This window comes from Planobispora rosea, from assembly GCF_014648175.1.
GTDB classification, from domain to species: domain Bacteria; phylum Actinomycetota; class Actinomycetes; order Streptosporangiales; family Streptosporangiaceae; genus Planobispora; species Planobispora rosea.
On record NZ_BMQP01000001.1, the window covers coordinates 343,650 to 399,157 of the forward strand.

Sequence of the window (55,508 nt, forward strand, 5' to 3'; positions counted from 1 at the left end):
CGGTACTTCTCCGGGCGAAGCTCCCCGCTGAACTCGAAAGGGCCGGCGTGGACGTAGGCATCCCGGATCCCGGTCCCGCGCAGCCGTACGGCCATCGCCTTCACGTCGGCCTCGGTCCTGCGGCCGTCCACCCACGCGTGGCCCAGCCACAGGGCGTCGTGGTCGGTGCCCCCGGCCCAGGGCTCGGGCGTCCCGGTGGACTCCAGCCAGAAGAAGGCCGCGGTCATCGCGGGCGGTGCGACGAGTACGGCCAGCGCCGCCCCGAGGATGCGCAGGATGCGGCGCACCGTGATCCTTTTCGTCATCCGGACATGTCACCGCGACTCATCCCGCCCGTCAACGGCCGGGTGCTTTCCCCTGCGGGATGAAGCCATCGGCCATCTCGCTAAACTTGCTAAGAAGATGGCTGGATTTACCAGCTCCTGATCACATCAATCCCGTCGAAACGGACACCGGTGCGCATTCAGCCTGGCCAGACCGATCCCGCGGTGATCCGCAACTTCTGCATCATCGCGCACATCGACCACGGCAAGTCGACGCTTGCCGACCGCATGCTGCAGATCACCGGCGTGGTCGACGACCGTTCCATGCGCGCTCAGTACCTCGACCGCATGGACATCGAGCGTGAGCGCGGCATCACGATCAAGTCGCAGGCGGTCCGGCTGCCGTGGAAGGTGGGCGAGACCGACTACGTCCTCAACATGATCGACACTCCCGGGCACGTCGACTTCACCTACGAGGTCTCCCGGTCCCTCCAGGCGTGCGAGGGCGCGATTCTGCTGGTGGACGCGGCGCAGGGCATCGAGGCGCAGACCCTGGCCAATCTCTACCTGGCCATGAACGCCGACCTGACGATCATCCCGGTGCTCAACAAGATCGACCTTCCCGCCGCCCAGCCGGAGAAGTACGCCGCCGAGCTCGCCCACCTCATCGGCTGCGAGCCGGAGGACGTGCTGAAGGTCTCCGGCAAGACCGGCGTCGGCGTCCGTGAGCTCCTGGACCACGTGGTCGCGAGCGTCCCGGCGCCGGTCGGCGACGCCGCGGCCCCTGCCCGTGCGCTGATCTTCGACTCGGTCTACGACACCTACCGGGGTGTGATCACCTACGTCCGGGTCATGGACGGCCACCTGGGCAAGCGCGAGCGCATCCTGATGATGTCCACCGGCGCCGCCCACGAGACGCTGGAGATCGGCGTCATCTCCCCTGAGCCGAAGATCGCTGACAAGGGCCTGGGCGTCGGCGAGGTGGGATATCTGATCACCGGTGTGAAGGACGTGCGCCAGTCGCGGGTCGGTGACACGGTCACCTCCGTCTCCCGCTCCGCCACCGAGCCGCTGGGCGGCTACGAGCACCCCAAGCCGATGGTCTTCTCGGGCCTGTACCCGATCGACGGCGACGACTACCCCGAGCTCCGCGAGGCCCTGGACAAGCTCCAGCTCAACGACGCCGCGCTGGTCTACGAGCCGGAGACCTCCGCGGCCCTGGGCTTCGGCTTCCGCTGCGGCTTCCTCGGCCTGCTCCACATGGAGATCGTCCGCGAGCGCCTGGAGCGCGAGTTCAACCTCTCCCTGATCTCCACCGCGCCGAACGTGGTCTACCAGGTCGTCATGGAGGACGGCAAAGAGGTCACCGTCACCAACCCGTCGGAGTTCCCCACCGGCAAGGTGGACAAGGTCTTCGAGCCGGTGACGAAGGCGACCGTGCTGGTCCCGTCGGAGTTCATCGGCGCCATCATGGAGCTCTGCCAGAACCGCCGCGGCAACCTGCAGGGCATGGACTACCTGTCCGAGGACCGCGTCGAGATCCGCTACACCATGCCGCTGGGCGAGATCATCTTCGACTTCTTCGACCAGCTCAAGTCCCGCACGCGCGGCTACGCCTCGCTCGACTACGAGCCCTTCGGCGAGCAGGAGGCCGACCTGGTCAAGGTCGACATCCTGCTCCAGGGCGAGGCGGTCGACGCCTTCAGTGCCATCGTGCACAAGGACAAGGCGTACGGCTACGGCGTCGAGATGGCCAAGAAGCTCCGCGAGCTCATCCCCCGGCAGCAGTTCGAGGTGCCGATCCAGGCCGCCATCGGCGCCCGGGTCATCGCCCGCGAGAACATCCGCGCCATCCGCAAGGACGTCCTGGCCAAGTGCTACGGCGGCGACATCTCCCGTAAGCGCAAGCTGCTGGAGAAGCAGAAGGAGGGCAAGAAGCGGATGAAGATGGTCGGCCGGGTGGAGGTCCCCCAGGAGGCCTTCGTCGCCGCGCTGTCCACCGAGTCGTCCACGGACAAGCCCAAGAAGTAGCCCGGGGGGCGTGCTCCGGGCCCGGGGTCCCGTCTGCTCCGGGCTCGGCGTCTCGCCTGCTCGGGTCCGGGATCCCGCGTGTTCGGGTCCGGGGTCCGCAGCGAACGCGTCAGGCCCGGTCCGGCTGTGTGCCGGACCGGGCCTTCGTGTCACGGAAGCGGGTTCCGCGCCCCGGGGCCGGGCGGGGCCGGGGCGACCCAGGACCCCGGCCCCGCCCGGGTTCCGCGAGCCGGCGGGCGGACCTCCGGCGCGTCAGGACGTCAGCGCAGGACCCGGTAGAGCGCCGAGGTGAGCGAACCCTTGGCGTCGTCCTGGTCGAGCGACCACATCATGGAGCCGCCCAGGCCCTTCAGGCGGATGTAGGCCGCCTTCTGGGTGACGGTCGCCGGGTCGTCGTAGGACCAGAACTCGTTGCCGTCGTAGAGCCACATCGAGCCCGTGCGCAGGTCGCGGTAGCGCTTGCCGGGCTTCTTCACCAGTTCCTTGTAGTCCTCGGTGCCGGCGGCCCACTTGCCCTGGGCGGGGCCGGTGCTGGTGCCGTACAGGCCGTTCCTGCCGCCGGTCACGCCCGTCCAGCCCTGGCCGTAGGCGGGCACGCCGACCACGATCTTCCTGGCCGGGGCGCCGCGCTTCAGGTAGTCGCGGACGGTCTGGTCCACGCTGTAGGTGAACTGGTGGGGGTCCTTCGGGTCGGTGAACAGGTTGCCGTTGTGACCGGTGACCTTCTCCCACGGGCCCTGCAGGTCGTAGCCCTGGAGGTTGCCGAAGGTCAGGTTCTTGAAGACCTCGCGGACGTCGAAGCCGGCGTCGATCTTCGCGGCGGAGGCCGGGAGATAGGCGGTGATCTCGCTCTTGGGGTCGTACTCGTTCATCTGACGGCGGAGCTCGGCGAGGAACAGCGTGAAGTTCTGCCGGTCCTCGGGCCGGATCACGTTGCCCTCGTTGCCCTCGGAGCCGGGCCACTCCCAGTCGAGGTCGATGCCGTCGAAGACGCCCGCGCCGGTCCCGGCCGGGAGGCCCGGCAGGTTGCCCTTGAGCCAGAGGTCGATGCAGGAGGCGGCCAGCTTGCTGCGGCTCTCGGGGGTGAGGACGGCGTCGGAGAAGTACTTCGAGCCGCTCCACCCGCCGAGCGAGATCAGCGCCTTGAGGCCGGGGTGCTTGGCCTTGAGCTCCTTGAGCTGGTTCAGGTTGCCCTTGAGGGGCTGCTCGGCGGTGTCACCGACGCCGTCCACGCTGTGCGCGGCGTCCATCGACATGCCCCAGTCGGCCCACTCGTCGGCGGACACGCAGGTGCCGTCCTGGCTGACGTTGCCGAAGGCGTAGTTGATGTGGGTCAGCTTGGCGGCGGCGCCGCTGGTGTCGACGTCCTTGACGAAGAACTGGCGGCCGTAGACGCCCCACTGGATGAAGTATCCGACCCGCTTGTAGCGGTCGCCGTGGCCGGTCTGGGCCTCGGCGTGGGCGGTGGCCGGTGCGGCCACGGCGGCGAGGCCGGTGGCGAGGACCGCCGCGACCATCGGCCGGAGGAATCGCTTCACGGGATTCTCCACACGTTCGGGGGGATAACTTATAGGAAACTTTCCTTTAAGTTTCTCCGGATCGTAGGTCCGGCCGATTCACCCGTCAACGGCCCTCTCACAATGTGCTGCATCGTGCGCACCGGCCGGGCCGTACCGGGCACCGTGACGGGGACGGCAGACTTGGGAGGTGCCATCCACACTTCCCGACGGGGATCCCGTACCGCCCTCCGGCGAGCTGCCCGCGAGCGCGCTCGACGGCCTGGGCGGGCGGTCCTTCGGCTTCTACGTCCACGTGCCCTTCTGCGTGACCCGCTGCGGTTACTGCGACTTCAACACCTACACGGCGTCCGAGCTCGGACCGGGCGCCTCGCACGCGGACTACGCCGCCACCGCGGTCGAGGAGGTACGGCGGGCCCGCGCCGCTCTCGGCGCGGCCGGGCCGCCGGTCGAGACCGTCTTCTTCGGCGGCGGCACCCCCACCCTGCTGCCCGCCCGCGACCTGGTGCGGATCCTGCGCGCGATCGACGAGGAGTTCGGGCTCGCCCCGGACGCCGAGGTGACCACCGAGGCCAACCCCGAGTCCGTGGACCCCGCCTACCTGGCCGAGCTGCGGAGCGGCGGGTTCACCCGGATGAGCTTCGGCATGCAGAGCGCCCGCGAGCACGTGCTCAGGGTGCTGGACCGGCACCACACGCCCGGCCGCGCGGCGCAGGCCGTACGGGAGGCCAGGGACGCGGGGTTCGAGCACGTCAACCTGGACCTGATCTACAGCACGCCGGGGGAGAGCGACGACGACTGGCGGGCCTCGCTGGCGGCGGCGATCGAGGCGGGGCCCGACCACGTCTCGGCGTACTCGCTGATCGTGGAGGAGGGCACCCGGCTGGCCGCCCGGATCCGCCGGGGCGAGCTGCCGATGCCCGACGACGACGTGGCGGCCGACCGCTACCTCATCGCCGAGTCCATGCTCACCGAGGCGGGGTTCCACTGGTACGAGGTGTCCAACTGGGCGAGCGCGGAGGCGGGCCGCTGCCGGCACAACCTGCTCTACTGGACCGGCGGCGACTGGTGGGGTGTCGGCCCCGGGGCGCACAGCCACGTCGGCGGCACCCGGTGGTGGAACGTCAAGCACCCGGCGGCCTACGCCCAGCGGCTGGCCGCGGGGGTCTCGCCCGCGCACGCGCGCGAGGTGCTGACGCCGGAGGACCGCACGGTGGAGCGGATCATGCTGGAGCTCCGGCTGGCCGAGGGGTTCCCGCTGGCCGAGCTGGACCGGCCGGCGGTGGTCGCCCGGGCGCTGGCCGACGGCCTGCTGGAGACCGAGCCGTTCAAGCGGGGCCGCGCCGTGCTCACGCTCCGCGGCCGCCTGCTGGCCGACGCCCTGGTACGCGACCTCGTCAGTTGACCTGCGTCAGTTGGCCTGCGTCAGTTGGCCGGCCCGCTTGCGGGCGCGGCTCCGCTTCACCGGCACGACGATGGTCACGATGATGGCCAGCAGGAAGCCGGCGACCGGCACCGCGGCCAGGATCAGGAAGGACTTGACGCTCAGCAGGGAGTCGTCGGACAGCTGCCTGCCCATGCCGAAGCGCGCCGCGGAGTTGTTGGCGACGCAGAGGAGCTGGTAGTCGCCCGCCTGCTCGACGTCGATCAGCCGGCCCAGCCTCCAGCGCGTGCCCTCGTCGCCGATCGTCGTGATCACGGCGGGCTCGACCAGCTGGGCCCGCTGGGCGGAGTCGCCCTGGAAGGCGCAGTTGAACAGGCTCTCCTCGGGGTCGGAGACGTAGACGGCGGGGTCGTCCTCCGGGTCCAGCCTCACGGTCACGGTCTCGTAGGAGGCGAACGAGGACGAGGGGGTGGCGTCGTCGACGGCGCCGAAGGCGTTGCCGATGGCGACCGCGACGACGGCGCCCGCGGAGAGCACCGCGAGCAGCCAGGCGCCGGCGATCCACCCGAGACTGGGCTTCACCTTCGTCTTGGTCCTCGGAGGCGATCCCGGGCCGGGGGAGGCAGGGGTGCCGTAGGGGTGTGCGGGGGGCGTGGGACCGGGGGCGCCGTAGGCGCCGGCGGTGGACGTTCCAAAATCGTGCGACATGGAGGAAACTGTGCAGCCTGCCACTTGTGACCCAGTGGTAAGCCACTTACCGATCAGGCGGCTTCCGGGCCGTGCGGCGGAGCGCCGGTCTCGCCGCCGGCGGACGTCAGCCGGCGGAGCGGATGCTCATCGGGCAGCGGTGGTGCCCGCCCCGGCCGGCCGCCTGCCGGTCACGCCTGCGCGCCGGGAGCCGTCACGAAGTCGATCAGCTCCTCGACCGGGGCGAGCAGTTCCGGCTCCAGGTCCGCGTACGTGCTGACGGCGCCGAGGATGCGGCGCCACGCGTCGGCGGGCTCCAGGGCCCAGCCCAGGGCCGCGATGACCCCTTCCTTCCACGGCACGCCGCGCGGTACGGACGGCCAGGCCCGGATCCCGAGGACCGAGGGTTTGACCGCCTGCCAGATGTCCACGAACGGGTGGCCGGTGACCAGCACGTGCGGGGAGGAGACCAGGGCCGCGATCCGGCTCTCCTTCGACCCCTCGACCAGGTGGTCGACGAGCACCCCCAGACGGCGGCCGGGGGCGGGGCCGAACTCCTCGACGATCCCGGGCAGATGGTCGACGCCCTCCAGGTACTCCACCACCACGCCCTCGACCCGCAGGTCGTGACCCCAGATCTTCTCCACGAGGGCGGCGTCGTGCACGCCCTCGACGTAGATCCGGCTCTCCCGGGCGGTCCGGGCCCTCAGCCCTTCCACGGTGAGGGAGCCCGAGGCGCTGCGCCGGGGGCCCCGGGGCGCGGCGGCGGGCCGTACCAGCGTCACCACCTTGCCCTCCAGGAGGAACGCGGCGGGCTCCAGCGGGAACACCCGCCGCCGCCCGAAGCGGTCCTCCAGCGTGACGGCCTCCTTGTCGCAGGCCACCACCGCGCCGCAGAAGCCGCCGGCGGCGTCCTCCACGACCAGGTCGAGCTCCGCGGGGACCTGCGGGATCGTCCCCTTGAGGGGTCGCCGCCAGTTCCCGGCCAGCACGTCACGCTCGTACATCACCGACCGCCTGCCCTCTCTCACCGGAGATCACGGAGATCACGGGGATCCCAGGGGGACGGTAGCAAACCGGGCGGTCACCCGCCGTAGGGCGAGGCCCAGGCCCCGGCGGACGCGGTGGCCGTCTTGCGGGCCCGGCTCCGCTTCACCAGCACGACGATCGTCACGATGACTGCGGCCAGGAAGCCGACGGCCGGCACCGCGATGACCAGGAGGGTGCCTCCGACCAGCGATCCGGCGGCCACCTCCTTGCCGATGCCGAACCTGGCGGTGGCGCCGTCCGCGACATCACAGATGATCTTGTGTTCTCCGCCCTGCTTGGCCTCGATGCGCAGGCCCAGTTCCCACTCCCCGCTGGTCACCTGCACGTTCGGCCGGGCCAGCTCGCCCTGCGGGGTGCCCTCCTGGAAGCGGCACTCGAACCTGGTCCCCGTGGCGGCGGAGACATAGAGGGCGGGCCTGTCCGCGGCCTCGGCCGTCGGGTCCACCAGGTTCACGGTCATGACCTCGCCGGGGCCCACCGCGGTGGTCGGCGCCGCGTCGGTGACCGTGTTGAAGATGCCGGCGCCGCCACCGATCACGGCGAGCACCGTGACGAGCACCGCGGCCAGCCAGGCGCCCACGATCCAGCCGATCCCGGGCTTGACCTTCGGCGAGGGACCCTGCGGAGCACCGTAGCCGGGCGGCGCGTAACCGTGGGAGGGACCGCCGGGGCCCCCGGGGTACTGCTGGCCCCCGGGGTGCTGCCAGCCCCCGTGCTGCTGGCCTCCGGGGTACTGCTGGCCTGCGGGATGCCGGTGGTCACCGTGCTGCTGGCCGCCGGGGTGCTGCTGGCCGCCGTATGGCTGGCCACCGTACGGCTGCGAGGGCTGGGGGGCGCCGTGACCGGGCGTGCCACCGCCCGGTGGGGTTCCGAAATTGTGGGACATGTTAAGAAGTGTGCCTTCTGCACCTTGTCGTCCGATAGCAGGACGCTTAACAGCGGCTCGGGTCTTCGCCCGGGCGGTGTTATCGCACCGTGTGGACGAGAGCCGTACACTTGGCACTCGGGAACACAGAGTGCTAGGCCGGGCGTTTTCCCGGCGGGTGCACAGGGTCCGGGCAAGGAGGTGAGCGCGTTGGTCGACGACCGCAAGCTCGCGGTACTTCGCGCCATCGTCGAGGATTACGTGTCCACCAATGAGCCGGTGGGGTCCAAGGCCCTCGCCGAGCGGCACAACCTGGGGGTCTCGCCGGCCACCATCCGCAACGACATGGCGATGCTGGAGGAGCAGGGCTACATCGCCCAGCCGCACACGAGCGCGGGCCGGGTACCCACGGACAAGGGCTACCGCCTGTTCGTGGACCGCCTGTCGCAGGTGAAGCCGCTGTCGGGCGCGGAGCGCAGGGCCATCGAGTCCTTCCTGGCGGGCGCGGTGGACATCGACGACGTCGTGACCCGCACGGTGCGGCTGCTGGCGCAGCTCACCCGGCAGGTCGCCGTGGTCCAGTACCCCACGCTCACCAGCTCCACGGTGCGGCACATCGAGCTGGTCCCGCTGACCGAGCGCCGCCTGATGTTCGTGCTCATCACCAACACCGGCCGCGTCGAGCAGCGCGTGGTCGAGTCCGCCGAGGCGATCGAGGAGAGCCGCGTCGCCCACCTGCGCGCGATGCTCAACGCCTGCCTGGACGGCTGCGCTCTCGTCAGCGCCCCGGACCGGGTCGCCGACCTGCCCGAGAAGCTCCCGGCCGAGGACCGGCCGCTGGCGGCCACGGTCCTGTCGGTGCTGCTGGAGTCGCTGGTGGAGCGGCACGATGAGAAGATCGTCTTCGCCGGGACCGCCAACCTGGCGGTGGCCGACCTCAGCGTCGGGCTCCGCGAGGTCCTGGAGGCCCTGGAAGAGCAGGTCGTGCTCATGCGCCTGCTCGGCGAGACCACCGACCAGTCCGCGCTGACCGTGCGGATCGGTTCGGAGAACCCCTACACCGGACTCCAGGGCACGTCGATCGTGGCCGCCGGATACGGTTCAGGGGACAAGCAACTGGCCCGGCTGGGTGTGCTGGGCCCGACACGAATGGACTACCCGGTCACGATGGGCGCGGTGCGCGCGGTGGCACGCTACGTCAGCCAGATCCTGGCTGCATCATAAGAGGTCAACTAAGTGGCTAAGAGCGACTACTACGGCACCCTCGGGGTGCGCCGTGACGCCAGTGCGGAAGAGATCAAGAAGGCCTACCGCCGGCTGGCGCGGGAGCTGCACCCCGATGTGAACCCCGATCCTGAGACACAGGAGCGGTTCAAGGAGATCACCCAGGCCTACGAGGTCCTCTCCGACCCCAGCAAGCGGCAGATGTACGACATGGGCGCCGACCCGTTCGCCACCGCCGGTGGCGCGGGCGCCGGGGGTTTCGGCGCGGGCTTCCCGTTCAGCGACATCATGGACGCGTTCTTCGGCACGGCCACCGGAGGTGCCGCGCGCGGACCCCGCTCCCGCGCCCGCCGGGGCCGCAACGCCACCATCCGGGTCGAGCTGGACCTGCGCGAGGCGGCGTTCGGCACCACCCGCGAGCTGGTCGTCGACACGGCCGTGGTGTGCGATGTCTGCACCGGCTCGGGGGCCGCCGCCGGCACCCACCCCGACACCTGTGACATGTGCCACGGCCGCGGTGAGGTCTCCCAGGTCACCCGGTCCTTCCTGGGCCAGGTCATGACCTCGCGGCCCTGCCCCCAGTGCGGCGGCTTCGGCTCGATCATCCGCCACCCCTGCCAGGAGTGCTCCGGTGACGGCCGGGTCCGCACCCGGCGCACCATCAAGGTCCGCATCCCGGCGGGTGTGGAGGACGGCACCCACATCCAACTCGCCGGAGAGGGCGAGATCGGCCCCGGCGGAGGCCCGCCCGGAGACCTCTTCCTGGAGATCGTCGAACGTCCGCACGAGATCTTCGAGCGCCGCGGCGACGACCTGCACTGCACCGTGCAGATCCCGATGACCGCGGCCGCGCTGGGCACCATCCTGACCGTGGAGACGCTCGACGGCGCCGAGGAGCTCGACATCCGGCCCGGCACCCAGTCGGGGCAGACCATCCCGCTGTACGGCCGCGGCGTCCAGCGCCTCAACGAGACCGGCCGCGGTGACCTGCTCATCCACGTCAACGTGGAGACGCCGACCCGGCTCGACCCGGCCCAGGAGGAGCTCCTGCGCGAGCTGTCCAAGCTGCGCGGCGAGGAGCGTCCGCCCGGCAAGTTCGCCCCCGGCCAGCAGGGCTTCTTCTCGCGGCTGCGGGACGCCTTCAACGGCCGATGACGGTCCCCGTCTTCCTGGCCGGCCCGGCCGACCTGGCGCGGGCCGAGTTCACGCTCGGCGGTCCCGAGGGGCGCCACGCGGCGGCCGTGCGGCGGCTGCGGGCGGGTGAGCGGCTCGACCTGACCGACGGCGCCGGCGCCGTGGCCGAGTGCGAGGTCCTGGACGCCGGCAAGGACTCCCTCCGGGTACGGGTGCTGCGCCGGTACGAGGAACCCGCGCCCGCCCCGCGGCTGGTCGTGGTGCAGGGCCTGCCCAAGGGCGACCGGGGCGAGCTGGCCGTGGAGATGATGACCGAGGCCGGGGTCGACGTCATCGTGCCCTGGGCCGCCTCCCGCTGCGTCACCCAGTGGAAGGGGGAGCGCGCCGCCAAGTCGCTGGCCCGGTGGCGGTCCACCGCCCGGGAGGCGGGCAAGCAGGCGCGCCGCTTCCACCTGCCCGAGGTGGCCGAGCTCGCGACCACGGCCGGGGTCGCCGAGCTGCTGTCGGCCGCCGCGCTGGGGGTCGTGCTGCACGAGGAGGCCGGTACGGCCCTGTCCGGGCTGGAGCCGCCCGCCGCGGGCGACATCGTCGTGGTCGTCGGCCCCGAGGGCGGGATCTCCGGGGAGGAGCTCGCCGTCTTCCGCGAGGCGAAGGCCGTCCCGGCGCTGCTCGGGCCGACGGTCCTGCGGACCTCGACGGCCGGGGTCGCCGCGGCGGCGGTGCTCCAGGCCCGCACCGGCCGCTGGTGATCCCCGGCCGGGGTCAGCTGTCCGCCGGGGCCGGCGTGGGCATGTCCGTCGGCGTCGGCAGCGGCTCGTCCGGCGGCGGGCACTCCTCGACCGGGCAGGGGGCCTCCGGAGGCGTGGACGCCTCCGAGGGGGTCGGGGTCGGCGTCGCGCTCTCCTCGCACTCGTCGAGCGGCTCACTCGGCTCGACCGTCGTGGGCTCGACGGTCACCGTCGGGCAGGGAGTGGCCGTCGGGGTGGGGGTCGCCGGGGTCGGCTGCGGGCTCGAACTCGGCGGGGCCGGCGTCACCGCCGTGGAGTCGGCGGACGGTGACGCGCTGGGCTCGACGGGAGGCGGAACGGCCGGGTTGGTGTTCGGGGCCGGGCGGGAGGTGCTGCCCGACTGGGGAGGAGCCGTCGTCTCGACGGGGCCGGACCGTCCGGCGGGCTGGGCGAACTCCTGCACCTGCTCGCGGAGTCCGGGGACGATCATCACGATGGCGGCGGCGACGAGGATCGCCCCCAGGACGGAGGCTCCGGCGCGCCACCACAGCAGCCCGCGGAGCCCGCGTCGTTCTATGCGAGCGCGGATGATCTCCAGTCCGTCGGGGGAGGGAACGACCGAGTCCGCCTCCGCGCTGAGGACACGGCGGAGCAGTTCGCCGTACTCGTCGGGGGCGTCGGTCATGAGAGTTGCTCCAGTATGGTTCGGAGGGCGGCCATGCCACGTGCGGTGTGGCTCTTGACCGCGCCTTTGCTGATGCCCATCGCATGAGCGATCTGCGCTTCGGACAGGTCCCCGTAGTACCGCAGAACCAAGGCCTCCCGCTGGCGCGCCGGCAGACCGCGGAGCGCCTCGATGACGGCGGACCGCTCCAGCTCGCCGATCGCGCCGTTCTCGGCGCTCGGCGCGTCGGGCAGGCCCTTGGGGGCGTACTTCTCGACGACCGCGCGGTGCCGGAGCACGGAACGCGATCGGTTGACGACCGATTGGCGCAGGTAGGCGAGTGCCTTGTCGGGGTCGCGCAGCCTGCGCCAGGCGCCGTGGATGGCGACGAACGCGTCCTGCACGACTTCCTCCGCGGTTGCCACATCGCGGACGAGCAATACGGCGAGGCGCACGAGCGACCGGTAGTGCGCGCTGTAGAGCGCGGTAACGGCCATGTCGGCATCCCACCCGACGGGCACCGCCCCGAGCGACCTGTCGGCCACGAGGGTCTCGGTGGTCACATCAATGGGACGCTCGGCATCCCCGGAGGGTTTACGCTCGTGCGGTTCAGGTTCATTAGGGGGCATGACCCAGTCGTGTCCTCGCCAGGCGGACTATTGGGCAAACTCGCAATCGCCTGCCGTCGCAAGTTTCGCACACATAGCCTATCGCCGTGGATCTCCGTTCGCCCTCGGTGGCGTTACTGATCTATGACGTCCGCCGGGATAGGGTGCACCCATGGTGAGTGAAGCCGACTGCCTGTTCTGCAGGATCGTGGCCAAGGAGATCCCCGCGGATGTCGTCCACGAGACGGAGCGCACCCTGGCCTTCCGCGACATCGACCCCCAGGCGCCCACCCACGTCCTGGTCATCCCCAAGGACCACTACCGGGACGCCGCGGCGCTGGCGGCGGCCGACCACGGGCTGGCCGACGAGGTGATCAAGGCCGCGCACGCGGTCGCCGAGCAGGAGGGCATCGCCGGCTCCGGCTACCGGCTGGTCTTCAACACCGGGCCGCAGGCCGGCCAGACCGTCTTCCACGTGCACGGGCACGTGCTCGGCGGACGCGGCCTGACCTGGCCGCCCGGCTGAGAAACCGGAAAGCGCGATCATCTCCATCGCGGATACGATGACTGGTGAAGTGCCCACGGGGCACCCGTCGAGTCCGTCGTCGATGTCTGGAGGCGAACAGGCCGCCGAAGGCCCGCCCATGTCCGAGCCAACCGATTCCAGCAGAACGTCACCGCCACGGGTCAAGGGACCGAGCCGGACCCAGGCGAAGGTGGTGATCCCGGACGACCACTCGATGCTCAGCCTGCTCGGCTCGGGCGACGAGTTGCTGCGGGTGATCGAGCGCGCCTTCCGCGCCGACATCCACGTCCGGGGCAACGAGATCACCATTACCGGGAGCCCCGAGGAGAGCAGCACCGTGGTGCGGCTCTTCGAGGAGATGTCCGAACTCGTGCGCGGGGGCGCCGAGCTCACGGCGGACGCGGTGGAGCGCAGCATCGCCATGCTGCGCATGACCTCCGACCGCCCCGCCGAGGTGCTCTCCCTCGACATCATCTCCTCGCGCGGCCGGACCATCCGGCCCAAGACCGTCAACCAGAAGCGCTACGTCGACGCGATCGACAGGCACACCATCGTCTTCGGCATCGGCCCGGCCGGCACCGGCAAGACCTACCTGGCGATGGCCAAGGCCGTGCGGGCGCTGCAGGAGAAGAAGGTCAACCGGATCATCCTGACCCGCCCCGCGGTCGAGGCCGGCGAGCGCCTGGGCTTCCTGCCCGGCACGCTCTACGAGAAGATCGACCCCTACCTGCGCCCGCTCTACGACGCGCTGCACGACATGATCGACCCCGACTCGATCCCCCGGCTGATGGCCGCGGGGACGATCGAGGTGGCCCCCCTGGCCTACATGCGCGGCCGTACGCTCAACGACGCCTACATCATCCTGGACGAGGCGCAGAACACCTCGCCCGAGCAGATGAAGATGTTCCTGACCCGGCTGGGCTTCAACTCGAAGATCGTCGTAACCGGTGACGTCACCCAGGTCGACCTGCCGGGCGGCGTGCAGAGCGGGCTCCGGGTCGTCCAGGACATCCTCGACGGCATCCCCGACATCCACTTCTGTAGGCTGACCAGCGCCGACGTGGTGCGCCACAAGCTGGTCAGCGACATCGTGGACGCCTACGGGCGCTATGACGAGACCGTACGGCAGAGCGCGCCGCAGGCGATCAAGGGCGCGGTCAAGCGCCCCCGGGGAAGATCGTAGATAAGTGAGAGAGCGAGCCAGTGGGCACCGTGAGCAAGCCCATGCGAGCTCCGAGCCGCCAGGCGTGGAGATCGCATGAGCATTGAAATCAACAACGAGTCGGGCGTCGAGGTCGACGAAAGCCTCCTGATCTCGCTGGCCGGGCACGTGCTGGAGCGAATGGGCATCAACCCCCTCGCGGAGCTGTCGATCCTCGTGGTGGACGAGGACGCGATGGCCGACCTGCACGAGCGGTGGATGGGCGAGCCGGGGCCGACGGACGTCCTGGCCTTCCCGATGGACGAACTGCGTCCCGGCGGCGGCGCCGGGGCGCGGCAGGAGGGTGACGCCCCCGTCGACCCGGCCCTCCTCGGGGACGTGGTGCTCTGCCCGCAGGTGGCCGCCCGGCAGGGGGCCGAGGCCGGGCACGGCACCGAGGCGGAGCTGGAGCTGCTGTGCACGCACGGCATCCTCCACCTGCTCGGGTACGACCACGCCGAGCCAGAGGAGCACAAGGAGATGTTCGGCCTCCAGGGCGAACTGCTCGAATCGTGGCGGGAGGTGCGCCCCCAGCGGTGAGTCTCGCCAACGGGTGGTTGTTCTCGGCCGTCGTCCTCGTCGTGGTCGGCGGCCTGATCGCCAGCGCGGAGACCGCGCTGACCCGCATCTCGAGGGTGCGCGCGGAGGAGTTCGTCCGTGAGGACCGCCGGGGGGCCGAGCGCCTGCAGGCGATCGTCGCCGACCCGCCGCGTTACCTCAACCTCCTGCTGCTGCTCCGGCTGACCTGCGAACTGGTCGCCACGGTGATCGCCACGCTGCTGTTCATCGACTGGTTCGGCGACCAGGGCTGGGCCTACGCCGCCGCGGCGGCGGTCATGGTCGTGGTCAGCTACGTGATCGTCGGGGTGTCCCCGCGGACGCTGGGCCGCCAGCACGCCGAGCCCATCGCGCTCGCGAGCGCTCCCCCCGTGTACGGACTGACCCGCATCTTCGGCCCGCTCCCCAAGCTGCTCATCCTGATCGGCAACGCGGTGACGCCGGGCAAGGGCTTCCGGGAGGGGCCGTTCACCTCCGAGGCGGAGCTGCGCGACCTGGTCGACCTGGCGGAGGAACGCAGGGTCATCGAGCCGGACGAGCGGGAGATGATCCACTCCGTGTTCGAGCTCGGCGACACCATCGCCCGCGAGGTCATGGTGCCCCGTACGGACATGGTGTTCATCGAGCGCGGCAAGACGCTGAACCAGGCCCTCTCGCTCGCCCTGCGCAGTGGTTTCTCCCGCATCCCCGTGGTCGGCGAGAACGAGGACGACGTCATCGGGATCGTCTACCTCAAAGACGTGATCCGCAGGGTGCAGGACACCGGGGAGGGCGTCCGCGCCGAGCCGGTCGAATCGATCATGCGTACGGCCACCTACGTGCCGGAGAGCAAGCCGATCGACCAGCTCCTGCGGGAGATGCAGGCCCGCCAGATCCACCTGGCCGTCGTCATCGACGAGTACGGCGGGACGGCCGGCCTGGTCACCATCGAGGACATCCTCGAGGAGATCGTCGGCGAGATCACCGACGAGTACGACCAGGAGGCTCCCCCGGTGGAGCAGCTGCAGGACGGCGCGGTCCGGGTGACGGCCCGGCTGCCGGTGAGCGACCTGGCGGACATGTTCGGCGTCGAGCTGGACGTGGACGACGTGGAGACGGTCGGCGGCCTGCTGGCGCACGCGCTGGGCCGGGTGCCGATCGCCGGCTCCGAGGCGGTGGTGGAGGGACTCAGCCTGACGGCCGAGAGTCTTGAGGGGCGGCGCAACCGGATCGGGACGGTGCTCGTCCGGCGGACCGGCGCGGTCGAGCAGGACGCGGTCCCGGCCTCCGCCGAGCACGACTGAGCTCTCCGATCAAGTGATCCTCAAGCCGCCCGCAAGCGGTCCGCGCCATTCTTCTCCTGCGGCCCCGGTAACGCGGAGCCGGGGAGCGGTCCGAGCGCCGGGAGGGGTTCGCGGCGTGAGGGCCACTCTCGGGGGGAAGGACGGACGCGGTCGCCTGGCCGGACCGTGGACCGCCCGATCAAAGGGTGTCCTCACCTGCGTGACGCAGGTGAGGACACCCTTTGGGATTTTCGGGGAATTGCGCCTCCACCGGTGGGGAAGAAAGCGGGCGGCGGGGACGATCACCCCGCACGTGGCATTCGGGGGAAGTCGTGATGCGGGGGATTCGGGTTGTCGCCGTGGCCGTCGTCTGCGGACTGCTGGGCGGGGTCTCGGCGGGATGCGGCACGGACGAGACGATCTACGGGGAGGCGGAGGCCCGCACGGAGCTGGAACGGCTGACCGGGCTGCTGCGGGACGTGCCGGACCTGCCGGAGGGATTCTCCGACCGCCCGCGGGGCGGGTGGACGTCCCCGTTCCGGCCCGCCGACCGCGCCTGCGCCCGCGTCCTGGACACGGCCGGGAGCGGGCGGCCCGCGCGGCCGTCGAGCGTGCGGGCGGCGGTGACCTACCACGGGGACGCGCTGGGCGAGCTGGCCGGGATCGGCCTGACGACCTACGCCGGGAGCGCGGCCGAGCGCCGCTTCGCGGTCCTGGCCTCGGAACTGGGCAGGTGCCGGACAGTGGCGGGCTCCGAGGGGGCCCGGGACACCTCCCTGACCGGGTCCCCCCTGGAACTGGGTGAGATCGGGGACGCGGTGGCGGCCAAGCGGCTGCGCGGTCGCCTGGACGGATATCCGTACGAGATGCACCTGGTCTTCGTCCGGGCGGGGCAGACCCTCATCTCGCTGGTGCACGCCGGGATGACGGGCCTCGACGCCGGGCGCACCGCCCGGCTGGCCCGGTCGTTCGCCGGGCGGGTGCGCGGGGACGGGAGGAGCCTGAATACCCTTGTGCCGTGAGTGAGACGACCCTCAGCCCCGAGGACAACAAGATCATTACCCTGGCGCGCTCGGCCCGGGCCCGCAACGGCGCCGCCGAGGGCGCCGCCGTACGCGACGAGACCGGCCGGACCTACTCCTCGACCAACGTGGCGCTGCCCTCGCTGACGTTGTCGGCGTTGCAGGTCGCGGTGGCGATGGCGGTCTCCAGCGGCGCCCGCTCCCTGGAGGCCGCGGCGCTGGTCACGGCGGGCGACGGGCCGAGCGAGGCGGACACCCTGGCCGTGCGCGAACTGGGCGGCTCGACCCTGCTGGTGGCCGGTCCGGACGGCACGCTGCGTCAGAGTTGAGCCGGGCATCGGGGACAATGGACGGCGTGAGTTCCTCAGCTGCTGATTTCCGCGCGGGTTTCGCCTGCTTCGTCGGCCGGCCCAACGTCGGCAAATCCACGCTGATGAACGCGTTGGTCGGCACCAAGGTGGCGATCACCTCGTCCAAGCCGCAGACCACCCGGCGCGTCATCCGCGGCATCGTGCACCGCCCGGACGCCCAGCTCATCATCGTGGACACGCCCGGGCTGCACCGCCCGCGCACGTTGCTCGGCGAGCGGCTGGACAGCCTGGTGCTGTCCACCCTCTCCGAGGTCGACGTGATCGGTTTCTGCGTCCCGGCCAACGAGCCCGTCGGCAGGGGCGACAGGTTCATCGCGGACAAGCTGGCGGCGGTCAAGAAGACCCCGGTGGTCGCGGTGGTCACCAAGTGCGACCTGGCCACCCGGGAGCAGATCGCTGAGCAGCTGCTCGCGGTCTCCCGGCTGGCCGAGTTCGCGGAGATCGTCCCGGTCTCCGCGCAGGCCGGGGAGCAGCTCGGCGTGCTGGCCGACCAGCTGATCGAGCGCCTCCCGCAGAGCCCCCCGCTCTACGAGGGCGGGCAGCTCACCGACGAGCCCGAGCAGGTCCTGGTCGGCGAGCTCATCCGGGAGGCCGCCCTGGAGGGCGTCCGCGACGAGCTGCCGCACTCGATCGCGGTCGTCGTCGACGAGATGATGCCCCGCGAGGGACGCGACGACCTGCTCGACATCTACGCGCACATGTTCGTCGAGCGTCCCTCGCAGAAGGCCATCGTGATCGGCCACAAGGGCACGCGGCTGAAGGAGGTCGGCAGCCGTGCCCGGCAGCAGATCGAGGCGCTGCTCGGCACCCGCGTCTACCTCGACCTGCGGATCAGCGTCGCCAAGGACTGGCAGCGCGACCCCAAGCAGCTGCGCCGCCTCGGCTTCTACGACTGACATCTTCTACGGCTGACGCCGCCTCCGCCTCCGGCGCCGCGCCCAGCCGTCGGCTTCACGGCACCGCTCAGCGGCGGACCAGGGCGGTGATCCCCAGCGCGGTCACCGCCAGCGCCGCCGCGAGCGCGGCGAACCAGCCGTACTCGACGGTCGGCTGGATCCTCATCAGGCCGCCGAGGTCGATCGAGGCGTTCTCGGCCCTGCCCTGCGGGTCGCTCAGGAAGATCAGCAGAACCAGTACGGTGATCGCTCCCGGCAGCGTCGCGAGAGCGGTGAACCGCCGGCCGTCCGCGGCACCGGCGATCCCCAGGGCCGCCACGGCGCCGAGCGCCGTCGCCGCGGCTCCGGAGATCAGCGCGAGCATCCCCGACCAGTCGTCCACACCCCGGACGCGCTCACTCACCGAGCCGAAGAAGACGATGTCCGCGGTGATCCCCGCCCAGGGCAGGAAGGCGCTCACCACGAGCAGGGCGCCCGCGGCGACCACCGCGATCGGCAGGGCCCGGCCGGGCGCGGAGGCGGGCGCGGGGACGGCGGTGGGGTCGGCCATCGGCCCAGGCTAGTTTCCCGTCCCGGCCGGGGACAGGCTCCACACGCACAATCCGCCCGGCCGGTTCCTCAACCCGGCAACATGATCACAGGAAGGGGCTCGGGCGGCCGGGCGGTCGGGCGGTCGGGTGGCCGGGCGGTCGGGTGGCCGGTCAGCGCGGGAGCGCCGCCGTTTCGCCCCGCTCCAGACGGCGGCGGAGTCCGGCCGCGTCCGGGGCGAGGGCGGAGACCAGGACTCCCGGCCCGGCCAGCGGCAGCACGGCCCAGCCGTCCCCGATGACCGCCTCTCCGGCCAGGAGGCTCCCGCTGCCGGCGGTGCCCGGAGGCCCGGTGATCAGGGTGCCGCCCACGCAGCGGGCGTCGCCGTACACGGCGGGGCTGGCGTCGATCGCCGGATCGCCCACCGTGAACTCCTGACGGAGCAGCGGGCGCCCGCCGACCACGGCGTCGAAGCGGGTACGGCAGCGGCCGGGGGCCTCGCCGTACCGGCCGAAGACGATCTCCTCACGCCAGAGCACACGGGCGTCCGGGGCCAGTTCCAGCCGTACCGTCATGCGGTGACGGCAGCCCGCCGCGAGCACGGTCGGCTCCGGCGCGAACCTCAGTGACGCCCCGGCGCCGATCCGCGCGGTGATGGTCATGGACGACTCCTCCGGGGCGGACCCGGGGCGGGGGCCGGGCAGGACCAGGGTGCTCGCGACCGAGCGGACGTCCAGGGCGGTGCCCGGCGCCACGTCGATGTCGAGCGCCAGGTCGTCGCCGCCGAGCGGCCCGGCGGCGGTGGCCACCAGGTACACCTGGCCCGGCCCGGTGCGGCGCAGGGTGATCGGCGGGGCGGAGCGCATCGTGGCCAGCACGGTCCGCCCGCCGGGACCGGGCGCGGTGGCGAGTACGGCCCGCGCGGTCATCGACCGCCGCCGGTCCGCCGGAGCGGCGGGATCCGGCCGGGAGGCGGAGGTCTGAGGGGCGGGACCCGGCTGGGAGGCGGAGGTCTGGTCCGGCGGCGGGACGGCCGCCGGATCCGGCCGCGGTGCGGAGACCGGGCCGGTCCGCCGGACGGGCGCGGTACGGGTCACGGCGTCAGACGGGGGTGTGATCATGGCTGTGCCCGGGGGACCCGGCGCGGTGGCCGGGTCCGGGGGATCCGGAGTCGTGGCCGTGCCCGCGGGGTCCGGTGCCGTGCCCGTGGGCCCAGGCCTCGACGACGCCGATGACCCACTCGGCCACCGCGTGCGCCTCCGGCTCCTGCCGGATCGAGGTGAACAGCACGGGCCTGCCCTCCCGTACGGCCGCCGCGTCACGGGACATGACCGTCAGGTCGGCGCCGACCATGGGGGCCAGATCGGTCTTGTTGATCACGAGCAGGTCGGCCGTCGTGACGCCGGGACCACCTTTGCGGGGAACCTTGTCGCCACCGGACACGTCCAGCACGAAGATCTGCCGGTCGGCCAGCCCCCGGCTGAAGGTGGCGGTGAGATTGTCGCCGCCACTCTCCACGATCACCAGGTCGAGCGGGCCGAACCGCTCCTCCAGGGTCTCCACCGCGTCCAGGTTGGCCGCGATGTCGTCGCGGATGGCGGTGTGCGGGCAGCAGCCGGTCTGGACGGCGGCGATCCGCCCGGGGTCGAGCACACCCGCCCTCCGCAGGAAGTCGGCGTCCTCGGTGGTGTAGATGTCGTTGGTGACCACGGCCAGGCGCAGGGTCCGGCCGAGGGCACGGCAGAGTGCGGCGGTCAGCGCGGTCTTGCCGCTGCCGACGGGCCCGCCGACGCCCAGCCGCAGCGCGCGGCCGTGCGGGTGCGGGGCGTGGTGACGGTCGTCGTGGTCGGCGCCCATGGGTCACCGTCCTTTCGATGGTCCGGCCGTGGCGGCCGGAGGGAGGTCAGGAGACGAACAGCCGGAGTCCGGCGCGCAGGTGCCGCTCGGCGAGCAGGTCGAGCGCGGGCGCCGAGTGGGCGGGGAGCTCCGCCCATACGGAGGCGGCGGTGCGGGGCGGCGGTACGGAGGCGGGTGAGGCGGCGGCGCCGGATCCGGTGGACGCGGCACGCTCCAGGTCGGGGGCGAGGTCGGCGAGGAGCCGGTGCACGGCGACGGGGTCGAGGCCGAGCAGCCGGACGGCGGCCGTCGCCGGGCCGGTGACCGCCGCGTAGGCCGCGGCCAGCGCCGCCTCTCCCGGAGCGCATCCGGCCACGCCCGCCGCGGCGCCGAGCGCCACCGGGTGATGGGCCCCCTCCGGTACGGCCCGCGCCAGCCCGTCGAGGACCGGCGAGGGCCAGATCCGCCGGGCGGTCCGCAGCAGCAGGCGTCCCTGCACGCGGCTCGCCTCCCGCTGGGCGGGCGAGGCGGTCCGGGCGCCGGCCTCGGCGTCCAGCTCCGCCCAGCCGCCGGGAGGCGCCCCGGCGGGGTCGCCCGCCGTACCGGACCCGGCGGACGACGCGGCCAGCGCGCACGCCGACGCGGCGAGGCAGGCGGCGACCAGGCCGGAGGTGGCCAGCCGGCCCCGCAGGAACGCGGCCAGGGTGGGGAGGTCGCGGACGGCCCCCGCGGCGATGGCCGCCTCGGCGCCTCCGGAGTGGCCGTGGCCCCCGGCGGGGAGCCGCGAGTCGGCGAGCAGCAGCAGGGCGGCGTTCAGGGAGGGGGCGCTCATCACCGGACACCCCTAGAACAGGAAGTAGCGCTGGGCCATGGGCAGGGACTCGGCGGGCGCCGGCTCGATCAGCTCGCCGTCGACGCGGACGGCGAAGGTGTCGGGGTCCACGTCGATCCGGGGCAGGGCGTCGTTGAGCGGCATGCTCTCCTTGCCCCGGCGGCGGACGTCGGCCACCGGCAGCAGGCGGCGCCGTACGGCCAGGCGGTCGGCCAGCCCGTCCTCGATGGCCGGCGGAGCGACGAAGTGCACCGAGGTGGCGGCGGCGGTGGCCGGGGCGGCCCCGAACATCGGGCGGGGCATGACCGGCTGCGGGGTGGGGATGGAGGCGTTGGCGTCGCCCATCTGGGCGTAGGCGATCACCCCTCCCTTGATCACCAGGTCGGGTTTGATCCCGAAGAAGGCCGGTGACCATAGGACGAGGTCGGCCAGCTTGCCGGGCTCGACCGAGCCGATCTCGCCGTCCAGGCCGTGGGCGACCGCCGGGCAGATCGTGTACTTGGCGACGTAGCGCCGGGCCCGGAGGTTGTCGGTCCCGCCGTCACCGGGAAGCGCGCCCCTGCGGCGCTTCATCACGTGGGCGGTCTGCCAGGTACGGATGATCGTCTCGCCGATCCGGCCCATCGCCTGCGAGTCGGAGCCGATCATGGAGATCGCGCCCATGTCGTGCAGCACGTCCTCGGCGGCCATGGTCGACGGCCGGATCCGGGACTCGGCGAACGCCAGGTCCTCGGGGATCGAGGGGTTGAGATGGTGGCAGACCATCAGCATGTCGAGGTGTTCGTCGAGCGTGTTGACGGTGTGCGGCCGGGTCGGGTTGGTCGAGGAGGGCAGGACGTTGCCGTGGGCGGCCACCTTGATGATGTCCGGGGCGTGGCCGCCGCCCGCGCCCTCGGTGTGGTAGGCGTGGATCGTCCGGTCGCCGATCGCCCGCAGCGTCGACTCAACGAAGCCGGCCTCGTTGAGGGTGTCGGTGTGGATCGTCACCTGGGTGCCGGTGGCCTCGGCGACCGACAGGCAGGCGTCGATGGCGGCCGGGGTGGTGCCCCAGTCCTCGTGCAGCTTGAAGCCCGAGGCTCCGGCCCGCAGCTGCTCCAGCAGCCCCTCGGCGCTGACCGTGTTGCCCTTGCCGAGCAGCGCGACGTTGACCGGGTGGGAGTCGAGGGACTCCAGCATGCGCGCGAGGTACCAGGTCCCGGTGACGGTGGTGGCCTTGGTGCCCTCGGCCGGGCCGGTGCCGCCGCCGACGACCGTGGTCACCCCGGCGGCCAGCGCCTCGTCGAGGATCTGCGGGCAGATCAGGTGGACGTGGGAGTCGATCGCGCCCGCGGTCAGGATCCTCCCGTTGCCCGCGACGATCTCGGTGGACGGGCCGATCACCAGGTCGGGGTGGACGCCGTCCATGGTGTCGGGATTCCCCGCCTTGCCGATCGCGGTGATCCTGCCGTTCCTGACCCCGACGTCGGCCTTGACCACGCCCCAGTGGTCCAGGATCACCACGCCGGTGATCACCAGGTCGGGGGCGCCCTCGGCCCGGGTGGTCCGGGCCTGGCCCATCGACTCGCGGATGACCTTGCCGCCGCCGAACACCGCCTCGTCGCCCGCGCCGGCCGGGCCCATCGCCAGGTCCTCGGTCACGGTGAGGAGGAGGTCGGTGTCGGCCAGCCGGATCCGGTCACCGGTGGTGGGGCCGTACAGCGCGGCGTAGCGCGCCCGCTCAACGAACATCGGGACTCCCGTCGAGGGGTCCGGCCCACTCGGGGCGGAGACCGGGGACGATCCGGCGCCCGGCGATCGGCACGAGCGTCACGTCGCGTTCGACGCCGGGTTCGAAGCGCACCGCCGTACCGGCCGGGACGTCGAGCCGCATGCCCCAGGCGGCCTCGCGGTCGAAGCTCAGGCCGGGGTTGGCGGCGGCGAAGTGGTAGTGCGAGCCGACCTGGACCGGCCGGTCGGCGGTGTTGACGACCCTGACGGTACGGCGCTCCCGGCCGGGGTTGAGCGGGATCGGCCCCTCGCCGTACAGGAGCTCGCCCGGGATCGGCGGTCCACCGTGCGCGGCCTCGGCCGGGATCGGCCCCTCGCCGGTCATGGGATCGGCCGGTGGACGGTGACGAGCTTGGTGCCGTCCGGGAAGGTGGCCTCGATCTGCACCGACTCCAGCATCTCGGGGACGCCGTCCATCACGTCCTCGCGGGAGAGCACCTCGCGCCCCGTGTCCATCAGCTCGGCCACGGTGCGTCCCTCCCGGGCGCCCTCCATCAGGAAGGAAGCGATGACCGCGGTGGCCTCGGGATGATTGAGCCGGAGGCCGCGGGACCTGCGGTCGCGGGCGACACCGGCGGCGACGTGGATGAGCAGGCGTTCCTGCTCGTGGGGTGTGAGCCGCATCCCCGGACCATAGGAACCGGCGGTTTCCCCTGTATTGCGGGCCGATGTCGCGCCGGTTTCCGGATCGGGCGCACCCCGCGGGCCGTCCGGCCGCGGCTCCGGGCCGTCCGGTTTGATCACTTCTTGGTGACTGTTGCCGTTGACGATCGCACCGCTTCCCGCCGCTGGCGTACCCTGCCCCCAGAATTCCACGGAGGCGGGGGAATTCGGACGCGGAGGACATCGTGCGCATCTGGAGGCCGAAGGCGAAGCCGGGTTCCGGACCGGGCGATGAACTGCCCGGTCCGTCGGCCGAGGCCGTTGCGGCGTCTCCTCCGGATGAGACGAGGCAGGCGCCGGAAGAGCCGGGCGGGGGGAGAGGCGGCCGCCTTCTCCGGCTCGCCGGCTGGCTCGCCGCCATCACGGCGGCGGCTGTCGTCGCGGTCTGGACGGTCGTGGAGACGGGACCGCCCACGGAGGCCGAGCTGTTGGAGCAGGCGGGCCTGAGCGGCCGTGACCGGCTCCTGATCGGGGTGAAGGACGACACCCCCGGCATCGCGATCCGCAAACCGGACGGCGGCTACGAGGGGTTCGACATCGAGATCGCCCTCATGATCGCCGCAGACCTCGGTTTCCGCAAGAGCGAAGTGGAGTTCCTGTCCATCGAGACCGAGGACAGGGCTCGGATGACGGCCAGGAACGTCGCCGGGCAGCATGTCAAGGTCGATCTGGTGGTGGCCACGTTCAGCGTGACGCCGGAGCGTCTGAAAGATCCCGCGATCGGGTTCTCGGCGCCCTATCTGGAGACGCAGCAGTCCGTCATCACGCGCAAGGGGCATCCCGCCATCACCTCGTTGTCGCAGCTGAGGGGCAAGCCCGTCTGCACCCTCGGCGCCTCGACATCCGAACCCCCGGTCAGGCTGGCGGGAGCCGAGGTCACCCCCAAGAACCGGATCAGTGACTGCGTCGCCGGGCTCAAGGACGAGCAGTACGAGGCGGTCACGACCGACACCGCGCTCATGGCGGGATTCGTCCAGAACGAGCCCGACCTGCTCGAGCACCACGACATCGGCCTGGAGGCCTCGGAGCAGTGGGCCGTCAACGCCGGGACCAACCAGGCGCTGCGCACCCTCGTCAACCTCTCGCTCCACCGCTCGGTCACGGACCCGCAGGACCGGCGCTGGGAGGACGCCTACGACAAGTTCATCGCCCCCATGCAGGCGAGCAATCCGGCGGAGCAGATCGCCAGCCGGGTGCAGCCGCCCGTCCCCGAGCCCGACGTGCGACGCTGGCCCTGGGAGCGGGGGATCCCTCATCGGAAGGCCGGATGAGCGGTACGGACGGCCGGATGAGCGGCACGGACGGCCGGATGAGCGGCACGGGCACGGAAGGCCCGGTGGCCGGTCCGTACCCGGCTCCGCTCGCCGGGCCGCTGAAAGGCGGCGCGGACGGGAGCTTCCCCGCCGGGACGCCGCGGGGCGGTCACCAGCAGTGGATATTCGCGATGCTGCCGGCCTTCCCGCTGGCGCTGCTCGTCGTGCGGCTGTGGTACGCCAGCCGACAGGACACCCAGACCCTGCTCCTGCTGGTCCAGCACGTCAGCGCTCTCGGTCTGCTCACCGCGGTGTTGCTGACCACTCTGTGGGTGCTGCCCGCCCTGGTGCTCACCGGCCGTGTCCTGGGCACCCTCTACCGGGTCAGCACCGGCCGTTCATCCTGGTTGTCGGCGGTGGCCGACCGCATCTCCGACTGGATCGTGGTGCTCTCCGTCATGGTCGGGGCGGTGAGCTGGCAGTTGCGCTTCCTGCCCACGCTGGCCGCGCTCTCGCTGGCCGCGCTCGGGCTGACCGTCCACGACCGCCGGCCCGGGCGGCGGGAACTGGTCGTCGTGTTCACGTTGTGGCTTCCGCTGGTCGCGGGGGCCGGGCTCTACGTCTGGCTGGCCCCGGCCATCGGCGAGGCGTTCGCCCGGGGGGACGTGGTCACCGCGGTGCTGCTGACCCTCCCGCCGGGTCTGGCCTGCCTGCTGACCGGTCCCGTCCCGGCCAGGGCCGCCGCGGCGCTGACGTCCACCCTGGCGGTCGCGGTTCTCGCGCTGGCGCCGCTGTTCACCGCGGCCGTCGTGGTGGAGGCGCCGATCCTGCCCCTCGTCGGCCTGGAGATCTCGGAGGAGGGCGCGGAAGAGGAGATCGCCGGAAAAGTGCTGATCGGGCATGTCATCGCGACCGACGACCGGGTCTCCACGTTCCTGGGCCAGGACGGCACCGTGCGGTTCATCGCCAACGGCGCGGTGGCCTCGCAGTTCCTCTGCCCCGACCTCGGGCAGATCCCGCGCAGCCGTGTCGCGCTGCACCGCTGGTACGTCGAGCACAGCGTGCTCGCCTGGTTCGCTCCCGACCCGCTGGCGAAGCCGAGTGACCCCCGGTGCCCGGGGCGCCCGGCCAATCCGTGAGCCGTACGGCGGTGACCGGTCCGCGGGGCCCTACTGGCTGTACTCCTCGACCTCCTCCACCGGGCGCGGCTCGGCGGCACCGGGATCGTCGCCGAACTCCCGGCGTGCCCGGCGCTGCCTGAGCAGGTCCCACGCCTGGTCGAGGGCTTCCTCGATGTATCGGATCCGGTGGTTCTCCTCATGGGAGGAGATCGCTCCGGCGGCCAGGGACGTACGGAGATCCCGTTCCTCGGCAATGAGCCGGTTGATATGCGCAAGGATGTCGTGATCATTCATGTTAAGTCCCCCAATCCCCTCATTTCGGACTTTATCCGACAGGATGGAGGCCGGAGTTCCGGGATGAACGGGAAGGGTAAAGAGGTCATTTTCTGGGGGTTTCGGGGGTTCCATGACGAATAACTTCCCCTTTTCAGGGCAGAGATAGAGGTTAGCGGAAAGTGTTCGCTCGATAGCGAAGAGTGGTCAACCATGGGCGGTCCTCACGAACTGGTGCACGTCGCCACCCGGGCCAACGGCGCCGAGGAGTGGGCGTGCGGCGTCTGCTCCCGCCGGATCCTGCTGCGCTGGCCGCCGAGTTTCGAGCGGCTGGTGCTGGTGGAGGGAGACGAGACCGTCCAGCACTTCGGCACCAAGGGGCCGGTCGCCATGCTGGGAGCGGACATCACCCAGGAGCCCGACGAGGGCGACCGCGAATGGCTCAACGCCAACGGCATCGCCTGGCCGGCGTGAGGCCGGACCGTCACCCCTCCGCGCGGGACGGGGTGACGCACGCCATGTCACCGGACAGTCCGACGATCTCGCCGGGGCCGGGCGCGGCCAGGTCCATACGGCCCGTCAGAGACTTTGCGTTCCGCAATATGAGACCGTGACCGGCACATTAAGAACCGTCTGATAGCGTGCTGTGCGTGCTGCGCGGGCTTCTTCTTCTTAGCCGCCGCGGCGAGGGCCTGTAGCAGGCCGGCTCCCTCGTCGCGGAGCGAGTCATGCGCGTCGGCCGTGATCGTTTTTCCAGCCGATCCCCGTCGAGGAGCACGTGCAGATGTATCCGCAGCAGCCCAGCCCCATGCCCTTCCACCGCTATGAGCCCTTCGCCCCGGTCAAGCTGACCGACCGCACCTGGCCGGACAAGGTCATCGAGAAGGCCCCCCGGTGGTGCGCGGTGGACCTGCGTGACGGCAACCAGGCCCTGATCGACCCGATGGACTCCCACCGCAAGCTCAAGATGTTCGAGCTGCTGGTACGGATGGGCTACAAGGAGATCGAGGTCGGCTTCCCCGCCGCCTCGCAGACCGACTTCGACTTCGTCCGCCAGATCATCGAGGAGGACCGGATCCCCGAGGACGTGGTGATCCAGGTCCTGACCCAGTCCCGGCCCGAGCTGATCGAGCGGACCTTCGAGGCGATCCAGGGCGCGAAGAGCGCGATCGTCCACCTGTACAACTCGACCTCCACCCTCCAGCGCCGCGTCGTCTTCGGCCAGGACCGCGAGGGCATCACCGCCATCGCCGTCGAGGGCGCCAAGCTCTGCAAGAAGCTGGCCGCCGCCTCCGACGTGGACGTCTACTTCCAGTACTCCCCGGAGTCCTTCACCGGCACCGAGCTGGAGTACGCCGTGGAGGTCTGCGACGCGGTCAACGAGGTCTGGCAGCCGACCCCGGAGCGCAAGGTCATCATCAACCTGCCCGCCACCGTCGAGATGGCGACGCCGAACGTCTACGCCGACCAGATCGAGTGGATGAACCGCAACCTGGCCCACCGCGACTCGATCATCCTGTCCCTGCACCCGCACAACGACCGAGGCACCGCCGTCGCCGCCGCCGAGCTGGGCTACATGGCCGGGGCCGACCGCATCGAGGGCTGCCTGTTCGGCAACGGCGAGCGCACCGGCAACGTCTGCCTGGTCACCCTGGGCATGAACCTGTTCTCCCAGGGGATCGACCCGGAGGTCGACATCTCCGACATCGACGAGATCCGCCGCATCGTGGAGTACTGCAACCAGCTCCCCGTGCACCCGCGTCACCCCTGGGGCGGCGAGCTGGTCTACACGGCCTTCTCCGGCTCCCACCAGGACGCCATCAAGAAGGGCTTCGAGCACCTGGAGCGCGACGCCGCCGAGGCGGGCGTGCCGGTGGACGACTTCCGCTGGGCGGTGCCGTACCTGCCGATCGATCCCAAGGACATCGGCCGCACCTACGAGGCCGTGATCCGGGTCAACAGCCAGTCGGGCAAGGGCGGCGTCGCCTACATCATGAAGGCCGACCACCACCTCGACCTGCCGCGCCGCCTGCAGATCGAGTTCTCCCGGGTCGTCCAGGCCCGCACCGACGCCGAGGGCGGCGAGATCACCCCGGGCGCGATGTGGGAGGCCTTCACCGACGAGTACCTCCCCAACCCCGCCAAGCCCTGGGGACGCCTGGGCCTGCTGGCCCACCGCAACTCCTCCGCCGTCGACGACAAGGATGCCATCAGCGCCGACATCCGCGTCGACGGTGAGATCCGCGACGTCGAGGGCGTCGGCAACGGCCCGATCTCCGCCTTCTGCGACGCCCTGTCGCGCATCGGCATCCGGGTCCGCGTCCTGGACTACGCCGAGCACGCGATGAGCGCGGGCAGCGACGCCAAGGCCGCCTCCTACGTCGAGTGCGACGTCGCCGGCACGGTCCTGTGGGGTGTCGGCATCGACGCCAACACCACCACCGCCTCCCTGAAGGCGATCATCTCCGCCGTCAACCGCGCCACCCGCTGACGCCGTACGGCCTCTCGCATCACGGCCTCTCGCATCCGGGCCGGGCATCGGCCTGCCAGGCCCGGATGCCCGCCCGTGCCGTCCTCATCGGAGTCTTTTCCCGTTCTCGGAGCGGACCCCGCGCCGTGGGACGGCGTCCTGCCCCGGGAGGAGAAAGCCGTTGAAGTCCTGGGCGATGCCGCCGGTCTCCTCGGCGATCAGCCGGGCGGCCAGTTCGCCAGCCGCGAGGAGGTCCGGTGTGATCGCAGCCGGGTCCTCCACGTCCATCTCGTACTCGGTGCCGAAGCGGCTCTCGATGAAAAGCACCCGGATCGGGCTCGCACTGCTTCTGAACACGATGGTCTCCTCGTCGACCCGCTCGTGGAAGCGCAGGCCGGGAAGCACTCCGGACAGCAGTTCCGCGAGACGCCGGTCGGGGATCTCATAGCACTCGATCACCGACGCGAGGACGTCGCGGCGGTTGGACGCCGGATGCGACCGTCCGTTGAGCCGCCGGGCCAGCCCCTCGGTGACATCCGGCGGGAAGCAGTACCGCCCGCCGATGTCGCGCCAGGTCTCCTCCAGCACGTAGGCGATCCGCCACCCCGCAGGCAGGCCCGCCCGCGCCTCGACGGCCGGTGTGATCTCGATCGGACCGCGTAGCCGCATCTTCCTCGTCACCCGGATCCCCTTGCGATCCGGGTGCGCGATCGGGCTGCACAGCCGTACGGTCTCCAGCAGCAGCGCGGGATCGGGCCGGTACCCGAGGAGCAGCACCCGTCCGGCGCGCAGACGCCTGGCCTGGAAGAGATCGACGATGCCCATGCGGAAGCTCCCTGAAGGTCCGGTACGACCCCCATGATCGGGTGGCCCGCTTGTCCCTCACTTGGAACCCAGTGGCCCGCCGGGATGCGGAGGAGGAACGGAGGACCGGCCGGTTACGCACCCGGGGTGCAGTCGTAGAGCTCGCCGTAGCGTTTCTGAGCGATGCGCATCAGCTCGATCATGTCCTTGATCGCATCCCTGCCCTTGGCCACCTTGGCGAGATAGATGGTGATCAATTGCTCTTTGTCGTCGCAGCGGAATTTTGCGACTACCCGGTACGGCTGGGCGGCAAATGGGGTGTTCGGCAGATACGCGGCTAAGCCGTCCCCGAGATCGTTGGGAAGCGGGACTCCTCCGTGCCTCGTGTAGACCGCCCGTCTATCGTCCATAACGAAGTCCAGCTGTTCCTGGGGCATCCCATCGCCCTCGCGGAGCCATCTCACTTCCAGTGGGCGCGGGTTTGTGTCCGGTGCCCAACAGTCGCTGTCGCTTTCGTTGCCATCTGTTTTCTCCACAAGCGGCCCGGTCACACCGCTAATCAGGCGAAACGCCTGCTCGGGCACGAGTTTGCAGATATAGGGAGCTGAGTCTACGACCGGGCGGTGAGGCGGAATCGGCGTGGATGCGACATCATTCTCTGGGGTGCAAGCCGTAGCGAGGAACACGAGAGGAGTCAGAGTGACAAAGAGACGACGCAGCTTCACATGCCACCTCCCGGAGAGGACGGGATCTGTAGATCGAGGTAGTCGTCTACATAGCTGGTCCTGCGGAAGGTGTTATGGAAGCGGTCCAACAGATCATCGCTTCCGCCGGTTTCACGTGTCCATGCGAGGAACTGGCTGTATTCCTGTGGGGTCATCTCAGCGAAAGGCTTGATCCTCGGAGGGACTCCTGTCGCGAACGATTGATCTTTCAGGTTGAACCCGTCGAGCATGCCCTTGTTCAGCATGGCTGTGGCGATCATCTGCTCGGCCAGTCTCTCCACCGCGAGCCGGTTGTCTCCCAGTGTCCCGTGGATCCCGTCTAAATTCCGGCCGTCCTCCGACATCCGCCGGGCGACCTGCCTGGAGACCTCGTCGTACGCCGCCCCAGTGAGCTTGTCGTACCCGGTGCCGACCAATCCGCCGAAGGCTCCGGTGGCCAGTTCGCCCACCTGCCTGGCTCCCGGCACTGGGAACAGCCCTATCGCCTCGCGCACCATATTCTTCAGCGACTCATCCGCCTTCTTATCGTCCAACCCCTGGGCGATCAGCACCTGGCGGCGGATCTCCGTGATGTGGCCGAAGGGACGTGCTTCGGCCACGATCCGGTCGGTCAGGAACTGTTTGATGTCGGCCTTGTCGACCCGACCATCCTCGTCGAAGTCGAACTTCTTGACGTCGGCCTCCGTGAAACCGAGCTTTTCGGCGTTCGCCAGGGTGAGGCCGACCGGGGGAACGGTGTCGAGCGCCGCTCGCATGTGCTCGGTCTGCGCCCGTATCAGAGCCTCGAAGCCGGCATCGTCACCGGTGGCCAGTGCCAGCGCGTAGGACAGGTCCTCGGCTGAGGCCTTGCCGAAGGTCGCATGGTTGAGAAGGAGCCGGGAGAACTGGTCGATGTTCGCTGCCATCGCCTGGGCCAGGGGATAACGCAGAGGCGCGAGGCGGTCGAGAGCCTCCCTGTCCTTGATCGCAAGGTTGCCGCTGTCGGCCTTGGTGAAGGCGGGGCGGACCTCGTCGGCGAGGATTCTGGTCATCTCGGCGGCGAGTTTCGTGGAGGTCGCGTCCTGGCCGGTCGTCGCGGCGATCAGCGCGTTGTTGAACGGCCGGTAGTCGTCCAGATAGCGGAAGGCGTCCCACCGGGTGGTCAGCATGTAGTCCAGCACGGATTCCTTCCACCCCGCCGGGACGTGGTCCAGCAGCGCCTGGGATGCCTCCTTGCTGGAGCTCGCCGCGTGGAACAGGTCGTCCACGATCGACGACCTGGTCTGCTTGCCCGGACTGGTCGCCTCCGACCCCGGTCGCAGCAGGCCGCCCAGCCCGAGCGCACCGGCCAGATCGAAGATGGGGATCTGGTCTCCCGCGAAGACTCGGCCCAGCGGGTCCCTGCTCGCCGCCCACTCGTCTTTGCGCTGCTCGTGCTCGTAGACGATCGCGTCGCGTCCGACGATCTCCATGAACTTCTTCGAGAACGGCGGCTTGCCGTCGTGGGCGCGCCACAGCAGCGCCTGCGCCTGGTATCCCGAGTACTTCACATCGCCGGTCTTGTGCTCCGCCCGGCCCTGTTTGACGAGGTCCCGCAGGAAACCGCCGCCCAGGTAGCCGGGGTTCTTCGGATCGGTTCCCCTGGCCAGGGCCGCGCTCAGCATCCCCAGGGCCTTCTTGCCCGAGGAGGAGAGCTGGGCGACCCGGTCGGAGTCGCCGTGCTTGCGGGCGTCGTTCAGCTGCGCGGCGAGCGAGCCGGGCAGCCTGGTCACGCCCCCGGCGCCCAGCAGGCCCAGGAACACCTTGACGAACTCCGCGTCTCCGGTCCGTGACGCGTATTTCTCCAGTTGCGCCAGTGCCGCGGGGTTCCCGTCGGCGGCGTCCAGTACGGCGCGGGCGGCGAGGGTCCCGTCCAGCAGCCCCTGGGCCGCTTCCAGCCTGTCGGGCATCTCCAGGAAGCTTCCCGCGGGCGTGCTCCTGCCGAAGGCGACCTTCTGCCGCTCCATCTCGTGGATCAGCTTCTGCCGTCGTCGCAGATCCTCGGCCTGCGTGGTGACCCGGTCGGCCAGCTCTCTCAGCCGGGTCGCCGGGGTGGTGTCGAGCCCGGCGCCCTGCAGCTCGCCGTACAGTGCCTGCGCCAGCCGGTCCAGCCGCTCGGCGGTCTGCGTGTGCTTGTCCGCCATCGTGTCGAACTCGGGCTGCTTGACCCCGGTGAACTCCGGACCGGTGGTCATGGCCTGTCCGGTGACGACGCCAGCTTCTGGTTCGCGCTGTGCACCGCTTCGGTGAGCATGGCGCGCAACTCGCGCTGGTCGGCGTGGACCTGGGTGCCGAACCGGGAGCCCGCGGGCCCCACCCACGTGTCGTTCTCCATCAGGCGGCACGAGGGGTCGAGCGCCCACCAGTGCTCGTCCGACAGCCGCTGGATCCGCTCCACCGCGGCCCGCATCGCCTCGCGATCGAGATCAGTCACGATGATCCCCTCGTACGGCTCGCTGTACCGGAAACAGACCGGGAGGCGGCGTCCCCCACATCTCCCACACGGTAATCAACAGCATGTAAACAAAACAAGCTTAAGGGCGGTGAAAACCGATGCGTGATTCCCGAAGACCGTTCGGAAATGGTTTTCCGCTGGTTGTGAGCCTCGTTCTGCTGTGAGTGGAAGATGCGCGGGGCTCAATGACCTCATCCGATAAGGATGCGATCTTTTCGGAATTTTGTCGGGAAGAATCTGCTGCGGACGGCCGATCCTTTCTCCGCGGGAGGCGCGGCCGCCGGCCCTCCTGGAAGATCTGGTTCTGCCCGCCTGCCGGGGAAGGGGCAGGCGGGGCGGGGTCACCGCGTGCGCTGTCTGGTGACCGCCCGGCGGGCGGCCTCCACCGCCGCGGGTACGGCCAGCAGGGTCAGGGCGAGCAGGGCCGGCCGGACCTGCCGGGCCCTGCCGAGGGGCGCCCGGAAGGCGGCCGCGGCCGGAGGGGCCGGGGGAGCGGAAACGGCCGGGGGAGACAGGGGGGCGGGGAAGTCCGGGGGTGACGACGGGGCGGAAGGGGACGGCGGGGGCGGAGGCGGGGGCGGGGACGATGCGGCCGGAGGGGAGGGCGGCGTCTCGCCCGTGGCGCGGAACTCCTCGTCGAGGATCCGGTGGAAGCGCCGCTCGCGCCGGGTGGAGGTGCTGGTGACCCGGAGGTCGCGGACATTGGTCCAGTAGCGGCGGCCGGCCGGCCCGGAGAACAGCACGCGGGCGATCGAGCGCAGGTGGTCCTCGGTGATGGCGCCCAGCTCGTACTCCATCGACCACTGCGAGATGATCAGGTTCACGTACATGTGCTCCCGCGGGATGTCGGAGTCGTCGGATTCGAAGAACGGACCCCACGCCCGGCGGTAGAGCGGATCCTCCATCGCCATCTTCATCAGGTCGGTGTGGAGCATGCGCAGCGTCTGCTCGCGGTCGGACTTGGCCTCGCGGGCCTGCAGGACCAGGGAGATGGCGACGCCGATGAGCGCGAGGACCGACAGCAGCGTGGAGGCCGCGCCGTACGTCTGGCCGATGAGGCTGAGGTGCTCCCAGTTGTCCGCCTGCGCCCCCAGCACGTCGAGGGCGAGCGGGGAGATCGCGACGAGGCCGGAGACCAGGACGACGACGACCAGGAACAGGACGGTCGTCAGGATCCGGCTGGGGAGGCCGCGCGGCAACCGCTCGGAGAGGCGGCGCGGTGTCACGGGTGGCTACCTCCGCTCAGGTGCCGGGCTTGGGTGGCGGCAGGGGGGAGATCTCGCGATCGAAGTAGCTCAGCAGGTCCTCGCCCTGCTCGTAGAGTTGGGAGAGCTCGGCCCGGCAGGAGCCGAGCAGTTCGGGGTCGTCGATGCGGCGGGCCCCGCTGAGCGTGCCCGTCGTGTCGTACAGGACCTCGTACATGGTCAGGGAGCCGAGGACGACCACCTCGGGCAGCCGCTCCCCGGAGCGTTCCAGGTGGGCGACGGACTTGGCGGGCAGGACGCGGATGCGTTCGCCCGTCTCGGCGCGGATCCTGAGGATCTGCATCTCCCACTGCAGGTACGGGGTGACCGGCTGTTCCACGACGCGGACCCGGTGCAGCTCCGGCCCGGAGGCGGAGGCGATGTCCGCGCGCATCTCCTCGGCCAGCACGAGTGAGCGTTCCCAGTCGCCTGCGATCATCGCGTTCCAGCTCGCCACGTCCGGCTCGCGGAAGTGCTGGCCCCGCTCCAGCTTCCAGAAGGGCCCGTCGCCCAGGGTGCGGAAGACGGGCCAGAAGTCGTCGAGGTAGGCGGTCGCGTCCAGCGGACGGCCCGGCGCGGCTCGGACCCGGTCAAGCATGGGGGATGTCCGATCTGGCGGCGATGAGCGTGACGCGGGGGATGATGACGATGCGTTCGTCCTGGGCGACGGACACGTCGTCGGGGAGGCGGCCGGTGTAGGCGGCGGTGAGGTCGCGGCCGACGACGGCGAAGTCGCCGTTGTCGAGTTCCCAGATGTCGGGACAGGAGGGACTGCTGTTCGTCGTCCCCAGCTCGCTCGCCGGCTTTCCGAGCCGGCGCTTGAAGTCGGCCGTTGGGCTGGCTTCCCACGGTCGGATCACTGCTACCTCCAGGACGGCGCTGATGGTCTCAGTGTGCCCACCGACGTGAACTGGGAGAATGACTGCTTCTGACACGTTCCGCTTACTGATCCACTACTTTCCGTGCACCGGGGAGGAGTCGGCGACCGGCAGGCCGAGCAGGGCGGCGTGGCAGCGCATGGCGTGGTCGAAGGCCGTGCCGGGGTCGAGGACCACACTGTTGAACTGGCCGAACAACTCGAAGCTCACCCAGCCGAACAGTCCGGTCCAGGCGGCCAGGGCCCGGGCGACCACGTCGTCGGGGACGCCGGGCATGACCTCGCGCACGCGTGCCGCGTCGCCGGCGAACGGGCCGGGCACCGGGGGGAAGCCGCCCGGTGGGCGCAGTGCCCCGGCCCGGTGGGCGTCGGAGAGGATCCGGCCGTAGACGGCGGTGTCGCGGACCGCCGCCTGGACGGTGTCCATCGGCGCCTTGTAGCCGGGCACCGGCGAGCCGTACAGCAGGGCGTACTCGTGGGGGTGGGCCAGCGCCCAGTCGCGCACGGCGTGGCAGACCGCCATCCACCGTCCGGTGTGATCCTCGCGCGGGCGGGCGGCGTCGGCGTTCTCCACGGCCTCGCCGAGGGCGTTGTAGCCGTCGATGATCAGCGCGGTGAGGAGGTCGTCCCGGGAGGGGAAGTAACGGTAGATCGCCGAGGAGACCATGCCCATCTCCCGGGCGACCGCGCGCAGTGAGAGCCCCGCCGCGCCGTCGGTCGCCAGCTGACGGCGGGCGATGTCGGTGATCTCGCGGGTCAGCTCGGCCCGGACCCGTTCCCGTGCTGTACGGCCTGCGTTCATGTGACGACCGTACCAGAGCGCCGCAGAAAAGAGAGAGCACTGCTCTTGACGATCTGTGCTCCATTGGGAGAGCATTGCTCTCGAAGCGGAGCGGATCAACGCCGCCCGGCGGCTCGTCCAGAGCCGGTGGACATCGATGAAGGGGACAACAACCATGGGCAAGCACGTCATCGCCGGAGCGGGACAGGTCGGCTCCCAGGTCGCCGCGTTGCTGACCGAGCGGGGGCACGAGGTCGTCCTCGTCAGCCGCTCCGGCTCGGGTCCCGACCTGCCCGGGATCCGGAAGGTCGCCGCCGACGCGTCCGACCGGGAGCGGATGGCCGCCCTGACCGAGGGCGCCGACGCCCTCTACAACTGCGTCAACCCGCCCTACCACCGCTGGGCGCAGGACTGGCCGCCGATGGCGGAGTCGCTGCTGGGAGCCGCCGAGGCCGCCGGAGCCGGATACGTCATCCTCGGCAATCTCTACGTCTACGCCGCGCCCGGGCGGCCGATGCGGGAGGACGACCCGCTCACCCCGCCCTCGGCCAAGGGCGCCATCCGGGTCCGCATGTGGCGTGAGGCCCTGGCCGCGCACGAGGCGGGCCGGGTCCGGGTGACCGAGGTACGAGGGTCGGACTACTTCGGTCCCGGCTGCCGGGACCAGTCGCACATGGGGGACAGGCTCGTCCCGCGCCTGCTCACCGGCAAGGTGATCCGCTACATCGGCGACCCGGACCAGCCGCACAGCTGGACCTACGTGCCCGACGTGGCCCGCGCCCTGGTGACCGCGGCCACCGACGACCGGTCCTGGGGCCGTGCCTGGCACGTGCCGACGGGACCGGCGATGACCTACCGCGCCGTGGCGGAGCGCCTGTGCGAGCTGGCCGGAGTCCCCGGCCCGGCGGTCAGGACGATGCCCCACTGGCTCCTGCGCACGGCCGGAGCCTTCTCGCCCATGCTCGGGGAACTGGAGGAACTGCGCTACCAGTTCGTCCGGCCGTTCGTCCTCGACTCCACGGACTTCCAGGCCACCTTCGGTACGGCGCCGACGCCCATGGACGAGGCCCTGGCCGAGACGATCGCCTGGTGGCGCTCCCTGCTCGACAGGGCGGCATGAGAAGACCGCCCGATGTCCGCCCGATGTCCGCCCGGTGTCCGCCCGGTGTCCGGTTCCGGCCGGGCGCCGGAACGCGCCCCGCCCGCCGCAGCCGCAGGCCGTAGGGTCGCCGCATGAAGATTGCCATGATCGGTCTCGGGGACATCGCGGAGAAGGCCTACCTCCCGGTCCTGACCGCGCTGCCCGGCCTCGACCTCCACCTGTGCACCCGGGACCGCGCCACCCTCGACCGCCTCGGCGCCGCCCACCGGATCGAGCGGCGGTCCACCTCGGTGGAGGAGGTCGTGAAGGCCGGCGTCGAGGCGGCCTTCGTGCACGCGGCGACGGCCGCGCACGCGGAGATCGTCGAGCCGCTGCTCCTCGCGGGCGTCCACGTCTACCTGGACAAGCCGATCGCCTACACCCTCGCCGAGTCCGAGCGCCTGGTACGGCTGGCACGCGAGCGGGGGCGGTCCCTGCTGGTCGGCTTCAACCGCCGCCGGGCGCCGTCCTACGCGGACCTGCTCGGCCTGCCCCGCCACCTGATCGTGATGCAGAAGAACCGCAGGAACCTGGCCCAGGACCCGCGGATCGCGGTCTTCGACGACTTCATCCACGTCGTGGACACGCTCCGCTTCCTGGTCCCCGGCCCGGTCGAGCACACCGGCATCCGGGCCCGGACCGGGGACGGCCTGCTGGAGCACGTGACGCTGGAGCTGTCCGGCGGCGGCTTCACCGCGTTCGGGATCATGGACCGGGTGGGCGGCGCGGCCGAGGAGACCCTGGAGGTCATGGGCGGCGGCGTCAAGCGCCGGGTGGTCAACCTCGCCGACGTGACCGACTACGCCGGGGGCGAGACCCTGACCCGGCGGGGCGACTGGACGCCGGTCCCCCGGCAGCGCGGCATCGAGCAGGTATGCCTGGAGTTCCTGGGCGCCGTCCGCTCCGGCACGGTGATCGACGCCGCCGACGCCCTGGCCACCCATGCCCTCTGCGAGGACATCGTCACGGCGGCCTTGACAGGGCGCCCGTTCGGGACGTCGATGGGAACGTAGATCTCCTGCCCATCACGTCGGCCACGGCCCGGACGGCTCCCCGGCGCGGACCGTCCGCGCGGAACGGGCCGGACGGGATCCGTCCGGGGCCGCAGAAGGGACGACCGGCGATGTTCGAGAGGTTCACCGACCGCGCACGGCGGGTCGTCGTCCTCGCCCAGGAGGAGGCGAGGCTGATCAACCACAACTACATCGGTACGGAGCACCTCCTCCTCGGCCTGATCCACGAGGACGAGGGCGTCGCCGCCCAGGCTCTGAAGAGCATGGACATCAGCCTCGCCCGGGTGCGCCAGCGGGTCGAGGAGATCATCGGCCAGGGCCGGTCGGCGCCGTCGGGGCACATCCCCTTCACCCCGCGCGCCAAGAAGGTCCTTGAGCTGTCGCTCCGCGAGGCCCTGCAACTGGGGCACAACTACATCGGCACCGAGCACATCCTGCTCGGCCTGATCCACGAGGGCGAGGGCGTGGCGGCCCAGGTGCTGGTACAGCTGGGCGCCGACCTCAACCGGGTGCGGCAGCAGGTCGTCCAGCTGCTCCACGGCCACCGCGGCAGAAGGCCGGCCGCCGCGGGCGGGTCCGGGAAGACCGTGTCGCCGACCCTCCCGGTGTTCCTCGACCGGTTCGGCCATGACCTGACCTACGCCGCCCGCAAGGGCAGGCTGGAACCGGTCGTCGGCCGCGAGCCGGAGATCAGGCGGGCCATGCAGACCCTGCTGCTCCTGCGGCGCAACCGCCCCCTGATCGTCGGCGAGCCGGGCTCCGGGAAGACGGCGCTCGTGCGCGGGATCGCCCAGGCGATGACCGCCGAGGACGCTCCGCCGGGCCTGCGGGCGGCCACCGTCCATCTGCTCGACGTGAACGTGATAACGCACGAGGTCCGCGACCGCGAGGATCTGCAGGTGTGGGTCGACAGCCTGGCCGAGGAGTTCGACGGCATGCGGAATCTCGTTCTCGCCCTGGACGACGCCCTCACCCCGATCCGCTCCCTGCCCGTGCCGGGCGGCGTCCTGTCGCTGCTGTGGCCGGCCATCGAACGCTCCGGCATCAGGGTGATCGCCACCGCGACCCCCGAGGACCACCGCAGGTACGAGGCCGAGGAGCCGGTGATCAGCCGGGCCTTCAGGGCGATCCCCCTGGCGGAGCTGTCCGCCGGGCACACCGCGCGCGTCCTCGCCGCGGCTCGGGCCGGATACGAGGAGCATCACTCTGTGACGATCGGGCCGGACATCGTGGCCGCCGTGACCGAGCGGGCCGGGACGATCTCACGCGGACAGGTCCTTCCCGGCGGGGCGCTCGACCTGCTCGACCACGCGTGCGCGCAGGCGGTCATGCGCGGCCGGGCCGGTTCCGCGGAGCCCGTCCTGCTCAACGAGAAGCTTGAGGAGAAGATCGAGAAGATCCGGCGGGAGAAGGAGGCCGCACTGGACGAGCAGGACTTCGAGAAGGCCGCCAAACTGCGTGACCAGGAGAAGACCGTCCTGCGGCGGATGAGCCGGCGGGGCCGGAAGGAGGACGGGACGGTCGTGCCGGTGACCCTCGGCGACGTCGAGGAGGCCCTGGCCCTGCTCGGTCCGCCGTACCGGCCCCGGGGAGGTGAGGCCGGTACGGCGGGCAGGGACGGGGAGGGCAGGTCCGAACCGCCGGAGTCCGGGTGACGCGGCGGCACGGAGACTCCCCGGGGCGCGTCCTTCCCGGGGCGTCAGCGCTCGGACAGGTAGCGGCGGCCCAGAGCGCGCAGGCGGTCGTGAGCCGACTCGTAGACGGCGGGGCCTCCGAGGATGTCCTTGGGGAGCTTGGCGACCATCGTGTAGTTGGTGTCGCAGACGTTGCCCACCGGGGCCTGACCGGCCTGGCTGACGAGCTGGTAGGCGTCCATGGTGTCCAGGCCGGTGAGCGCGGAGGTCCAGGTGACCAGGTCGTGCTGGCTGATCCGGTAGGCGTCCTCCAGCGGGCGGGCCGAGCCGGTGGACATCAGGTGGCCGTCGTCCTCCAGACGCGGCCAGGGGGTGACCACCCCCTTGATCAGCTCCACCGCCACCACGGTGTTCATCGCCGCCTCGACCGCAGTGCCGCAGACCTCGCCGTGTCCCTGCCGGGCATGGCCGTCGCCCAGCGCGAACATGGCCCCCTCGACGTTGACCCCGAAGTACACGGTCACCCCAGCGCGCAGTTCGGGGGTGTCCATGTTGCCGCCGTGGGCGTCCGGAGTGATCGTCATGCGGGCCTCGGAGGCGCCCGGCGCGACGCCGACGGTGCCGTGCATCGGATCCAGCGGGAGCTCGACCGTGAAGTCGCTCCGGCGGGCGTGGTAGCGGACCACGCCCTTGTCCGCGTCGACGTCGTAGCGCCAGACGATCTCCTCCAGCGGAGGCTGCAGCATCGCCGTGGTGTGGGTCCCGGTGAGCGCGCCGAAGTGCGGGAAGGTGGTGGACACTGCCCAGTCCCTGGCCGGCTCGATGGCGACGAAGTGCAGGGCGAGCGTGTCGCCGGGCTCGGCGCCCTCGACGCGGAAGGGGCCGGTGACCGGGTTGAGGTAGGGGAACTCGCAGACCCGCGAGGGCAGGTCCTCCACCGAGCGGACCCGGCCGCCGAAGCAGTCCTCGGTGTACAGCTCCAGGATGTCGCCGGGCCGTACGGTGCCGACGGGGGGACGGCCCCCGAAGGTGTAGGCGAGATCCTGTTCGCCGGGGCGGTAGGAGACGACGTTCATCGCGCGCCCGCCCTGGGGAGGAGGGACGCGGCCGGCGGGGGTACCTCGAATATCTCGAACAGGTCGGACATGTAGCTCTCCTCGGGGCGGGCGGGTTCTGCGGTGGTTCGTCTGTCTGCGGTGGTTCGTCTGTCTGCGGTTCGTCTCTGAGATGGTCCGGCGCGGGGTCAGCGGGGCTGCTTCGGAGCGGCGGCCGAGGCGTCCAGGCCGGGAAGGGTGGGGCGGCGGCCCGTGAGGTAGGAGGCGGCCAGCGCCACCACGCCGATGCCCAGCCAGATCAGGCCCAGCGCCTGGGCCGCGATGCTGGCGTTGATCACGACGTAGACCAGGATCGCGAAGCCGATCGCCGGGGCGATCAGATGCCGCCACCAGTCGCGGCTGCGCTGTCGTACGACGTAGTGGACCACGACCGAGACGTGCAGGGCGAGGAAGGCGGTCATCGCGCCGAAGTTGACCAGCCCGCTGATCAGGCCGATGCCGTCCTCGCGGGTGGTCAGGTAGAGGCCGGCGGCCAGGGAGATCGCGGCCACGAGCAGGGTGGCGTTGACCGGGACCCGGTGGGCCGGGCTGACCTTGGCCAGGAAACGGGGGAGCTGGCGGTCGCGGGCCATCGCGAACAGCAGGCGGGAGGTGGCGGCCTGGGCGACCAGCGAGTTGGCGAAGCCCCAGGCGATGGCGGTGGCGACGGCGGTGAGCACGCCGAGCCAGTGGCCTCCGGCGAACTCGGCCATGTCGTAGAAGGCGGTGCCCTCCGGGTCGCCCTCGTTCAGCAGCCTGGTCCGGTCCGGGGTGAGCAGCGCGCCCACCCAGGTCTGCGCGATGAACAGCACGCCCGCCAGCCCGAGCGCGGCCACCATGGACCGGCCGAGCTGCCGGCTGTCCTCCTGGTTCTCCTCGGCCAGCATCGAGATGCCGTCGAAGCCGAGGAAGGACAGGACCGCGATCGAGACCGCGCCGAAGACCAGCGGCCAGGAGAACGTCGAGGAGTCGAAGAGCGGGCTGAGCGCCCCCGCCTGGGCCTTGCCCTGCGCCAGGGCGACCAGGCCCACGACCAGGAAGACGGCCAGCACGGCGAGCTCGCCGATCAGCATGATCTTGGTGATCCGTGCGGTCATCTGGATGCCCGCGTAGTTCACCGCCGTGTTCAGCAGCACGAATATGATCAGCCAGCCCCAGACGGGGATGAAGGACACGAAGGAGGCCATCGCGTAGCTCGCGATGAGGTAGAGCAGGGCGGGCACCAGCACGTAGTCGAGCAGGATCACCCATCCGGCCAGGAAGCCGACCGGCGGGGCGATGCCCCGGCCGGCGTAGGTGTAGACCGAGCCGGCCATCGGGAAGGCACGGGCCATCTGCGCGTAGGACAGCGCGGTGAAGGCCATCGCGACCATGCCGATGACGTAGGCGAGGGCGACCATGCCGCCGGAGCCCTGGAAGACGCTGCCGAAGATGCCGAAGGGGGCGATCGGCACCATGAAGATCAGGCCGTAGACGAGCAGGTCGGTGAAGGTCAGCGTCCTGTGCAGTTCCTGCCGGTACCCGAAGTGCTCAAGGGAGGGGTCGGTTGCCATGGTGGCTCCTTGATGAGGGGGCAGCCGTACCCTAGGGCAAATCCTTGAATCAGAAAAGTTTTCTACAGAAAGCTTCTTGCTCCGGGAGACCCGGCCCGGCGCACGCCCACGGGTCAGCGCACGATGTCGAAGTCGAGACCGTCGGCCCGGCCGAGATGCGCCCGCCGCCGCACGCCCCGCCCCCGGAGTGTCAGCCGTCCCCGCGCCGTCACGATCGACGCGCCGTCGGCGGCGGCGTCCACCGCCGGCACCGCGAGCGTCCCGGCGCGCGAAGCGAGTGCGGCGAGCATCAGCACCGCCTCGTAGCACCCCTGTCCGTGCCCGTTGAGCAGCGGCGCGGTGGGGCCGAAGCGCCGGACGTAACGCTCGCCGAGGCTCATGCTGTCGTCGGTGACCATGCTGGAGAAGTACCCCATCGCGCCGTAGAGCTCGCCGGTCGCGTCACCTCCGATGCCGAGCAGGCCGTGCTCCTCCAGCGCCCCGCAGAGCCGCGGGAACGACAACCCCTCCGCGGCGAAGGCCCGGTTGAAGGCCACGAGATCGCTGCCGATCAGGCTGAGCAGGACCGCGTCGGCCCGGCTGGCGACCAGCTCCTCCAGCAGGGGCGCGACGTCGCGCACGCCGTACGGGACGAACCGCTCGCCGACCACCGCGGCGCCGTGCGCGGCCAGCAGGCGCCCGGCCGCCCGGTGGACCAGGCGCGGCCAGACGTAGTCGTTGCCGAGCAGGAACCACCGGCGGGCGCGGCGGTCGCCGGTCAGCCAGTCGATGCCGGGCCCGAGCTGCTGCTCGGGCGTCTCACCCAGGAAGTAGACCCCGGGCGCGTGGCCTCCCCCCTCGTACGGCGGGGCGTAGACGAACGGCACCCGCCCGGCCACCGCCCGCACCACCGCTATCCGCACGTCGCTGCCGCAGGTGCCGGCGACCGCGTCCACGGCGCCGCAGGCCACGAGCGCGCCGGCCTCGGCCGCGACCCGCTCCGCCGGACGGCCGCCGTCGATCAGCACGAGCTCGACCCGTCTGCCGAGGATCCCGCCCGCGAGGTTGAGTTCGTCGGCGGCGAGGACCGCGCAGTTGACGGCGCACGGCCCGACCAGCCCGAGGACCCCGGAGACCGGGACCACGAGCCCGACACGCAGTGCGGTGCCCGCCAGCAACCGGGCCTCAAGGGGGTCGATGACCGGGGTGACGGCCGGAATGGCTTCTGCCACGCAGACGAGTATCCTCCCGGAGGGACGGGTACGGCAGAGCCGTTATCCAGCCGGGACATGGGCCGGGACAGGGACGGGAGCTCCACGTGGTGACGACCGGGCTGGGATCCTCACTCGCCTACCTGCTCAGCAGGGCCGAGCGCAGCGTCAACCGGGGGCTGGCCGCCGCGCTGGCGGCCGAGGACGTCACCGTCGAGCAGTGGCGCATCCTGCGGGGCCTCGCCGACGGGCGGGGTCACTCGATGGGCGAGCTGGCCGAGGCCGTGCTGATGCCCCATCCGACGCTGACCAAGGCGGTCGACCGGCTCGTGGACCGCTCGCTCGTCTACCGGGGGCACGCCCCCGCGGACCGCCGCAGGGTCGCGGTCTTCCTCGCCGATCGCGGTGCCGAGCTGCTCGCCCGGGTGGATGGCGGGGTGGCCGAGCACCACCAGGTGATCGAGGCGGCCTACGGCCCGGAACGCACCGAGCGGCTCATGCGCGACCTGGAGAGCCTGGTCAGAGCCCTGGACGGACAGGCGGACCCCCTGTCCCTCCCCGGCCGCGCCCGTCCGTGACCGTCCCGGCCGGTGACCCGGAGGGGATCCGTCCGGCGGAACGCTCAGGGCCCGTCCGTCCCGGCCGATGACGTGCTCTGAAACGCTCAGGGCCGGCCCTCTCCGGCCGATGGTGCGCTCTGAGAGTCATCGGCCAGCAGGACGGAGGGGGAAGGCGATGAGCCGGCTTCCACTCGGGGCGTTTCCCTCCGCCCTGTCACGCCCCGCCGGCGGTTCCCGGGTGTGGGCCGCCTATCTCCTGCTCGGGACGGCGCTGACCGCCGCCGCCCCCTTCCTCGCCTCCGTCTCCCCGACGCTGGGGGTTCTGGTGTGGGTGCTGCTGCAGGGAGCCTCGGCGACGGCCGTCATCGCGGGAGCGCGCCTGAACCGGCTGACCGGGTCGTGGCCCTGGCGGCTGCTGTGCGCGGCCTCCGTGCTCGCCTGGCTCTCGACCACCCTGTTCTGGGCCGCCGGGCACGTCTGGCTGGAGCTTTCCGGCGCCATGGTCCTGTACCGGGCCGGCACCCTGAGCGCCTACGTCCTGTCGCTGGCCGCGCTGGCGATGCTGAACCTGCGGGTCGAGGGCTCCCGCGCGGCGGCGCTGCTGGACGCGGGCATCATCACGGTCGGCGTGGCCATGCCGTTCTGGACCTTCCTGGTCGGCCCGATGATCGACGGCAGCGGGCACACCGGCGCGCACCTGGCGTTCGCGGTCGCCATCCCCGTCATCGACCTGTTCGCCTTCGGCCTCCTCATGCGGCTGGCGCTCGACAACGGCCGCGCGCTCTGGCTGGGACTGCTGAGCGCCTCCTACGTCGCGCTGTTCGCCGGGGACGGCGTCTACCTGCTCAACCAGGTGGCGGCCCAGCCCTCCGGGCCCGTCTCCACGATCGGCTGGCTGGGCTTCTCCGTCCTGTCCGGCGCCGCCGTCCTGCACCCCAGCCTCGGCTCCGCGCACCGGTTGCGGACCGCCCCCGTGTCCAGCCGGGCCCGGGTGGTGACGTTCCTGGCGCTGGCGCTGCTCAGCCCGCTGGGCTCCGGCCTCGGCCGGGCCCTGCTGGACGTCCCCGGGGCGCACGAGCCCTTCGGCGAGCTGGTCACCACGGCGTTCACCGTGCTGATGGCCGTACTGCTCGTGCTGCGCCTGAACACCGTCGCCCGGGTGGCCGAGAACCGCGCGGGCGAACTGGCCACGGCCCTGCACCAGCAGGAGATCCTCCAGCGCAGCCTGTCCTACCGCGCCCTGCACGATCCGCTGACCGGGCTGGCCAACCGCACCCTGCTGGGCCAGTCCATCCAGCACGCCATCACCGCCGGCGCCGCCGTGCCCGGGACCCCTCCGCCCGCGCTTCTCCTGCTGGACCTGGACAGGTTCAAGGACGTCAACGACACCTACGGTCACGCCGTCGGCGACGAGCTGCTCACCCACGTCACCCACCGGCTGAACACCACCGTCGTCACCGACGGGCAGACCCTGGCCCGGCTCGGCGGTGACGAGTTCGCCCTCCTCCTGCCCGCGGCCACCGCCGAGGACGCGCTCGCCGTGGCCCAGCGCATCCTGGCCGGGCTGCGCGCCCCCTACCGGCTGGGCGGCCGGGAGCTGTACGTGACCACCAGCGTCGGCGTCCTGGCGGGGCTCCCCGTCGCCAGCCCGTCGGAGGCGCTCCGTGACGCGGACCTGGCCCTGTACGCCGCCAAGAACGCGGGCAAGGACCAGGTCACCGTCTTCGCCCCGGCGCTGCGCCACGCGCAGCTGGAGCGCACCCGCCTGACCGCGGGCCTGCGCCAGGCGGTCGAGGGCGGCGAACTCGTCCTGAACTATCAGCCCGTCGTCAACCTGGCCGGCGGTGAGATCCGGGCGGTCGAGGCGCTGCTGCGCTGGAGCCCGCCCGGGTCGCGGCCGGTGCCGCCGGACGTGTTCATCCCCATCGCCGAGGAGACCGGGCTCATCGTCCCCATCGGCCGGTGGGTGCTGGAGCAGGCCTGCGCCGACGCGCACCGCTGGCACGAGCAGTACGGCATCTCCGTCACCGTCAACATCTCCGGCCGCCAGCTGCGGGAGGAGGACTTCACCGAGATGGTCCTCGGCACGCTGGCCCGGTACGGCCTGCCCGAGGGGGCGCTGGTCCTGGAGATCACGGAGAGCATGCTGCTGGCCACCACCCCGGCCGAGACCCAGCGCCTGATCGCCGTTCTCACCGCCCTGCGCGAGCACGGTGTGCGCATCGCCATGGACGACTTCGGCACCGGCTACTCGTCCCTGTCGTACCTGCGGACCCTGCCGGTCGACATCCTCAAGATCGACCGATCGTTCACCACCGCGCTGACCGACGACGACCAGCGGACCCGCGCCTTCACCAAGGCGATCCTGGAGCTGGCGGCCAGCCTGCGCGTGGACACCGTCGTCGAGGGCGTCGAGCTGCACGAGCAGGCGGTCCTCCTGCAGCGGATGGGCTGCCCGCTGGCGCAGGGCTACCTGTTCTCGCCCCCGGTCTCCGCCCTGCAGATCGACAACCTGCTGAGCCTCAACCCCTGGCGGCACGCCGCCTGACCGGAGGACCGCGGGCCCCGCCGGGGGAGCCCGCGGTCCGTCACGGGCGAGGATCAAGGGCGGAGGGTCACGGGTACAGGCCGCGCAGCCGGTGGGCCTCGGCGACCCGGCCCACGCCGATGACGTGGGCGGCCTGGCGCAGTGTGATGCCGCGCTCGGCCGACAACGCCGCCACCGCGTCGTAGGACTGCTCCATCAGGTCGCGGAGCTTGACCTCGACCTCCCCGGCGCTCCAGGAGTAGGCCTGCGTGTTCTGCACCCACTCCAGATAGGAGACGATCACACCGCCCGCGTTGGCCAGGATGTCCGGGACCACCGTGGTCCCGGCGTCGGCCAGGATGCGGTCCGCCCCGGGCGTGGTGGGACCGTTGGCGCCCTCCACGATGAGGCGGGCCCTGATCCGGGGGGCGTTCTCCTCGGTGATCACACCTTCCAGGGCCGCCGGGACGAGGATGTCGACGTCCAGTTCCAGCAGGTCGGCGTGGGACAGGGCGTCGGCGTGGCGGTAGCCGTACACGCCGCCGGTCTCCTCCACCCAGGCCCGCAGGTCGTCCACGTCGAGGCCGGAGAGGTTCACCACCGCGCCGGTGACGTCGGAGACCGCGACCACCCGGCAGCCCGCGTCGGCGAGGTAGCGGGCGGCCGGCGCGCCGACCTTGCCGAAGCCCTGGACCGCGACGGTGCGGCCCTCGGGCGAGCCCGGCAGCGCCCTGAGCGCGGAGATCTGCACACCGCGCGAGGTGGCCCCGGCCCGGCCGAGCGAGCCGCCGAGGGTCATCGGCTTGCCGGTCACCACGCCCGGCACGGAGTAGCCGGCGTTGACCGAGTAGGTGTCCATGATCCAGGCCATGGTCTGCTCGTCGGTGCCGACGTCGGGGGCCGGGATGTCCTTCTCCGGACCGATGATCGGCAGGATCTCGTTGACGTAGCGCCGGGTGACCCGCTCCAGCTCGCGCGGGGTCAGCGAGGCCGGATCCACGGCGACGCCGCCCTTGGCGCCGCCGTACGGGATGCCGACCAGCGCGCACTTCCAGGTCATCCACATGGCCAGCGCGGTGACCTCGTGGAGGTCGGTGGACGGGTGGAAGCGGATGCCGCCCTTGGCCGGGCCGCGGGTGATGTTGTGCTGGACCCGGAAGCCCTGCACGACGTCCATGCGCCCGTCCTCGCGGCGGACGGGAACCGCGACGGTGAGCGAGCGGCGGGGGGTCGCGAGCATCGTGCGCAGCCCGTCGTCCAGGCCGAGCTGGTCGGCGGCCTGGTCGAGCTGGAAGAGCGCGGAGTCGAGGGCCTGGCGGCCCGGGGTGAGCGGGGAGGGGGTGAGGGGGGAGGGGGTGAGGGGGGACGGGGTGGCCGGCGTCGTTGACGGCACCGTGATCGACATGAAGGAGGTCCTCCATATGGGAAGTGGAGCGCCGTTGCTCCACTCATGGTGGTTTGTCATGATCAGCGTAACTATGGGGGTTAGTCGCACCAAGACGGACACGTTGCGTTCTTGCGACCGATCTTTGTGTGTCGCACCCCTTGCCCGCCGATCTGTTGTCACGAGGAAATCGCCTGCGCCCGGGGAAGGGAACCCGCCACTGTGGCGGGTCCGCCGGTCGTTGTACGCCGGTTTGGAGCAGGAGGGCGCGAGGTGCCCGCCAGGGCCGTGATCGCCGTATCCGCGCCACATCTGGGTCGCGTCTGTGTCGCATGGTGCGTCGCGGGTACGTAGCCGACGTTTCCACGGTGCCGCACAGGCAGGCCCGGGACGGGGAGCGCGGCGCCGTGAAGCCCTCCCGGGCATCGAGATCAGGGGGCGAACTCATGAACCACGACGCGCGGCCAGACCCGCAACGGCCTGGCACCACGGTGGCGTCCGACTACTCCGGGCCCGGCGTCGAAGCCGAGACCGCCGGAGACGGCGCCGCTCCGCGGGACGCCTCGGGGGAGGCGGACGGCTACAGCACGTTGTACACGGCACGCGCCTCGTCCCGCGGCGGCCGGACCGGACGGGTCACGGCCGAGGGCGGGACGCTCGACCTGGAGATGAGGGCGCCGCGGGAACTCGGCGGTCCCGGCGGGGCCGTCGATCCCGAGCAGCTCCTGGCCGCCGCGTACGCGGCGTGCTTCCACAACTCCCTCGAACTGGTCGCCGGGCGCGGGGGAGTGGACACCGGCGGCGCGAGCGTCGATGCGGCCGTGGAACTGCGCAAGCGCGGCAAGAGCGACGACTACGCGATCGGCGTCGAGCTGACGGTGCACCTGCCGCAGGCCGACCCGGAGACGGCCCGGCGCCTCACCGAGCAGGCGCACCGGCACTGCCCCTACTCCAAGGCGCTGCTGAGCGGTGTGGAAGTGGGCGTGCACGTCGCGTGAGACCGCTCCGGGCGGGAACCGGAGTGAGGCCGTCCGAGCAGGGGCGCAGCAGATTGCGGCGGACCGCGTGAGTCGGACGTACCGATTCGGGTAATCGCCACCTCGTGGTGATTACCGGCGATCCCGCCGGAGCCCACGCAGTCCCATCCCGACGGCGAAGGAGAGACACATGCAACGCAACACGGTAATCCGGGCTATGCATGACATCGGGCTGGCGGCCTGGTTCGGTGGCTCCTTGATGGGCGCGGTCGGTCTGAACGGCGCCGCCGGCGAGGTCAGCGACAGACGCGAGCGCCTGCGGGTGGCGAATGTGGGCTGGAACCGGTGGACGCCGGTCAACCTCGCGGGCATCGCGGTCCACCTCGTCGGCTCGACGGGCATGCTCGCCACCAACAAGGGCCGGGTCGCCTTCCAGCAGGGGGTGGGGACCAGCTCCCTGGCCAAGGCGGCGCTCACCGCCGCGGCACTGGCCGCCACCGCCTACAGCAGGAAGCTGGGCGCCGAGCTCGACCGCGCCGGCGAGGTGCCGGCGGAAGGCGGCGTCAAGCCCGACGAGGACACCCCCGCCGACGTCGCGAGGACGCAGCAGCGGTTGCGCGTCATGCAGTGGATCGTTCCCGGCGTCACCGGCGCGCTCGTCGTCATGGCGTCCCTCCACGGAGAGCAGCAGCGGCCCACCGAGGTGCTGCGCGGCGTGTTCCGCCGGGTGGCCTCCCGCTAGGGCGGGCCCCCTCCGGCCCGGCCTCTGCCGGCCCCGGCGGGCGCGGCCGGAGTCCCGGACTCCGGCCGCGCCCGCGCGGTATCCTCCGCCGCTCCCGGCCGCGACGTCCGCCGCGGGCCCCAGCACATGGAGATGTGCGGTTTATGGTCGTATAACGCATGTTTGTGTGCTTCCCTACTTACCAGCCGAGTCGTTTGTTACTCGGTCCGCCGTACGGGCACCGGAAGGACGCCTCCCGCGGGAGGCGTCCCAGGGATGTCGGCTGATCTGCAATGGCTGGGGGGATGGACGTGCCGGAACTCGTCGTAGGGCCGATGCTGCGCTACGTCGACGAGGTGAACGCCTCGATCTGGGTGGAGACCAGCGAGCCGTGCGAGGTGACGGTCGAGGCGGGCCGGGCGCTGGCGAGCGCGCGGACCTTCACCGTTCACGGTCACCACTACGCGATCGTGGACGTGACCGACGGAGGAGCGTACGAGGTCCGCCTGGACGGGGAGACCGTCTGGCCGCTGCCGGACCACCCGCCCAGCCGCATCCGGCTGCTCGGCCCGGACGGTCCCCAGAAGGTGATGTTCGGCTCCTGCCGGACCAGCGTGCCGCACGACGTGATCCACACCATCTCGCATGGGGTGGACGTCCTGCGCTCGTACGGCTGCCGCATGATGGAGACCCCCGAGGAGCAGTGGCCCGACATGCTGCTCCTCCTCGGCGACCAGGTCTACGCCGACGAGCCCTCCGCCGAGATGCTGGAGTTCATCAGGAACCGCAGGGACGACGAGCCGAAGGCCGAGATCGCCGACTTCGAGGAGTACGCCGAGCTGTACCGGGTGGCCTGGACCGACCCGGAGATCCGCTGGCTGCTCTCCACCGTGCCCACCGCGATGATCTTCGACGACCACGACCTGCGCGACGACTGGAACACCTCCGCGGACTGGCGGGAGAAGATGGCCGCGATCGAGTGGTGGCCACGCCGGGTGGTCGCCGGCCTCGGGGCCTACTGGATCTACCAGCACCTGGGCAACCTGTCGCCCGCCGAGCGCGACGCCGACGGCCTGCTGGGCAAGTTGTGCGCCGCCGAGGGCGACGGGGCCGAGATCCTCGACACCTTCTCCGCGCACGCTGACGCGGTCCCCTCCGAAAGCCGCTGGAGCTACGCCCGCGACCTCGGCTCCACCCGCCTGATCATGATCGACTCGCGGTGCGCCCGGCAGCTCATCCCCGGTGACCGGCGCATGCTGGACCCGGTGGAGTGGGAGTGGCTGACCGAGCAGCTGTCCAGGGAAGGCGTCGAGCGCATCCTGCTCGGCACCTCGGTGCCGTTCCTGCTCCCCTCCGGCATCCACCACGTGCAGACCTGGAACGAGGCGCTGGCCCAGGGCGCCTGGGGCCGCCGGGTCGGCCGCTGGTCGGAGTGGCTGCGCCAGACCTTCGACCTGGAGCACTGGTCGGCCTTCCGCCGCTCCTTCGAGGACCTGGCCCGGCTACTGATCCGGACGGGGAAGCCGGTGATCATCCTCTCCGGCGACATCCACTACTCGTACGCGGCCAAGGCCAGGAAGCACCCGATCCACCAGCTGGTCTGCTCGCCCATCCGCAACCCGCTGAGCCGTACCCTCCGGCTGGCCAACATCGTCGCCCAGTTCGGCATCGCCACCCTGATCGGAGGCTGGCTGGCCCGGCTGGCCCGCATCCCCCGCCCCCCGATCAAGTGGCGGATCACCGAGGGGCCGTGGTTCTCCAACGCGATCGCCACGCTGTCCCTGGGTGAGCGGCTCTCGGTCCGCTGGGAGACCGCCAGCACCACCGAGGTCATGGAGGTCGCCGACGTGGAGATCCCCGCCTGAGGAGTTGCTCTCATCAGTGGCTGGAGGACCGCCCGTTCGACAACCACGATCTCGTCGAGCTGGCCAGAGCCCAGGGGGCCGTGCCGGGCGCGGGCGACCTGCCGATGATCGCGGTGTCGAGGGCCGGGGTGACCACGGGCGGTCCGGTCGCCGCCTACGGACCGGCGGACCTCATCCGCGCACGGGAGGCACCCTGACCCCGGTGCGGCCCGCACGGTACGGCCCGCACCGGGAAGGGGTCAGCCGCCGAGCTCCCTGACGGCGTCGGCCAGCTGGTCGACGGCCCAGAGAAGGTCCTCCTCCGACACGACGATCGGCGGGGCGAGGCGGATCGTGGAGCCGTGGGTGTCCTTGGCCAGGACGCCGCGGCGCAGCAGGGCCTCGGAGATGTCGCGGCCCGTGCCCAGGGACGGGTCGATGTCCACGCCCGCCCACAGGCCGCGCCCGCGCACCGCCACCACGCCCCGGCCGACCATGCCGCGCAGCCGCTCGTGCAGGACGCCGCCGAGCTCCCTGGCCCGCGCCTGGTACTCCCCGGTGTTGAGGATGTCGATGACCGCGCACGCCACCGCGCAGGCGAGCGGATTGCCGCCGAAGGTGGAGCCGTGCTGGCCCGGCTTGATCACGCCGAGCACGCTCTCGTCGGCGGCGATGGCCGAGACCGGGACCACGCCGCCGCCCAGGGCCTTGCCCAGCACGTAGACGTCGGGCACGACGCCCTCGTGGTCGCAGGCGAAGGTGTCGCCGGTGCGGCCGAGGCCGGACTGGATCTCGTCGGCGATCATCAGGATGTCGTTCTCGGTGCACAGTTCGCGGACCTGGCGCAGATAGCCGTCCGGCGGCACCAGCACCCCCGCCTCTCCCTGGATCGGCTCCACCAGCACCGCGACCGTGTCGGCGTCCACGGCCTCGCGGATCGCCTCGACCGATCCGTACTTCACGATCCTGAAGCCCGGCGTGTAGGGGCCGTAGCCGTCGTGGGCGTCGGGGTCGGTGGAGAAGCTCACGATCGTCGTGGTGCGGCCGTGGAAGTTGTCCTCCATGACGACGATGTTCGCCCGGTCGGGGGTGACGCCCTTGACCTCGTAGCCCCACTTGCGGGCGACCTTGATCGCGGTCTCCACGGCCTCGGCGCCGGTGTTCATCGGCAGGATCATGTCCTTGCCGGTCAGGTCGCCCAGGCCGGCGGCGAAGGCGGCGAACTGGTCGTGGAAGAAGGCGCGGCTGGTCAGGGTGAGCCTGCCGAGCTGCTCCCGCGCCGCCTCGATGATCTTCGTGTTGCCGTGGCCGAAGTTGAGCGAGGAGTAGCCCGACAGGCAGTCCAGATATCGCCTGCCCTCGACGTCGGTGACCCAGGCTCCCCGCCCCTCGTGGATCACGATGGGAAGCGGATGGTAGTTGTGCGCGCTGCGGCGCTCGCTGAGCTCGATGAGCTCGGCCGTGGTGGTCATTCTGGCATCACCGTTCCTCTGGTTCCGTGCTCTCCCACCTGGGCTTATTCCCGGATCATCGGCGGACCGCCACCTGGGCCTCCCGGATTTCCAGCGTGCAGCACTTCGGGCCGCCGCCTGCCTTGCGCAGCTCGGACAGCTCGACCGGGATCACCTCGAAGCCGCGGCGCTTGAGCTCCAGCTGCAGGCCGGCGGCCTCGGCGCTGATCACCACGTGGGTGCCGTCGCTGACCGCGTTGAGGCCCAGCACCACCGCGTCCTCCTCCTCGGCGATGACGGCGTCGGGGAACAGGTGGCGCAGCACCTCCCGGCTGCCCGCGGAGAAAGCGCCGGGGTAGTAGGCCACGTTCCGGCCGTCCAGCGGGAACAGGGCGGTGTCCAGGTGGTAGAAGCGCGGGTCCACCAGGCGCAGCGTCACCACCGGCAGGCCGAGGAACTCCTGGGCCTCGCCGTGCGCGCCGACCTCGGTGCGGAAGCCGGTCCCGGCCAGCACGAGGTGGTCGAGGGTGAGGAAGTCGCCCTCACCCTCGTTGGTGAAGAGCGGCTCGTGCACCCGGTCGTAACCGTTGTCGGCGAACCACTTCAGGTACGCCGGGCCCTCGGCCGCCCGCTCGGGGTGCGCGAACCGGGCGCCGTACACCCGGCCGCCGACCACCAGCGCGCCGTTGGCCGCGAAGACCATGTCCGGCAGGCCCGGAAGCGGATCGATCAGGCTGACCCGGTGGCCGAGCCCCTCGTAGGCGCTCCTGAGCTCCTCCCACTGCCGGATCGCCACCTCGCGGTCGGCTCCCGCCTCGGGGTCCATCCACGGGTTGATGGCGTACTCCACGGCGAAGTGGTCGGGCCGGCACATGAGGTAGTGCCTCGTCATCGATGACCCCCGCACAGGTTGTCGTGGTGAGAACGGCAACAGCCTAGGAAGGGGCCACACGCGGGCCAATAGCCTGATCTTGCGCGTCGGCGCAGGTCTCTTGCGTGTCTCAGGCGGGGGACGGCGATTCGTTGCGCGGGGTGATCAGCGGGGCGTCGATGAGCCGGGAGAGCACGATGGAGCTCTTGGTCCGCACCACGAACGGCTCCGCCGCGATGCGCTCGATCACCCGCTCCACGTGGCGCACGTCCGTCGCCCTGATGTGCAGCAGCGCGTCCGCCTCACCGGTGATCGTGCACGCCGCGACCACCTCCGGGTGCCGGGCCACGGCCACCCCGATGTCCGCCGGAGAGGTCTTGCCCGCGCAGAACAGCTCCACGTACGCCTCGGTGGTCCAGCCGAGCGCGGACGGCTCCACCCGCGCGGTGAACCCGGTGATCGCGCCGATCTCCCGGAGCCGGTCCACCCGGCGCTTGACCGCCGACGCCGACAGGCCCACCCGCTGCCCGATCTCCGCGTAGGTGGCACGGGCGTCCTCGACGAGCGCCCCGATGATGTCACGGTCCAGCCGGTCCAGTTCCACGCTGCTTTGTAACACAACCAGGGACGCGGCAGCCCGGACATGACAGAGGGAGGACGACGGCCGGACGGCGGGATGAACGGCGGCTGCCGGACGGCGGGGTGAACGGCGGAGGGCCGCGGCGTGACGCCGCGGCCCTCCACGCTGTGCCGTACGGCGGGTCAGGCGGGCTCGGCCTCGCCGGTCGTCTGCTCCAGCACCTCTTCGGGGGATGCCTCGAGGTCGGCCTCGGCGGAGGCCTTGGCCGTCGCCGACTCCTTGTCCAGGCGGACCCAGCTCGTCACGCTCTCGACGGCGAACATCACGCCGAGGTAGAGCGTGAGCGCGGCCAGCACCCACGTCAGCGCGTTCCCGCCCAGTACGGCGCCCGCGCCGATCAGCAGCAGCCGGAGCTCCCAGCCCAGGCCGGCCCGGAAGACCCAGCTGGGCGGCCAGATGCCCTGCCGGGTCCGGTAGACCGTGTCGTAGGTGTGGTAGCCGATCACGTAGATCAGCACGAACGCCAGCCACTTGGGCGCGCCGGCGGCCAGCGTCACCAGGATGATGACGAGGAACTCGGTCCCCCGGATCAGCGGCGGCATCAGCCAGTCGAGCTTGCCCAGGTGGTCGCGGGGCGCGGTGGGCAGCACCAGCGCGACCATGATCAGGGCCGGGACGAGCAGGATCGGGCCGTCCTCCAGGAGCCCGGCGACCGCCATCGCGATGATCGCGAGCAGGGCGGCCAGGGCGGACGGCACCGGGGGCAGGCCCCGGCCCATCCGGTCGCGGAGCAGGGTGACCAGCGGGCCGTCGTCGCGGTAGGCGAGCAGGCGCGCGGTCTGCACGCGCAGCCGCTCCTCGTAGGGGTCCGGGGCGGGCGTGGCCTGCGGCTGAGGCTGGGTGATCATGCGAGCGACCTCATCAGACGTCCGGTGAGCGAGTAGGCGGCGCCGATCCCACCCCAGATGATCAGCGTCAGGAAGGTGACCCGGGCGTCGAAGAAGGCGCCGGCGATGGCGATGACGGCGAAGCGCTCACCGATCGGGAACACGATCATCTTGCGGGCCCAGTGCATGGCGCGGTACTTGCCCGCCTTGCTCCACATCTTCAGCAGGCTGCGGATGGTGCCGCCGTTACGGGCGACCTTGCGCTCCTCCAGCGCCGCGCGGAGCGGGGTGTCGGGGCTGATCGAGATCGGGATGGAGGGCAGCGGCGACGGGGGCTTGCGGCGGTTGGCGGCGCCGAAGGAGAAGTCCAGCAGGTGCCGGATGGACTGCACACCGAGCGCGATCAGCGCCAGCGTCCACACGTCGCCGACGCCCGAGACGGC

At 71.3% G+C, this 55,508-nt stretch carries 56 protein-coding genes and 1 pseudogene (2 of these 57 cut by a window edge); 25 read left to right on the plus strand and 32 right to left on the minus strand.

Annotated elements, in window-relative coordinates; genetic code table 11:
• Positions 1-305 carry the 5' end (the start) of a glycoside hydrolase family 18 protein gene (locus IEZ08_RS01475; protein ID WP_189241495.1) on the minus strand. Its footprint begins 697 nt before the window's first position, so the window shows 305 of its 1,002 coding nt (coding positions 1-305); its start codon is at positions 303-305; its stop codon lies off the left edge, out of view.
• Between the two features lie 150 nt (positions 306-455).
• On the opposite strand from IEZ08_RS01475, the gene lepA reads away from it, so the two are divergent.
• On the plus strand, positions 456-2,294 hold the full coding sequence (lepA, locus tag IEZ08_RS01480; protein WP_084779713.1) for a translation elongation factor 4: 1,839 nt from the start codon (positions 456-458) through the stop codon (positions 2,292-2,294).
• A gap of 260 nt (positions 2,295-2,554) precedes the next feature.
• Here lepA and IEZ08_RS01485 read toward each other — a convergent pair whose 3' ends face one another.
• Positions 2,555-3,832, minus strand: a complete 1,278-nt coding sequence (locus IEZ08_RS01485) for a glycoside hydrolase family 18 protein (protein ID WP_229802843.1) — start codon at positions 3,830-3,832, stop codon at positions 2,555-2,557.
• A 169-nt stretch (positions 3,833-4,001) separates the two neighbouring features.
• Between IEZ08_RS01485 and hemW the strand changes: the two genes are divergently transcribed.
• The gene (gene hemW, locus IEZ08_RS01490; protein WP_068922064.1) at positions 4,002-5,216 is read left to right on the plus strand and encodes a radical SAM family heme chaperone HemW; all 1,215 of its coding nucleotides are present in this window, start codon (positions 4,002-4,004) and stop codon (positions 5,214-5,216) included.
• Positions 5,217-5,222: 6 nt separating this feature from the next.
• Here hemW and IEZ08_RS01495 read toward each other — a convergent pair whose 3' ends face one another.
• The 3 genes from IEZ08_RS01495 to IEZ08_RS01505 form a co-directional block, all read right to left on the minus strand.
• Positions 5,223-5,903, minus strand: coding sequence for a hypothetical protein (locus IEZ08_RS01495; RefSeq protein ID WP_068922065.1), 681 nt, complete (start codon positions 5,901-5,903; stop codon positions 5,223-5,225).
• A gap of 170 nt (positions 5,904-6,073) precedes the next feature.
• Positions 6,074-6,889: a DUF3097 domain-containing protein gene (locus IEZ08_RS01500; protein ID WP_068922066.1), complete on the minus strand. Its 816-nt coding sequence runs from the start codon at positions 6,887-6,889 to the stop codon at positions 6,074-6,076.
• Positions 6,890-6,966: 77 nt separating this feature from the next.
• Positions 6,967-7,818, minus strand: coding sequence for a hypothetical protein (locus IEZ08_RS01505; protein WP_189241496.1), 852 nt, complete (start codon positions 7,816-7,818; stop codon positions 6,967-6,969).
• 189 nt (positions 7,819-8,007) lie between these two features.
• Here IEZ08_RS01505 and hrcA point away from each other — a divergent pair, with 189 nt between their 5' ends.
• From hrcA to IEZ08_RS01520, 3 genes are read left to right on the plus strand one after another with little or no spacing between them, the layout of a single operon-like run.
• Positions 8,008-9,021: a heat-inducible transcriptional repressor HrcA gene (gene hrcA, locus IEZ08_RS01510; protein ID WP_068922067.1), complete on the plus strand. Its 1,014-nt coding sequence runs from the start codon at positions 8,008-8,010 to the stop codon at positions 9,019-9,021.
• A 12-nt stretch (positions 9,022-9,033) separates the two neighbouring features.
• The gene (gene dnaJ / locus IEZ08_RS01515; protein ID WP_068922068.1) at positions 9,034-10,176 is read left to right on the plus strand and encodes a molecular chaperone DnaJ; all 1,143 of its coding nucleotides are present in this window, start codon (positions 9,034-9,036) and stop codon (positions 10,174-10,176) included.
• Complete coding sequence (locus IEZ08_RS01520; RefSeq protein ID WP_068922069.1) at positions 10,173-10,904, plus strand: 16S rRNA (uracil(1498)-N(3))-methyltransferase; 732 nt, start codon at positions 10,173-10,175, stop codon at positions 10,902-10,904. The genes dnaJ and IEZ08_RS01520 overlap by 4 nt, the downstream gene beginning before the upstream one ends.
• Before the next feature lie 13 nt (positions 10,905-10,917).
• On the opposite strand, the gene IEZ08_RS01525 is transcribed toward IEZ08_RS01520, so the two are convergent.
• Positions 10,918-11,568 (minus strand): hypothetical protein, encoded by a 651-nt coding sequence (locus IEZ08_RS01525; RefSeq protein WP_068922070.1) that lies wholly within the window; start codon positions 11,566-11,568, stop codon positions 10,918-10,920.
• Positions 11,565-12,044 (minus strand): SigE family RNA polymerase sigma factor, encoded by a 480-nt coding sequence (locus IEZ08_RS01530; protein ID WP_068928529.1) that lies wholly within the window; start codon positions 12,042-12,044, stop codon positions 11,565-11,567. The genes IEZ08_RS01525 and IEZ08_RS01530 overlap by 4 nt, the downstream gene beginning before the upstream one ends.
• A gap of 286 nt (positions 12,045-12,330) precedes the next feature.
• On the opposite strand from IEZ08_RS01530, the gene IEZ08_RS01535 reads away from it, so the two are divergent.
• The 7 genes from IEZ08_RS01535 (at position 12,331) to era (ending at position 17,991) form a co-directional block, all read left to right on the plus strand.
• Positions 12,331-12,681 (plus strand): histidine triad nucleotide-binding protein, encoded by a 351-nt coding sequence (locus IEZ08_RS01535; RefSeq protein ID WP_068928530.1) that lies wholly within the window; start codon positions 12,331-12,333, stop codon positions 12,679-12,681.
• A 118-nt stretch (positions 12,682-12,799) separates the two neighbouring features.
• Positions 12,800-13,864 (plus strand): PhoH family protein, encoded by a 1,065-nt coding sequence (locus IEZ08_RS01540; protein WP_068922071.1) that lies wholly within the window; start codon positions 12,800-12,802, stop codon positions 13,862-13,864.
• Positions 13,865-13,939: 75 nt separating this feature from the next.
• Positions 13,940-14,422: an rRNA maturation RNase YbeY gene (gene ybeY / locus IEZ08_RS01545; protein ID WP_189241497.1), complete on the plus strand. Its 483-nt coding sequence runs from the start codon at positions 13,940-13,942 to the stop codon at positions 14,420-14,422.
• Positions 14,419-15,723: a hemolysin family protein gene (locus tag IEZ08_RS01550; protein WP_068922073.1), complete on the plus strand. Its 1,305-nt coding sequence runs from the start codon at positions 14,419-14,421 to the stop codon at positions 15,721-15,723. Before ybeY ends, IEZ08_RS01550 begins: the two co-directional genes overlap by 4 nt.
• Before the next feature lie 314 nt (positions 15,724-16,037).
• Positions 16,038-16,724 carry a hypothetical protein gene (locus IEZ08_RS01555; RefSeq protein WP_141703701.1) on the plus strand — a complete coding sequence of 229 codons (687 nt, stop codon included), beginning with the start codon at positions 16,038-16,040 and terminating at the stop codon, positions 16,722-16,724.
• Positions 16,721-17,053, plus strand: a complete 333-nt coding sequence (locus tag IEZ08_RS01560) for a cytidine deaminase-like protein (RefSeq protein WP_068922075.1) — start codon at positions 16,721-16,723, stop codon at positions 17,051-17,053. Before IEZ08_RS01555 ends, IEZ08_RS01560 begins: the two co-directional genes overlap by 4 nt.
• Before the next feature lie 17 nt (positions 17,054-17,070).
• On the plus strand, positions 17,071-17,991 hold the full coding sequence (gene era / locus IEZ08_RS01565; protein WP_068922076.1) for a GTPase Era: 921 nt from the start codon (positions 17,071-17,073) through the stop codon (positions 17,989-17,991).
• A 67-nt stretch (positions 17,992-18,058) separates the two neighbouring features.
• Here the strand turns inward: era and IEZ08_RS01570 are convergent, their stop codons facing one another.
• The 7 genes from IEZ08_RS01570 to IEZ08_RS01600 all read right to left on the minus strand — a co-directional run bounded on the left by IEZ08_RS01570 (position 18,059) and on the right by IEZ08_RS01600 (position 23,578).
• On the minus strand, positions 18,059-18,541 hold the full coding sequence (locus tag IEZ08_RS01570; RefSeq protein WP_068922077.1) for a hypothetical protein: 483 nt from the start codon (positions 18,539-18,541) through the stop codon (positions 18,059-18,061).
• Between the two features lie 151 nt (positions 18,542-18,692).
• On the minus strand, positions 18,693-19,616 hold the full coding sequence (locus IEZ08_RS01575; RefSeq protein ID WP_229802844.1) for an urease accessory protein UreD: 924 nt from the start codon (positions 19,614-19,616) through the stop codon (positions 18,693-18,695).
• A gap of 4 nt (positions 19,617-19,620) precedes the next feature.
• On the minus strand, positions 19,621-20,376 hold the full coding sequence (gene ureG / locus IEZ08_RS01580) for an urease accessory protein UreG (RefSeq protein WP_084779715.1): 756 nt from the start codon (positions 20,374-20,376) through the stop codon (positions 19,621-19,623).
• Positions 20,377-20,422: 46 nt separating this feature from the next.
• Positions 20,423-21,187, minus strand: coding sequence for an urease accessory protein UreF (locus IEZ08_RS01585; protein ID WP_068922078.1), 765 nt, complete (start codon positions 21,185-21,187; stop codon positions 20,423-20,425).
• Between the two features lie 12 nt (positions 21,188-21,199).
• Positions 21,200-22,915, minus strand: a complete 1,716-nt coding sequence (locus IEZ08_RS01590) for an urease subunit alpha (RefSeq protein WP_068922079.1) — start codon at positions 22,913-22,915, stop codon at positions 21,200-21,202.
• Complete coding sequence (locus IEZ08_RS01595) at positions 22,905-23,279, minus strand: urease subunit beta (RefSeq protein ID WP_068922080.1); 375 nt, start codon at positions 23,277-23,279, stop codon at positions 22,905-22,907. Before IEZ08_RS01595 ends, IEZ08_RS01590 begins: the two co-directional genes overlap by 11 nt.
• A complete protein-coding gene (locus IEZ08_RS01600; RefSeq protein WP_068922081.1) occupies positions 23,276-23,578 on the minus strand; it encodes an urease subunit gamma in 303 nt (100 codons plus the stop codon). Before IEZ08_RS01600 ends, IEZ08_RS01595 begins: the two co-directional genes overlap by 4 nt.
• Before the next feature lie 224 nt (positions 23,579-23,802).
• Between IEZ08_RS01600 and IEZ08_RS01605 the strand changes: the two genes are divergently transcribed.
• Both IEZ08_RS01605 and IEZ08_RS01610 read left to right on the plus strand, forming a co-directional pair.
• Entirely contained in the window at positions 23,803-24,888 is a 1,086-nt protein-coding gene (locus IEZ08_RS01605; protein WP_068922082.1) for a transporter substrate-binding domain-containing protein, read from the plus strand.
• A 17-nt stretch (positions 24,889-24,905) separates the two neighbouring features.
• Complete coding sequence (locus IEZ08_RS01610) at positions 24,906-26,009, plus strand: hypothetical protein (protein ID WP_084779722.1); 1,104 nt, start codon at positions 24,906-24,908, stop codon at positions 26,007-26,009.
• Positions 26,010-26,039: 30 nt separating this feature from the next.
• Here IEZ08_RS01610 and IEZ08_RS01615 read toward each other — a convergent pair whose 3' ends face one another.
• Positions 26,040-26,285, minus strand: coding sequence for a DUF2630 family protein (locus IEZ08_RS01615; RefSeq protein WP_068922083.1), 246 nt, complete (start codon positions 26,283-26,285; stop codon positions 26,040-26,042).
• A gap of 192 nt (positions 26,286-26,477) precedes the next feature.
• Here IEZ08_RS01615 and IEZ08_RS01620 point away from each other — a divergent pair, with 192 nt between their 5' ends.
• Both IEZ08_RS01620 and leuA read left to right on the plus strand, forming a co-directional pair.
• Positions 26,478-26,738 (plus strand): hypothetical protein, encoded by a 261-nt coding sequence (locus IEZ08_RS01620; protein ID WP_189241498.1) that lies wholly within the window; start codon positions 26,478-26,480, stop codon positions 26,736-26,738.
• 310 nt (positions 26,739-27,048) lie between these two features.
• Positions 27,049-28,755, plus strand: a complete 1,707-nt coding sequence (leuA, locus tag IEZ08_RS01625; protein ID WP_068922085.1) for a 2-isopropylmalate synthase — start codon at positions 27,049-27,051, stop codon at positions 28,753-28,755.
• A gap of 84 nt (positions 28,756-28,839) precedes the next feature.
• Here the strand turns inward: leuA and IEZ08_RS01630 are convergent, their stop codons facing one another.
• The 8 genes from IEZ08_RS01630 to IEZ08_RS01665 all read right to left on the minus strand — a co-directional run bounded on the left by IEZ08_RS01630 (position 28,840) and on the right by IEZ08_RS01665 (position 35,659).
• Positions 28,840-29,559: a hypothetical protein gene (locus IEZ08_RS01630; RefSeq protein WP_068922086.1), complete on the minus strand. Its 720-nt coding sequence runs from the start codon at positions 29,557-29,559 to the stop codon at positions 28,840-28,842.
• A 113-nt stretch (positions 29,560-29,672) separates the two neighbouring features.
• Complete coding sequence (locus IEZ08_RS01635) at positions 29,673-30,263, minus strand: hypothetical protein (RefSeq protein ID WP_189241499.1); 591 nt, start codon at positions 30,261-30,263, stop codon at positions 29,673-29,675.
• Positions 30,260-32,476: a serine hydrolase family protein gene (locus tag IEZ08_RS01640; protein WP_068922088.1), complete on the minus strand. Its 2,217-nt coding sequence runs from the start codon at positions 32,474-32,476 to the stop codon at positions 30,260-30,262. Before IEZ08_RS01640 ends, IEZ08_RS01635 begins: the two co-directional genes overlap by 4 nt.
• Positions 32,473-32,715 (minus strand): hypothetical protein, encoded by a 243-nt coding sequence (locus tag IEZ08_RS01645; protein ID WP_068922089.1) that lies wholly within the window; start codon positions 32,713-32,715, stop codon positions 32,473-32,475. The genes IEZ08_RS01640 and IEZ08_RS01645 overlap by 4 nt, the downstream gene beginning before the upstream one ends.
• 362 nt (positions 32,716-33,077) lie before the next feature.
• Positions 33,078-33,962, minus strand: a complete 885-nt coding sequence (locus IEZ08_RS01650; RefSeq protein ID WP_189241500.1) for a DUF6082 family protein — start codon at positions 33,960-33,962, stop codon at positions 33,078-33,080.
• 16 nt (positions 33,963-33,978) lie between these two features.
• Complete coding sequence (locus tag IEZ08_RS01655) at positions 33,979-34,578, minus strand: DUF6879 family protein (protein ID WP_068922091.1); 600 nt, start codon at positions 34,576-34,578, stop codon at positions 33,979-33,981.
• Complete coding sequence (locus tag IEZ08_RS01660) at positions 34,571-34,840, minus strand: hypothetical protein (RefSeq protein WP_068922092.1); 270 nt, start codon at positions 34,838-34,840, stop codon at positions 34,571-34,573. Before IEZ08_RS01660 ends, IEZ08_RS01655 begins: the two co-directional genes overlap by 8 nt.
• A 93-nt stretch (positions 34,841-34,933) precedes the next feature.
• Positions 34,934-35,659, minus strand: a complete 726-nt coding sequence (locus tag IEZ08_RS01665; protein ID WP_068922093.1) for a TetR/AcrR family transcriptional regulator — start codon at positions 35,657-35,659, stop codon at positions 34,934-34,936.
• Between the two features lie 136 nt (positions 35,660-35,795).
• Here IEZ08_RS01665 and IEZ08_RS01670 point away from each other — a divergent pair, with 136 nt between their 5' ends.
• The 4 genes and pseudogenes from IEZ08_RS01670 to IEZ08_RS40770 all read left to right on the plus strand — a co-directional run bounded on the left by IEZ08_RS01670 (position 35,796) and on the right by IEZ08_RS40770 (position 39,447).
• Positions 35,796-36,758, plus strand: coding sequence for an NAD-dependent epimerase/dehydratase family protein (locus tag IEZ08_RS01670; RefSeq protein ID WP_229802845.1), 963 nt, complete (start codon positions 35,796-35,798; stop codon positions 36,756-36,758).
• A 113-nt stretch (positions 36,759-36,871) separates the two neighbouring features.
• Positions 36,872-37,792: a Gfo/Idh/MocA family protein gene (locus IEZ08_RS01675; protein ID WP_189241501.1), complete on the plus strand. Its 921-nt coding sequence runs from the start codon at positions 36,872-36,874 to the stop codon at positions 37,790-37,792.
• A gap of 110 nt (positions 37,793-37,902) precedes the next feature.
• A pseudogene (locus IEZ08_RS40765) lies at positions 37,903-38,587 on the plus strand (Clp protease N-terminal domain-containing protein); the annotation flags it as partial.
• A 140-nt stretch (positions 38,588-38,727) separates the two neighbouring features.
• Complete coding sequence (locus IEZ08_RS40770) at positions 38,728-39,447, plus strand: UvrB/UvrC motif-containing protein (RefSeq protein WP_444980695.1); 720 nt, start codon at positions 38,728-38,730, stop codon at positions 39,445-39,447.
• Positions 39,448-39,491: 44 nt separating this feature from the next.
• Here IEZ08_RS40770 and IEZ08_RS01685 read toward each other — a convergent pair whose 3' ends face one another.
• The 3 genes from IEZ08_RS01685 to IEZ08_RS01695 form a co-directional block, all read right to left on the minus strand.
• The gene (locus IEZ08_RS01685; protein ID WP_189241503.1) at positions 39,492-40,502 is read right to left on the minus strand and encodes an acetamidase/formamidase family protein; all 1,011 of its coding nucleotides are present in this window, start codon (positions 40,500-40,502) and stop codon (positions 39,492-39,494) included.
• Positions 40,503-40,669: 167 nt separating this feature from the next.
• On the minus strand, positions 40,670-42,073 hold the full coding sequence (locus IEZ08_RS01690) for an APC family permease (protein ID WP_189241504.1): 1,404 nt from the start codon (positions 42,071-42,073) through the stop codon (positions 40,670-40,672).
• A gap of 113 nt (positions 42,074-42,186) precedes the next feature.
• Positions 42,187-43,284: a substrate-binding domain-containing protein gene (locus tag IEZ08_RS01695; protein WP_189241505.1), complete on the minus strand. Its 1,098-nt coding sequence runs from the start codon at positions 43,282-43,284 to the stop codon at positions 42,187-42,189.
• Between the two features lie 86 nt (positions 43,285-43,370).
• Between IEZ08_RS01695 and IEZ08_RS01700 the strand changes: the two genes are divergently transcribed.
• Together IEZ08_RS01700 and IEZ08_RS01705 are read left to right on the plus strand one after the other, a co-directional pair.
• Positions 43,371-43,841: a MarR family winged helix-turn-helix transcriptional regulator gene (locus tag IEZ08_RS01700; protein WP_189241506.1), complete on the plus strand. Its 471-nt coding sequence runs from the start codon at positions 43,371-43,373 to the stop codon at positions 43,839-43,841.
• Between the two features lie 157 nt (positions 43,842-43,998).
• Positions 43,999-46,371, plus strand: a complete 2,373-nt coding sequence (locus IEZ08_RS01705; RefSeq protein WP_189241507.1) for a putative bifunctional diguanylate cyclase/phosphodiesterase — start codon at positions 43,999-44,001, stop codon at positions 46,369-46,371.
• Between the two features lie 67 nt (positions 46,372-46,438).
• Here IEZ08_RS01705 and IEZ08_RS01710 read toward each other — a convergent pair whose 3' ends face one another.
• Positions 46,439-47,755 (minus strand): Glu/Leu/Phe/Val family dehydrogenase, encoded by a 1,317-nt coding sequence (locus IEZ08_RS01710; RefSeq protein WP_189241508.1) that lies wholly within the window; start codon positions 47,753-47,755, stop codon positions 46,439-46,441.
• 425 nt (positions 47,756-48,180) lie between these two features.
• Between IEZ08_RS01710 and IEZ08_RS01715 the strand changes: the two genes are divergently transcribed.
• The 3 genes from IEZ08_RS01715 (at position 48,181) to IEZ08_RS01725 (ending at position 51,297) form a co-directional block, all read left to right on the plus strand.
• The gene (locus IEZ08_RS01715; RefSeq protein ID WP_141703707.1) at positions 48,181-48,732 is read left to right on the plus strand and encodes an Ohr family peroxiredoxin; all 552 of its coding nucleotides are present in this window, start codon (positions 48,181-48,183) and stop codon (positions 48,730-48,732) included.
• A gap of 196 nt (positions 48,733-48,928) precedes the next feature.
• Complete coding sequence (locus IEZ08_RS01720; protein WP_203863189.1) at positions 48,929-49,453, plus strand: hypothetical protein; 525 nt, start codon at positions 48,929-48,931, stop codon at positions 49,451-49,453.
• A gap of 284 nt (positions 49,454-49,737) precedes the next feature.
• Positions 49,738-51,297 (plus strand): alkaline phosphatase D family protein, encoded by a 1,560-nt coding sequence (locus IEZ08_RS01725; protein ID WP_229802846.1) that lies wholly within the window; start codon positions 49,738-49,740, stop codon positions 51,295-51,297.
• Between the two features lie 239 nt (positions 51,298-51,536).
• Here IEZ08_RS01725 and rocD read toward each other — a convergent pair whose 3' ends face one another.
• The 5 genes from rocD to IEZ08_RS40150 form a co-directional block, all read right to left on the minus strand.
• Entirely contained in the window at positions 51,537-52,748 is a 1,212-nt protein-coding gene (rocD, locus tag IEZ08_RS01730; RefSeq protein ID WP_068922103.1) for an ornithine--oxo-acid transaminase, read from the minus strand.
• A 55-nt stretch (positions 52,749-52,803) separates the two neighbouring features.
• Positions 52,804-53,619: a dimethylargininase gene (ddaH, locus tag IEZ08_RS01735; protein ID WP_068922104.1), complete on the minus strand. Its 816-nt coding sequence runs from the start codon at positions 53,617-53,619 to the stop codon at positions 52,804-52,806.
• A gap of 109 nt (positions 53,620-53,728) precedes the next feature.
• On the minus strand, positions 53,729-54,202 hold the full coding sequence (locus IEZ08_RS01740; protein WP_068922105.1) for an Lrp/AsnC family transcriptional regulator: 474 nt from the start codon (positions 54,200-54,202) through the stop codon (positions 53,729-53,731).
• A 158-nt stretch (positions 54,203-54,360) separates the two neighbouring features.
• Positions 54,361-55,086, minus strand: a complete 726-nt coding sequence (locus IEZ08_RS40145) for a DUF5941 domain-containing protein (protein WP_068922106.1) — start codon at positions 55,084-55,086, stop codon at positions 54,361-54,363.
• Positions 55,083-55,508 carry the 3' end of a CDP-alcohol phosphatidyltransferase family protein gene (locus IEZ08_RS40150; RefSeq protein ID WP_068922107.1) on the minus strand. It continues 1,155 nt past the right edge of the window, so 426 of the gene's 1,581 nt are visible here — the last part of the coding sequence; its start codon lies beyond the right edge, outside the window; its stop codon occupies positions 55,083-55,085. The genes IEZ08_RS40145 and IEZ08_RS40150 overlap by 4 nt, the downstream gene beginning before the upstream one ends.

Excerpts from the sequence above, each read along its gene's own strand:
- IEZ08_RS01495 (WP_068922065.1), bottom strand. The coding sequence starts at position 5,903 with ATGTCGCACGATTTTGGAACGTCCACCGCCGGCGCCTACGGCGCCCCC.
- IEZ08_RS01500 (WP_068922066.1), bottom strand. The coding sequence starts at position 6,889 with ATGTACGAGCGTGACGTGCTGGCCGGGAACTGGCGGCGACCCCTCAAG.
- IEZ08_RS01505 (WP_189241496.1), bottom strand. The coding sequence starts at position 7,818 with ATGTCCCACAATTTCGGAACCCCACCGGGCGGTGGCACGCCCGGTCAC.
- IEZ08_RS01520 (WP_068922069.1), top strand. The coding sequence starts at position 10,173 with ATGACGGTCCCCGTCTTCCTGGCCGGCCCGGCCGACCTGGCGCGGGCC.
- IEZ08_RS01525 (WP_068922070.1), bottom strand. The coding sequence starts at position 11,568 with ATGACCGACGCCCCCGACGAGTACGGCGAACTGCTCCGCCGTGTCCTC.
- IEZ08_RS01530 (WP_068928529.1), bottom strand. The coding sequence starts at position 12,044 with ATGGCCGTTACCGCGCTCTACAGCGCGCACTACCGGTCGCTCGTGCGC.
- IEZ08_RS01540 (WP_068922071.1), top strand. The coding sequence starts at position 12,800 with ATGTCCGAGCCAACCGATTCCAGCAGAACGTCACCGCCACGGGTCAAG.
- ybeY (WP_189241497.1), top strand. The coding sequence starts at position 13,940 with ATGAGCATTGAAATCAACAACGAGTCGGGCGTCGAGGTCGACGAAAGC.
- IEZ08_RS01555 (WP_141703701.1), top strand. The coding sequence starts at position 16,038 with ATGCGGGGGATTCGGGTTGTCGCCGTGGCCGTCGTCTGCGGACTGCTG.
- era (WP_068922076.1), top strand. The coding sequence starts at position 17,071 with ATGGACGGCGTGAGTTCCTCAGCTGCTGATTTCCGCGCGGGTTTCGCC.
- IEZ08_RS01570 (WP_068922077.1), bottom strand. The coding sequence starts at position 18,541 with ATGGCCGACCCCACCGCCGTCCCCGCGCCCGCCTCCGCGCCCGGCCGG.
- ureG (WP_084779715.1), bottom strand. The coding sequence starts at position 20,376 with ATGGGCGCCGACCACGACGACCGTCACCACGCCCCGCACCCGCACGGC.
- IEZ08_RS01585 (WP_068922078.1), bottom strand. The coding sequence starts at position 21,187 with ATGAGCGCCCCCTCCCTGAACGCCGCCCTGCTGCTGCTCGCCGACTCG.
- IEZ08_RS01590 (WP_068922079.1), bottom strand. The coding sequence starts at position 22,915 with ATGTTCGTTGAGCGGGCGCGCTACGCCGCGCTGTACGGCCCCACCACC.
- IEZ08_RS01595 (WP_068922080.1), bottom strand. The coding sequence starts at position 23,279 with ATGACCGGCGAGGGGCCGATCCCGGCCGAGGCCGCGCACGGTGGACCG.
- IEZ08_RS01600 (WP_068922081.1), bottom strand. The coding sequence starts at position 23,578 with ATGCGGCTCACACCCCACGAGCAGGAACGCCTGCTCATCCACGTCGCC.
- IEZ08_RS01610 (WP_084779722.1), top strand. The coding sequence starts at position 24,906 with ATGAGCGGCACGGACGGCCGGATGAGCGGCACGGGCACGGAAGGCCCG.
- IEZ08_RS01615 (WP_068922083.1), bottom strand. The coding sequence starts at position 26,285 with ATGAATGATCACGACATCCTTGCGCATATCAACCGGCTCATTGCCGAG.
- IEZ08_RS01620 (WP_189241498.1), top strand. The coding sequence starts at position 26,478 with ATGGGCGGTCCTCACGAACTGGTGCACGTCGCCACCCGGGCCAACGGC.
- leuA (WP_068922085.1), top strand. The coding sequence starts at position 27,049 with ATGTATCCGCAGCAGCCCAGCCCCATGCCCTTCCACCGCTATGAGCCC.
- IEZ08_RS01630 (WP_068922086.1), bottom strand. The coding sequence starts at position 29,559 with ATGGGCATCGTCGATCTCTTCCAGGCCAGGCGTCTGCGCGCCGGACGG.
- IEZ08_RS01640 (WP_068922088.1), bottom strand. The coding sequence starts at position 32,476 with ATGACCACCGGTCCGGAGTTCACCGGGGTCAAGCAGCCCGAGTTCGAC.
- IEZ08_RS01655 (WP_068922091.1), bottom strand. The coding sequence starts at position 34,578 with ATGCTTGACCGGGTCCGAGCCGCGCCGGGCCGTCCGCTGGACGCGACC.
- IEZ08_RS01665 (WP_068922093.1), bottom strand. The coding sequence starts at position 35,659 with ATGAACGCAGGCCGTACAGCACGGGAACGGGTCCGGGCCGAGCTGACC.
- IEZ08_RS01670 (WP_229802845.1), top strand. The coding sequence starts at position 35,796 with ATGAAGGGGACAACAACCATGGGCAAGCACGTCATCGCCGGAGCGGGA.
- IEZ08_RS01675 (WP_189241501.1), top strand. The coding sequence starts at position 36,872 with ATGAAGATTGCCATGATCGGTCTCGGGGACATCGCGGAGAAGGCCTAC.
- IEZ08_RS40770 (WP_444980695.1), top strand. The coding sequence starts at position 38,728 with ATGCGGAATCTCGTTCTCGCCCTGGACGACGCCCTCACCCCGATCCGC.
- IEZ08_RS01685 (WP_189241503.1), bottom strand. The coding sequence starts at position 40,502 with ATGAACGTCGTCTCCTACCGCCCCGGCGAACAGGATCTCGCCTACACC.
- IEZ08_RS01690 (WP_189241504.1), bottom strand. The coding sequence starts at position 42,073 with ATGGCAACCGACCCCTCCCTTGAGCACTTCGGGTACCGGCAGGAACTG.
- IEZ08_RS01705 (WP_189241507.1), top strand. The coding sequence starts at position 43,999 with ATGAGCCGGCTTCCACTCGGGGCGTTTCCCTCCGCCCTGTCACGCCCC.
- IEZ08_RS01710 (WP_189241508.1), bottom strand. The coding sequence starts at position 47,755 with ATGTCGATCACGGTGCCGTCAACGACGCCGGCCACCCCGTCCCCCCTC.
- IEZ08_RS01715 (WP_141703707.1), top strand. The coding sequence starts at position 48,181 with ATGAACCACGACGCGCGGCCAGACCCGCAACGGCCTGGCACCACGGTG.
- IEZ08_RS01720 (WP_203863189.1), top strand. The coding sequence starts at position 48,929 with ATGCATGACATCGGGCTGGCGGCCTGGTTCGGTGGCTCCTTGATGGGC.
- IEZ08_RS01725 (WP_229802846.1), top strand. The coding sequence starts at position 49,738 with ATGGACGTGCCGGAACTCGTCGTAGGGCCGATGCTGCGCTACGTCGAC.
- rocD (WP_068922103.1), bottom strand. The coding sequence starts at position 52,748 with ATGACCACCACGGCCGAGCTCATCGAGCTCAGCGAGCGCCGCAGCGCG.
- ddaH (WP_068922104.1), bottom strand. The coding sequence starts at position 53,619 with ATGACGAGGCACTACCTCATGTGCCGGCCCGACCACTTCGCCGTGGAG.
- IEZ08_RS40145 (WP_068922106.1), bottom strand. The coding sequence starts at position 55,086 with ATGATCACCCAGCCTCAGCCGCAGGCCACGCCCGCCCCGGACCCCTAC.